Genomic DNA, 57,671 nt, shown 5'->3' on the forward strand with positions numbered 1-57,671 from the left:
GTCGGAGACCTGCCGCCGTCGAAGCGTTCGGGCGGCGCCGAGGTCTTCACGCTCGGCGGCGACGCGTTCGCCTCGGGCAAGGCGACCTTGTCGTCGAAGGGCGCATCGAGCCTGCGCGCGCTGGCCGCGTATATCGCCGCCGCGCCGACCGGCAAGATCCGCATCGACGCTTTCACCGACGGGCAGGGCGAAGCGGCCGCGAACAAGGAGCTCTCGCAGCGCCGCGCCAACGCGGTGCGCGACGCCCTGGCCGCCGGCGGTGTTCCGAAGTCGCGGATGCAGGCCACCGGGAAGGGTGAATCGTCTCCGATCGCCAGCGACGACACCGCCGCGGGACGCGCACGCAACCGCCGTGTCGAGATCATCGTCGCAGACAAATAACCTTTTATTTTCAGCATCTTGACGCCGTCTTGCCGGTTGTCGGCAAGCGGCGGCAAATCATCGAACGTCCCCTTGCCGAGTCTCGGGGAGGGGAGTAGCGTCAATTCCCCGGGCACCTCGCGTACCCGGCCCTGAAGAGACGATGCCGATGACGCAAACGCCAGCATCCGAGGAGCGTGCCGCCGGACCCAGCGTCCGGGCGGGCGCCGGATGCAATGCCACGGCGGCCCGCGCAACCATCGACCTTCACCCTTGGACGCCCCGTGCCGCCCGGCCCGGGGCGTTCGCGTTTCATGCGTAGTGCGATCCACAGGAGGCTGACATGTTCGAAGGGCAACCGCAGGCGGAACTCGATGCGTTGATGAAGAGCAACCAGGAGTTCAAGACCCTGTACCAGCGCCACAAGGAACTCGACAAACAAGTGCTCGACGCCGAACTCGGCGTGCTCGCCGTCGACGATCTGACCTTGTCGAAGATGAAGCGCGAAAAGCTCGCTGCGAAAGACCGCCTCGTGTCGATGTACGACAACGGACGACACTGACGCGTCCACGATCCCAGTCGGGGCGGCACCGGCGTCCTCGTCCGCCGGTGCCGCCCTCGGCGATAATCGCCCGCTCCGCCGCGCGACGCGGCCGTACCCGCAGGGCGACACCCGCATGCCGATCCACCAATCCGTGCTCGAACTGATCGGGCAGACGCCCGTCGTGCAGGCCCAGCACCTCGACACCGGCCTTTGCACGCTGTTCCTCAAGCTCGAAAGCCAGAACCCCGGCGGCTCCGTGAAGGACCGCATCGGCGTGTCGATGATCGAAGCGGCCGAAAAACGCGGCGACATCAAGCCGGGCGACACCCTCGTCGAAGGCACCGCCGGCAACACCGGCATCGGCCTTGCGCTCGTCGCGCAGCAGAAGGGCTACAAGCTCATCCTCGTCGTGCCCGACAAGATGAGCCGCGAGAAGATCTTCAACCTCAAGGCGATGGGCGCGCAGGTCGTACTCACGCGCAGCGACGTCGCCAAGGGCCATCCGGATTACTACCAGGACATGGCCGAACGCATCGCGCGCGAAACGCCCGGCGCGTACTTCATCAACCAGTTCGGCAATCCCGACAACCCGGCCGCGCACGAGTTCGGCACGGGCCCCGAGATCCTGCAGCAGCTCGACGGCGACCTCGACGCCATCGTCTTCGGCTGCGGCAGCTCCGGCACGATGACCGGCTTGTCGCGTTGCTTCGCGCAACACTCGCCGAAGACCGAGCTGATCCTCGCCGACCCCGTGGGCTCGATCCTCGAGGAATACATCAACCGCGGCACGTTGTCGGACAAGTCGGCGAGTTGGATGGTCGAAGGCATCGGCGAAGATTTCCTCCCGCCGATCTCCGATTTCACGCGGGTGAAGCAGGCCTACGCGATCGCGGACAAGGAAAGCTTCCTCACCGCGCGCGAGCTGTTGTCGAAGGAAGGCATCCTCGGCGGTTCGTCCACCGGCACGCTGCTCGCCGCGGCGTTGCGCTACTGCCGCGAACAGACGACGCCCAAGCGCGTGCTGGTCTTCGTCTGCGACACGGGCAACAAGTACCTGTCGAAGATGTACAACGACTACTGGATGCTCGACAACGGCTTCCTCGAGCGCGAAACGCACGGCGACCTGCGCGACCTGATCCTGCGTCCGTATTCGCGCAAGGACACGGTGGTGGTCGCGCCGACCGACCTGCTCGTCACCGCCTACCAGCGCATGAAGCTCTACGACGTTTCGCAGTTGCCCGTGATGGACGGCGAGAAGATCGTCGGCATCGTCGACGAATCGGACGTGCTGCTGCACGTGTACGGCAACGAGGACCGCTTCCGCGACCCGGTGTCCACCGCGATGGTCTCCAAGCTCGACATCCTCGACGTGCGCTCGCCCGTGGAATCGCTGCTGCCGGTCTTCGACCGCGGCCACGTTGCCATCGTGACCGAGGGGTCCCCCGAGGGCGGGCGGTTCCTCGGCCTGATCACGCGCATCGACCTGTTGAACTGGCTGCGCCGTCGGGTGCAGTAAACAAACGATGGGCTAGACTTCCGGGCTAACTCGACAGGCAGGCACGACATGACGGACCAGGGTCGCGGGAACAACTACGGACGGGGCACCCTGGCGATCCACGCGGGCCAGTCGCCGGACCCGTCGACCGGCGCCGTCATGCCGCCGATCTACGCCACCTCCACGTATGCGCAGTCCAGCCCCGGCGAACACCAGGGCTTCGAGTACTCGCGCACGCACAACCCGACGCGCTTCGCGTACGAGCGCTGCATCGCCGGCCTGGAAGGCGGCACGCGCGGCTTCGCGTTCGCTTCGGGCCTGGCGGCCACCTCCACGTTGCTGGAGATGCTGGACAGCGGCGACCACGTCGTCGCCATGGACGATGTCTACGGCGGCACGTTCCGCTTGTTCGAACGCGTGCGCCGCCGTTCGGCGGGCCTGGATTTCAGCTGGGTCGACCTCACCGACCCGGCGAAGTTCGAAGCGGCGATCCGCCCGAACACGAAGATGGTGTGGATCGAAACCCCCACCAACCCGCTGCTGAAGATCGTCGACATCGCAGCCATCGCGAAGATCGCGAAGCAGCGCGGCCTGCTGGTCGTCGTCGACAACACCTTCTCCTCGCCGATGGTGCAGCGCCCGCTGGAACACGGCGCGGACATCGTCATGCACTCGGCGACGAAGTACCTCAACGGCCACAGCGACATGGTCGGCGGCATCCTCGTCGTCGGCGACGACGCCGAGCTCGCCGAGAAGCTGGCCTTCCTGCAGAACTCCATCGGCGCGGTGCAGGGCCCGTTCGACAGCTTCCTCGCGCTGCGCGGCCTGAAGACCTTGCACCTGCGCATGCGCGCGCACAACGAGAACGCCCTCGCGCTCGCGCAGTGGTTGGAATCGCAACCGGCCATCGAGCGCGTCGCGTATCCGGGGCTGGCCTCGCATCCGCACCACGCCCTGGCCAAGCGCCAGATGGACGGCGCGGGCGGCATCGTCACGATCTTCGTGAAGGGCGGGCTGGAGGCGGCGAAGCGCTTCTGCGAGCGCACCGAATTGTTCACGCTCGCCGAATCGCTCGGCGGCGTGGAAAGCCTCGTCAACCACCCGGCGATCATGACGCACGCGTCCATCCCGCCGGACCGCCGCGCGCAACTGGGCTTGTTCGACAACCTCGTGCGGCTGAGCGTCGGCGTCGAGGACGTCGAGGATCTCCGTCGCGACCTGGGCGCTGCGCTGGGGTCCTGACCGATGCACGCGCATGCGCGCCGCCGCACCGGCCTGGGGGAACTGATCGCCAGCGCCTGGCGGCATCGCGAACTCACGGCCTCGCTGTCCAGGCGGGAAGTCGTCGGCCGTTACCGTGGCTCGGTGATCGGCATCGCCTGGTCGTTCTTCAATCCGCTGCTGATGCTCGCGGTCTATACGTTCGTCTTCTCGGTGGTGTTCAAGGCGCGCTGGGGCGTGGCGCTGGAAGACGCGCCGGGCGGATTCGCGCTCATCCTGTTCGTCGGCATCATCGTGCACGCCATCCTGGCCGAGTGCCTGGGCAAGGCGCCGGCGCTGATCCTCGGCAACGCGAACTACGTCAAGCGCGTGATCTTCCCGCTGGAAGTGCTGCCGTGGGTCACGGTGTGGTCGGCGTTGTTCCATGCGGGCATCAGCACGCTGGTGCTGATCGTCGTGCGCGCGCTGCTCGTGCAGTCGGTGCCGTGGACGGTGGTGTTCTTCCCGCTCATCCTCGCACCGTACGCGGTGTTGCTCCTCGGGCTGACCTCGTTGCTCGCCGCCATCGGCGTGTACGTGCGCGACATCGCGCAGATCGTCGGCATCGTCACCGCCGCGATGATGTTCCTCGCGCCGGTGTTCTATCCGATCACCGCGATCCCCGAAGCGTATCGCCCGCTGCTGTACCTCAACCCGGTGACGTGGGTCGTCGAGCAATCGCGCGCGGTGCTCATCGCCGGGCAGATGCCGGACTGGACGGGCTTCTGCATCTATTCGCTCGTCGCCATCGCGGTGGCGTGGTTCGGATTCTGGTGGTTCCAGCGCTCGCGCGTGGGGTTCGCCGATGTCCTGTGAACCCGTGCCCGGGGTCGCCGAGGCAGGCAAGCAGGCGCCGCTCGCCGTGCGCATGCAGGGCGTGTCGAAGAACTACCACATCTACGACAACCCGAAGGACCGCCTGAAGCAGGCGATCGTGCCGCGCATGCAGCGCCTGTTCGGCGCCCGGCCCGCGCGCTTCTACCGCGACTTCTGGGCGCTGCGCGACATCGCGCTCGACGTGCGCCACGGCGAAACGCTCGGCGTGATCGGCCGCAACGGTTCGGGCAAGTCGACGTTGCTGCAGATCCTGTGCGGCACGCTGACGCCGACCGAAGGCGACGTCGACGTGCGCGGCCGCGTGGGTGCGCTGCTGGAACTGGGCTCTGGCTTCAATCCCGAATTCACCGGCCGCGAGAACGTGTATCTCAACGGCGCGGTGCTGGGCATGACGCGCGAGCAGATCGACGCGCGCTTCAGCGACATCCTCGCATTCGCCGACATCGGCGAGTTCGTCGAGCAACCGGTCAAGACGTATTCCAGCGGCATGTACGTGCGCCTGGCCTTCGCGGTCATCGCGCATTGCGACGCGGACATCCTCGTCATCGACGAAGCACTGTCGGTCGGCGACGTGTTCTTCGCGCAGAAATGCATGCGCTTCCTGCGCAAGTTCCAGGAGAACGGCACGGTCGTCTTCGTCAGCCACGACGCCGCGGCCGTGCGCAACCTGTGCGACCGCGCGATCTGGCTCGAGCACGGGCGCATGCGCATGGAAGGCGACGCCAAGGCCGTGACCGAGGCCTACCACGCCTCCGCGTACGGCGAGACCGTGCGCGTGGTCTCCGCACCCGTGCGCGATTCGGCGGCGGACGCCGCGTCGGTCGCCAGGCTCGGCGCGGCCGCGGTGCCCAATCCCATCGAAGTGTTCCGCTTCGACCCGGGCGCGGGCTTCGGCGACGGCACCGCGACGATCCGCTCGGTACAGCTGCTCGATGCCACCACGCGCGAAGCCCTGTCCTTCGTGCAGGGCGGCGAAGACGTCACCCTGCGCATCGAGGCCGAAGCGCTCGATGCGCTGGACAGTCCGATCCTCGGCTTCCTGTTCAAGGATCGCCTCGGCCAGGTGCTGTTCGGCGAGAACACCTGGTCGACCTATCGCGACCGGGCGGTGCCGATCGACGCCGGCGCGCGCCTGAGCGCGGAGTTCGACTTCCGCATGCCGATCCTGCCGGCGGGCCGCTATTCGCTGGATGTCGCGGTGGCGAACGGCACGGTGCTCGAACATCGCCAGGCGCAATGGATGCACGATGCCTTCGTGCTCGAATCGCATGCCTCGGGCGTCACGACGGGCCTGGTCGGCCTGCCGTTCCCGGGCATCCGCCTGCAATCGGAGGAATGACGGCGTGCACGTGAGTTCCTACGAACACATGCAGGACCTGGTGGCGCGCTATCTCGACCGCGGCCGCGCGCTGTCGGTCATCGACATCGGTTCGCAGGATGTCAACGGTTCGTATCGCCCGTTGTTCGAACACCCGGGCTGGTCTTACACGGGCGTGGACCTCGAAGCCGGCAACAACGTCGACGTCGTGCTGGCCTCGCCGTATCGGCTGCCGATGGCCACGCGTTCGGTGGACGTGGTGGTCTCGGGCCAGGCCTTCGAGCATGTCGAATTCTTCTGGGTCACGTGGCTGGAAATGCTGCGCGTCCTCAAGCCGGGCGGGCTGATCCTGCTCATCGCCCCGTCGCGTGGCTACGAACACCGTTATCCGCAGGACTGCTGGCGCTTCTATCCCGACGCCTGGCGCGCGCTGGCGAAGTTCGGCGCCTGCGAACTGGTCGAGGTGACGACCGACTGGGCGCCGCACCCCGACCCGAGCAGCGCCGACTGGGGCGACACCGTCGGAGTCTTCCGCAAGCCGCCGATGCGCTGGTTCCACCGCGCCAGGCGCATGATGGGGGCGTGGGGTTTGCGCCAACTGGTCCAGGACGTCGATCGGGGCACGCCATGAACACGGTCACCGCCATCGCGCACGCGCACTTCCGTCCCAACGCCAGCCTGCTGTCGCGGCCGGACCACCTGCCGCCGAGCGCATGGACGGGCCACATTCCCTTCGCGATGTGGCTGGTCGAAGCCTTGCGCCCGCGGATGCTGGTGGAACTGGGCACGCACCACGGCGCTTCGTACCTGGCGTTCTGCCAGGCGATGCGCGAGAACGGCGTCGAAGGCCGGTGCCTCGCGGTGGACACATGGGCTGGCGACGAACACGCAGGCGCCTACGGCGACGAAGTCCTCGACACGCTGCGCCGCTACCACGACCCGCGTTACGCATCGTTCTCCGAATTGCTGCGCACGACGTTCGACGAGGCCGCCGACGCGGTCGCCGATGCGTCGGTCGACGTGCTGCACATCGATGGCCTGCACACCTACGAGGCTGTGCGCCACGATTTCGAAACCTGGCGGGGCAAGCTCTCCGATCGCGCCGTCGTGCTCTTCCACGACACGCAGGTGCGCGAGCGCGGCTTCGGCGTGTGGAAGTTCTGGGACGAGGTGCGCGCGCGCTTCCCGTCGTTCGAATTCGCGCACAGCCACGGGCTCGGCGTGTTGCTCGTCGGCGCGCAGGCGCCGGAGGCCGTGCGCGCGATCACCCGCATGGACGCCGACGAACGCGCGCAAGTGCAAGCGTTGTTCGAGCGCCTCGGCGAAGGCCTGTGCGACCGCGCGCGCGCCGAGGAAGCCGAGCGCGCCGCGGCGGGGCACCACGACGGCGTGGTCGCCTATCGCACGCATGCGCAGGCACTCGAAGGGCGCGTGGACGAACTTCAGGGCGAACTCGCCGGCCTGCGCCCCCACGCGCACGCGCTGGAACAGCAAGTCGAATCGCTGCGCCACGCCGTCGCCGGCCTGCGCGACGACGTCGCCTCGCGCCAGCACGGGCTCGACGAATACCGCACCCACGCGCAGGCGCTCGAAGTGCACGTGGCGGCCTTGCAGGCGCAGGTCAACGAAGTCCACGCGCACCTGGCGCATGCGCGCGAGACGCTCCAGGCGCAGGCCGCCGAGCGCGAACGCACCGCGCAGGCGCACGCGCACGCCGTCGCCGAAATGGCGCAACAACACGCAGCGACCACGCAAGCGCTCGCCAACGACCACGCGCGCGCGATGGAAGACATGGCCCACCGTTTGTACGAATCGCATCGACAGACCGTGGCGCTCAACGCCGAACTCCAGCAGATGCGGCAATCGCGCAGCTGGCGCGCGACCGCGTGGCTGCGCCGGTTGTCGTCGCTGGCGCGAGGCAAGGCGTAACCATGTTGAAGCAGACCCTCGGGCGCTGGTTGCACGCGCTGTACGCGCGTTCGCCGATCAGCTGGGAAACCCGGCTGGCGATCAAGGACCGCCTGTTCACGTGGCTCGCGCCGCTGCTGCGCCACACCAACACGTATCAGCGGTGGCTCGAACACCGCACCGATCCCGTCGAAGCCGGGCAGCGCAACGATGCGGAAGTGCGCGAGTCGGAACTGCGCATCGACGCACGCTGGTCGCAGGACAACGACACGCTCGTCGAATATGTCGCCGGCGCGATGCGCCAACCGTTCCCGCAACCCACGCACGTGGCGATCACCACGCAGGCACCGCCGTCCGCACTCGCGGCGAAGGCCATCGCCTTCTACCTGCCGCAGTTCCATCCGATCCCGGAAAACGACGCGTGGTGGGGCCGCGGTTTCACCGAGTGGACCAACGTGTCGAAGGCCGTGCCGCAGTTCGTCGGCCATGACCAGCCGCGCCTGCCCGGCGAACTCGGCTTCTACGACCTGCGCGTGCCCGAGGTGATGCGACGCCAGGTGGAACTGGCACGCACGTACGGCGTGCACGGCTTCTGCTTCCACTACTACTGGTTCGCGGGGCGGCGCTTGCTGGAGCGTCCGCTCGACCAGTTCCTCGCCAGCGATATCGAGTTCCCGTTCTGCGTGTGCTGGGCCAACGAGAACTGGACGCGCCGCTGGGATGGCGCCGAGCACGACATCCTGCTCGGCCAGGTGCACAACGACGAGAACGACGAAGCGTTCATCCGCGACCTGCTGCCGCTGCTGCGCGACCGCCGCTACATCCGCCTGGGCGAGCGGCCGCTGATCGTCGTGTATCGCCCGTCGTTGTTGCCGCAGTGCGCGCGCACCCTGGAGCACTGGCGCGACGTCTGCCGCAAGGAAGGCATCGGCGAGGTGTTCCTCGCGATGGCGCAGTTCGATGTCGACGATCCGCGCGAATACGGCTTCGACGCCGCCATCGAGTTCCCGCCGCACAAGGTCGCGCGCGGCCTGCATCCGATCAACTGGAAGCTGAAGGTCGTCAACCCCGAGTACGCGGGCCACGTCGTCGAATACGCCGACGTCGTCGAACAGGCGTGCCATTGGCCGGAAGCCGACTATCCGTTGATCCGCGGCGTGTTCCCCTCCTGGGACAACGAAGCGCGCAAGCCGGGGCGCGGGTACGTGTTCGCGAACTCGACGCCCGCGCTGTACGGGCGCTGGCTCGAAGATGCGATCGCGCACGCGAACGAGCATCCCGTCGAAGGGGATGCGGTCGTTTTCATCAACGCGTGGAACGAGTGGGGCGAAGGCGCGTACCTCGAGCCCGATCGCCGCCACGGCTATGCGTACCTGCAGGCCACGCGCGATGCGCTGGAACAGGGCATGGCGCGCGAGGATGGCGTCGTCGTCGTGTCGCACGACGCGCACCCGCACGGCGCGCAATACCTTGCGTTGCACCTGGCCCGCGAGCTCAAGGCGATGCGCGTGCCGGTCGAACTGATCGTGCTCGGCGAGGGGCCGCTGCTCGACGACTATCGCGACACCGCGCCGACCGCCGTCCTCGCGGGCGCGGACGACGCCACGTTCGCCGCCGCCGCACGCGCATTGCGCCGGCGCGGCGTGCGCGCGGCCCTGGTCAACACGCTCGCCAGCGGCCACTTCGCGCGGTTCCTCCGCGAGGAAGGCATCGACGTCGTCGCGATGGTGCACGAGTTGCCCGGCGTGATCGAAGAATTCGGCCTGCAATCCAACGCGCGCGCACTCGCCGAATACGCGGGCCGCATCGTGTTCGCCGCGCCCGCGGTGGAGGCGGGGTTCGCGCAGTTCGCGCAGCTGCAGGGCGGCCAATCGGCGATCCGCCCGCAGGGGCTCTACAAGCGCAACGCGCGCCGCGATCCCACCGAACGCGCGCGCGCGCGACAGGAGTTGCGTGCGTCGCTCGGGCTGCCTGCCGATTGCCGCATCGTGTTGTGCGTGGGCTATGCGGACAAGCGCAAGGGCGTCGACCTGTTCCTCGATGCCGCGGCGAAGATCGGCAAACGCGATCCGAAGGCGTGCTTCGTCTGGATCGGCCACGTGGACCGCACGCTCGAGTCCGACATCCACGCGCGCATCAAGCGCTACGGGCTCACCGGGCGCGTCCATTTCCCGGGGCGCCGCACCGACACCGACACGTGCTACGCGGGCGCCGACGTCTACGCGCTCACCTCGCGCGAAGATCCGTATCCGTCGGTCGTGCTGGAAGCCTTCGACGCGGCGCTGCCCGTCGTCGGGTTCGCGGGTTGCGGCGGGCTCGATGCGCTGGTGCGCGACCATGGCGCGCTCGTGCCGATGGAGGATGTCGATGCGATGGCCGACGCGGTGTGCGCGCTGCTCGGCGACGACAAGCGCCGCGAAACGCTCGGCCTGCGCGCACGCGACCTGGTCGCCGCCGACTACGCCTTCCGTTCCTACGTGCTCGATCTGCTCGGCTGGACATCGCTGCGCAAGCCGAAGGTCAGCGTCGTCGTGCCGAACTACAACTACGCACGCTTCCTGCCCGAACGGATGGCGTCGATCACCGGGCAGACCCTGCCGGTGTACGAGATCCTCGTGCTCGACGATGCGTCCACCGACGACAGCCTCGCGGTGCTCGCGCGGTTGCAGGCGGCTTCACCCGTGCCCGTGCGCGTCGTCGAAGGTGCGCGCAATTCCGGGTCGGTGTTCCGGCAGTGGCAGCGCGGCGTGGAGCTGGCGCGCGGCGACTACGTCTGGATCGCCGAAGCCGATGACCTGTCCGAACAGGACTTCCTCGAACAGGTGCTGCCGCCGCTGATCGCCGGCGAAGCCGTCATGGCCTACGCGCAGTCGCGGCAGATGGACGCCGACGGCGGCGTGCTCGCCAACGATTACCTCGATTACGTCTCCGAGTTCGGCGCCGACCGTTGGCGCGCGCCGTTCCTCGCGACGCTCGGCGAAGAACTCGAACGCGGCCTGGCGGTGAAGAACACCATCCCCAACGTCAGCGCCGCCGTGTTCCGCCGCGACGTGTTGCGCGACGTGCTGACGGAGGACCTCGACGCGATCTGCGATTACCGCATCGCGGGCGACTGGCTGGCCTACCTGCGCGTGCTGGAACGCGGCAAGCTTGCCTTCATCCCCGCATCGCTCAACCTGCATCGCCGCCACGCACAAGGCGTCACGCTCGGCGGCGACCTGCGGCCGCACCTGGACGAAGTGATGCGCATGCAGGACTACGTGCGCACGCACCATCCGATCAGCGAGATCGCACGCGCACAGGCGAGAGCGTACGCCGAGCGGCTGCATCGCCAGTTCGGCCTGGACGGGCAACCCCAAGACATCTGGACCAAGGAATCGAAATGACGAACACCGTCTCCACGGAAGAGTGGACCCGCCGCGTGATCGCGAGCATCGACGCGCCGCAGTCGAGCCCGCACGGCGATCCGCTGCCGCACTTCCCCGACGCCACGTTGCAGGCCAACACGACCGGTTTGTCCGGCGAGGCCGCCGTGCGCCAGGCCGCGGGCTTCCACGACGATGTCGTCGGCGCGATGGCGCGCGCGGGCGCGCCGCTGCGCCCGGGCATGCAGGTCCTCGATTTCGGCTGCGGCTGGGGCCGCATCAGCCGCATGTTCCTGCGCGAAGTGTCCGCGAACGACCTGCACGGCATCGACGTCGATCCGGACTTCATCGCGCTGTGCAAGCAATTGTTCGGGTCGGAGCGCTTCAGCACCTGCGCGCCGATGCCGGATGGCGCGCTGCCTGCGCAAGGGTTCGATCTCGTCGTGGCGTACTCGGTGTTCTCGCATCTCTCGCAGGCCGCGGCCACCGCATGGCTGGACGAGTTCCACCGCATCCTGAAGCCCGGCGGGTTCGTGGGCTTCACCACGCGCCACGAATCGTTCTTCGCGTACCTGGAATGGGCGCGCAACACGCCCGGCGTGCAGGGCTACACGAAGGCCCTCGGCGAGTTGTTCGACGACACCGCCGTGCCGATGGCCGCGTTGCGCCGCGGGGAATTCGTGCACGCGACCGCCATGGGCGTGTCGGGCGGCGGAGTGCGCAACGAATCCTTCTACGGCGAAAGCTGGATCCCGCAGGCGTGGCTCGAACGCGAATACGGCGATCGTTTCGAAGTCGTCGCCGCGTGCTTCGACCCGACCAAGTACGACCAGATCGGCTTCGTGCTGAGGAAGCGCTGATGACCAGGTCCCCGCTGCTGTTGTCGATTCCGCTGTGCGTCCTCGCGCTCGGTGCGTGCAAGCCGACGGACAAGCCCGTGGATTTCACGCCGACCGGCCCGCAGGCCGGCAAGGTCGAGCGCGCGGGATTGCTGCAACCGTCCGCGCTGTTGCCGAGCCAGAGCGCGATCCAGGGCTCGGGCGGGCGCTGCAACATCGAGCGCATCGATCCGGGCACGTTCGGCCCCACGCCCCTGCCGATCTCCAAGGCCAAGCCGGTGCGCGTGGTCGGGTGGTTCGCGGACACCGAGTTGAAGGTGGTTCCCGCGACGGTGGAATTGCGCCTGGTCGACGACCAGCACGCGTGGAAGATCGCGGTGACGCCGAACCTCCCGCGCAGCGACGTGCAGGGCGTGCTGGGCGGCGACACGGCGTACGCGGCGACCGGCTATGCGGCGGTCGTCGATTTCTCGACGGTGCCCGACGGCACGTATCGCTTGTTCACGGTGTTCACGCGGCAGCGGCAAGCGTCGTTCGCGTGCGACAACGGGCGCCAGGTGACCATCGGCCCCTGACGGTCCGCTTCAATGCGCGAAGCCGATGCTCCGCACGAGCATCGCGTTCTGCTGCGTCTTCTCCCACGCCAGGTCGAAGACGTTGTCGAGCAACAGGCGCACCCGCACGTTGCCCGGGCGCGGCTTGCAGTCCAGCTTCAGGTAGAACTGCTTCCAGCCCGGGTGCTCGAACGCGAAGGGCATCGGGGGGCAGCCGTCGACGATGGCGTGCCCGCGCAGGAGCGCCTTGCGCAGGTACCAGCGCGGTTCGGCCATGTGCGCGGCGAATGCGAGGTCGGCCTGGTTGCCGTAACGCAGCAACACTTCGCTGTCGCTCCACGCCATGCGGCCGCCGACGGACGCGTCGTACGGCAGATAGCCGCGCGCCAGCGGGTAACCTTCCGGCGCCGCGAAGTCGACCCAGGGCTGCGCCGACGATTGATCGGCCGCCGCGAACGGATCGTTCGGATGCGCGAAATCGAGTTCGTACACCTGCCCATACGGGTTGTCGCGCATCAGCTTGCGGTACGGATAGCGCGCGAGGATCGGGTCGATCACGCCGACGGCGTAGGCCTGCCGGTCCGCGACGAGATACGCCGGCGCGCGCTGCAACAACCCGATGGGATAGTCGGTGAGATCGTAGAACGGGCGATCGGAATACAGCTGCACCACCGGCGCGGAAAACCAGCCCCACCCGAAGACGAGGCGATCCTTCGGCAACCCGGACACGACCTTCGCGGCCCATTGCGCGGCCTGGCGTTCTTCGGTGGGCGTGGTGCGCAAGGCTTCCTTCGGCAGGGAGCGCCACACGAACGGCACGAACACCGCGGCCAGCCCGATCGCGATCGCCGCATGCACCACGCGGCGCGCAACCGCCTGCGGCCGCAACGCGGCGCAGGCATGTTCGATCAACCCCATCGCCCCGAGCATCGCGAGCGCGATCAGTGCGATGAACAGGTAACGCAGCCACACCTTGTCGTCGGGCACCATGCCCAGCCACCACGGGATGTACGCCGCGGCGATGAGCGTGAGCCCGAAGGTGATCCACGTGCGCGTGCCCGCACCTGCGGGACGCAGCACGCGGCGCGCGAGCACGACCGCCGCCGACAGCAACGGCAACGCGAGCAACCCGGCGGTGCCGAACCAACGGCGCTGCAGCTCGACGCCGAGCGTGCCGAAATGCCGCGGCACCTTGTCCATCCAGGTGACCTGCGCCACGCGCGGCACGGCGCCGGACTGGTTGCCGATGCGTTCGAACTGCAGCGCCCACCAGCGTCCGTAATCGCCCGCGCCCAGCCAGTACAGGCGCCACGCTTCGAGCGCCACCACCGGCACGAGCGCGCCGACGCCGAAGGCGATGCACGCGCGCACCAGGTCGCGCACCCGCTGCCCCGGCGGCGCATCCATCACCACGCGCGCGACCAGCAGGCAGGCGATCGCCGCGAACTGCACCACGCCGACGACCTTCGTCGCGATGGCCAATGCACCGAGCGCGCCTGCGAAGAACGGACGCTTCCATCCGCGCGTATCGAGCCGCGCCGGCCAGGCGAGCACCATCATCGCGCCCAGGCCGAAGCACATGGTCGCGACTTCGCCGTAGCCGTTGAGTGCGTATTGCGACAGGTGCGGCAGCGACAACACGAAACACGCCGCGACCAGGCCCGCGACCCACGTCGTCGCGCGCGCGACGATCGCGACGATCAGCGCCAGCAGCACGCACAGGAACAACAGGTTGGTGGCCTGGCTCTGTACCGGCCCGACGCCCGCGATCTTGTACACCGCGGCGCCGACGATGAAGAAGGGTTCCTTGCTCTGCACCGCCGGCGGATAGAACAGGGCCTGATGGTAGCGGCCGCGCGGCCCTTCGCCGTTGGCGATCGACTTGGAGACTTCCAGGTTCATGCCGCCGTCGAACTCGATGTTCTCGGTGGCCGCGTACGACGCCACGCCGAGCCACTGCCACCCGATCACGAGCAGCAACGCAACGGACAACACCCAGGTCCAGCCGCGCGGGGCGCGGGCGATCATGCGCCGCCGTCCTCGTGGCGGTCGGCCAGCGAGGTTTCGATGCGGTGCAGGCGCACGCTCACGCGCTCGAGCAGCTTGCGGTTGGCGGAGATCATGTCCGCGAGGAACGCCACCACGAGCATCAGCGCGCCGAGCAGGATGCACAGCACGGCGAACACGAGCGATTGCACGTGGCCGGTGCCGTTCCCGCCGAACCAGTACCACAGGAAGCGCGCCGACACCGCGGCGCCGAGCAGGATCAGCAGCGTTGCCGGCCAGACGAAGAACACCAGCGGGCGATAGATCACGAAGATCCGCAGGATGGTCACGAGCGACCGCTGCACGTAGCTCGGAATGCTCTTGACCAGGCGCGAGGGGCGCAGGTCTTCGTTGGTGCGGATCGGCACCGAGACCACGCGCATGTTGCTCACGCCCGCCTGGATGATCGTTTCCAGCGTGTAGGTGTAGCCATTGAACACGTTCAGGCGCATCGCGGCTTCGCGCGAAATCGCGCGGAACCCGCTCGGCGCATCGGCCACTTCGGTATGGCTGGCCACGCGCACCGCCCAACTGCCGATGTGCTGCAGCTTCTTCTTCACCCAGCCGAAGTGCACGGTGTCGTCGATGGGGCGCGCGCCGATGACCATGTCCGCGCGGCTTTCGAGGATCGGTGCGACGAGCGCCGGGATGTCGTCGGCGTTGTATTGGTTGTCGGCATCGGTGTTGATGATCACGTCCGCGCCGAGCGCCAGGCACGCGTCGATGCCCGTCATGAAGGCCGCCGCCAGGCCGCGGTTCACCGGATGGCGGACCACGTGGTCGACGCCGAGGGCCTTGGCGTGTTCGGCGGTGCCGTCGGTCGAGCCGTCGTCGATGACGAGCCATTCGACGCGGTCGAACCCGGGCACTTCGCGAGGCAGTGCGTTGATCGCCACCGCGAGGGTGCCGCTTTCATTCAGGCAGGGGACCTGGATGATCAGCTTCATGCGAGGGCGTCAGTCGCGGCGGTAGAGGAAGAAACGCACGGGCAGGCCGCGATCGGCCCTGACCGGCGGCGGCAGCATGGCTTCCTCGGCTTCCATCCGCGTGAAGCCGGGGAACCGGCGCGCGATGTCCGCCGCCACGTCGCGATGGCGCACGTGCGCGATGCCGGTCGCGGGCATGTCGGCGCTGGTGGAGTAGACGATCACGAAGCGCTCGCCCGCGGCGAACAGGCGCGCGAGATATTCGTCGTACACCGCGTCTTCGACCAGGTGGAAGATCACGTCGATGGACATCGACGCATCGGCGCGTTCACCCGCGTAGTCGTCGACGGAGACGAACCGCTTGGTCGCATCGCCCTCGAACAGGTCGCGGCACTGTTTCAACACGGTCTGGCTGACGTCCACGCCGATGTAGGCGGGCACGTGCAGCATCTTGAGCTGGTGGCCATCGCCGCATCCGAATTCGATCGCGCTGCGCACGTCCTGCGCGCGGAAGAAGTCGTTGAGCACGCGCGCCTTGTAGTCGGCGGCCACGCCGCGCGAGCCTTCGCCCGAATGCCCGCCGAGGCGATAGCGCGTTTCCCAGTAGTTGCGCGAACCGCGGAACCCCAGGAGCGGTGCCAGCCGACCGAAGAGCGCGAAGAGTCGATTCATCCGGTCCGATTCCTTTCAGTGGACGAGGGGGCCTGCATCGCCGACAACGCACCGCCCGCGAGGAAGATCAGCAGGTCGGCCGCGATGTTGCCGATGCGCGAGAGCGTCGCGACCGCCAACACGACGTCCGGCGGGCACGCAGGCGATGCGAGCAGCACGAAGGCCGATTCGCGAACGCCCAATCCCCCCGGTGCACCCGGCAGCAGGAATCCTAGCACCCACGATAACGCGTACGCCCGGGCGAGGAGCGCGAAGGTCGGCAGGTCCATCGGCATGAATGCGGAGGCGATGCACGCAACCGCGACGCCGTTGGCGACGTGCACGAACACGTAGCAGGGCAGCGCGCGACGCACCGCGGGCCATGTCGGCGCCGCGCGCAGCACGAACCCGCGCCACGCCGATCCTCCGTTCCCCGCCAGCGCCGTGCGGTGGCGATTGACGAGCGCGAGCACGCCGAAGCCGCCCAGCAGCGCGGCGATGAGCAGCCCGATGTGATCGTGCGCGGATGCCGTGTGCGGAACCGCGTAACTCGCAACGCCGACGATGACGGCCGCTGCGACGACGAGCGCGCCTTCATGCAGGATCGACAGCGCGGTGGTCGCCGCCGGAATGCCGAGCGCGCTGCGTGCGAGCGCGACGCGGCCGACGTGGTGCCCGATGTTGCCGGGGACGTACTTCGCGATCTGCGTCAGGCAGAAGATGCGCAACACCGTGCGCGGCGGTGCGCTCGCCACGCCGAGCGCGCGCAACAACGCGCGCCATGCGGGCACGGTCGCCATCGCGGCGAGCAGGAAGAACACCGCCGACAGCGCGGTTTCGCCGCTGGCCGCGCGCAACATCGGCCACAGCGACGCGCCGCCGCGCGTGAGCGTCGCGTGCGCGAACACGGCGAGGAACACGATCGAAGCGAGGAAGAAGCCCCAACGCAGGAGCGGGTAGATGCGGCGCCACGGGCCGCCCGTCATGCGCGCGCCGCCAGTACGGCGAGTGTGTCGCGCGCGACGCGGTCCCAGGTCGCGTGTTCGAGGATGTGCGCACGTGCGCGCGTCCCGAATGCGATGCGTTCTCCGGCCGTCCATCGCGCGACGCGATGCAGGCACGCGACCCACGCGTCCGCATCGCCCGGCGGCAACAGGAACCCGGTGACGCCATCGGTCACCGCATCGGGCAGGCCGCCGCATGCGGACGCAAGGATCGGCGTGCCCACGGCCGGGGATTCCAGCGCCGCGAGGCCGAAGCCTTCGTCCTGCTCGTTCGCCTGGGGTCGCACGTTGGGCATGATGCACGCGATCGCGGTGGCGCGCAGCGCCTGCAAGGCCGCGGGGTCGAGCGCGCCGACGTAGCGGATGCGTGCATCGCCCTCGAGGCAGGCCCGTTCTTCGGCGTCCCATACGCCGCCGGCGACGACCAGTTCGAACGTCGGGTCCAGCTTCGGCCAGACCGTGCGCACGAACCACGACAGGCCCTTGTAGCGGATCAGGCGGCCGGCGAAGACCAGGCGCATCGCGCGCGGCTGTTGCACGAGGGCGTCATCGGCCGGCGCGTGCGTCGCCAGGGGGACGACCACCGACGCCGGCAACCCGCGCATCGCGGCTTCGTCGCGAATGGCGCGGCTGTTGGCGACCGTCGCGTCGATCGCGCGCGTGCCCACGACGAACGCGCACAACGCGCGATACAACGTCGGCACGAGGCCGCGCTGCCGCATGAAGTAGAGATCGTTGCCGTGCAACTGCACGACGGTGCGGATGCGGCCGAACGTCGCGAGCTTGGCGACGATGGCCAGGGTGGCGAGCGCGAAATCGCCGAGCAACACCGCTTCGTAGCGCCGGCCGTGGCGCACGAGCGCCCACGAGGCCGATGCGAAGAACGCGGCCATCTGCGCCAGGCTCGGGCGACCGATGTGGTCGCTCGCCGGTTTCAGCAAATCGACGTCGGCGCCCGACGCCACGCACGCGGCATGGAATTCCTTCGACCAGGTTTCCATGCCGCCCACCGACGGCGGGAATTTGCGCGTGACGAAGAGCGCCCGCATGCGCAGGCTCAGCCGAGCGCCTGTTCCAGTTCCGGGAGCAACTTGAACAGATCGCCGACCAGGCCGATGTCCGCGATTTCGAAGATCGGCGCTTCGGGATCCTTGTTGATGGCGACGATCGTGCCCGCGTCCTTGATGCCGGTCAGGTGCTGGATCGCGCCGCTGATGCCGACGGCGACATACAGCTCCGGCGCGATGATCTTGCCGGTCTGTCCGACCTGCAGCTCGTTCGGCACGTAGCCTGCGTCCACCGCGGCGCGCGAGGCACCGACACCCGCGCCGAGCTTGTCGGCGAGTGCGTAGACGATCTTGAAATTCTCCGCCGAACCGACACCACGCCCGCCCGATACGACGCGCTTGGCGCTCTGCAGGTCGGGACGATCGGACTTGCCGGCCGCGAGGTTGCCGTAACGCGTGTGCGTCGGCAGCGCCGCATCGACCGAGGCCTGTTCCACCGACGCGCTGCCGTCGCGCGCCACTTCCGGCCACGAGGCCGTGCGCACGGTGGCCACGACCGGACGGCCCTGCGGCGCTTCGACGGTGACGATCGCGTTGCCCGCGTAGATCGGGCGCTTGAACGTGTACGCGCCTTCGACCGACATGACATCGGACACCTGCGAGACGCCGAGCAGCGCGGCGACACACGGCATCAGGTCCTTGCCGAAGGTGGTGCTGGGGCCGAAGACGTGCGTGTAACCATCGGCGAGCTTGGCCACCTGCGGGGCCTGCACCTGCGCGATGGCGTTCGCGTTCGCGGCGTTGCCGACCCCGATGACGCGCGCGACGCCCTGCAACTTCGCGGCTTCCGCGGCGACGCCCGAGGGATCGGCGGCGAGCACGACGACGTCGATCGATTCGGGGTTCAGCGCCTTCGCCGCGGACACGCACTTGGCGGTGGCGGCGTTGAGCTTGCCGTCGAGATGTTCGGCGACGATGAGGACCTTGGCCATCAGAGCAACCCCTTCGCTTTCAGTGCGGCGACCAGTTCGGCCGCGTCCTTGACCATCACGCCCTTGCTGCGCTTGGCAGGCGGTGCGTAATGCGTGGTCTTGAGTTCGTCGCCCGCGTCGACCGCGAGATCGCCGAACGGAATGGATTCGAGCGGCTTGCTCTTGGCCTTCATGATGTCCGGCAGCTTGATGAAGCGCGGCTCGTTGAGGCGCAGGTCCGTGGTGACGACGGCGGGCAGGTCGACTTCGAGCGTTTCCAGGCCCGCGTCGACTTCGCGCACGACCTTGGCCTTGCCGCCCTCGACGTCGAGCTTGGAGGCGAACGTCGCCTGCGGGCGGCCCCATAGCGTGGCGAGCATCTGACCGGTCTGGTTGGCGTCGTCGTCGATGGCCTGCTTGCCGAGGATGACGAGGTCGGGCGATTCCTTTTCCACCAGCTTCAGCAGCGTGCGCGCGGCGGCCAGCGGCGAGATGGGGCCATCGGCGACGACGTGGATCGCGCGATTGGCACCCATCGCCAGGCCGTTGCGCAGGTGCGCCTGGGCGTCGGCGGGGGCGATGGTGGCGACGATCACCTCGGTGGCGATGCCCTTGTCGCGCAGGCGGAGCGCTTCTTCCAGCGCGATTTCGTCGAAGGGGTTGGCGGAGAGCTTGACGCCGTCCGTCACCACGCCCGAGCCATCGGGTTTGACCTGGATGCGGACGTTGTAGTCCACCACGCGCTTGTAGCCGACGAGGATCTTCATGGGGGGCAGGGCACCGATGAGCGAAAGCGAACCGCGATTTTAGCCCGGCCGGGGTGGCCGGTGGACGAAAGTCCGATGGGCGCAGGCACGCCAGGCGCTAGAATCCTTCGCTCTTTGCACCGGAGGCCCCATGGCCGGCAACAAGGTATTCCCCGACGCGGCCGCGGCGCTGGCCGACCTCGTCGCCGACGGCCAGACCCTCGCGGTTGGCGGGTTCGGCCTGTGCGGCATCCCCGAAGCGCTCATCGCCGCCCTGCGCGACACCGGTGCGAAGGGCCTGACCGTGGTGTCCAACAACGCGGGCGTCGACGGGTTCGGCCTGGGCCAGCTGCTCGCCACCCGGCAGATCCGCAAGATGATTTCGTCGTACGTCGGCGAGAACAAGGAATTCGAACGGCAGTACCTCGCCGGCGAACTCGAACTCGAATTCAACCCGCAGGGCACGCTGGCCGAACGCCTGCGCGCCGGCGGCGCGGGCATCCCCGCGTTCTTCACCCGCACCGGTTACGGCACCGTGGTCGCCGACGGCAAGGAAACGCGCGAGTTCGACGGCCAGCACTACGTGATGGAAACCGCGATCAAGGCCGACGTCTCGCTGGTCAAGGCGTGGAAGGCCGACAAGGCCGGCAACCTCGTCTTCCGCAAGACCGCGCGCAATTTCAATCCCGCCGTCGCGATGGCCGGCAGGACGTGCGTGGCGGAAGTGGAGCAGCTCGTGGAAATCGGCGACATCGACCCCGACCACGTGCACCTGCCCGGCATCTACGTCGACCGCATCGTCGTCAACGCGACCCCCGAAAAGCGCATCGAACAGCGCACCGTCCGCCAGGGAGGCGTGTGATGGCCTGGACCCGCGACCAGATGGCGCAGCGCGCCGCGCAGGAACTCACCGACGGCGCGTACGTCAACCTCGGCATCGGCCTGCCGACGCTCGTGGCCAACTTCATACCCGACGGCATGGACGTGTGGCTGCAATCGGAGAACGGGCTGCTCGGCATCGGGCCGTTCCCGACCGACGCCGAAGTCGACGCCGACCTGATCAACGCCGGCAAGCAGACGGTCACCGCGCGCGAAGGCGCCAGCTACTTCGGCAGCCACGATTCGTTCGCGATGATCCGCGGCGGCCACATCGACCTGGCGATCCTCGGCGCAATGCAGGTCACAGACACGGGCGACCTGGCGAACTGGATGGTCCCCGGCAAGATGGTCAAGGGCATGGGCGGCGCGATGGACCTGGTCGCCGGCGTGAAGCGCGTCGTCGTGCTGATGGAGCACACCGCGAAGAACGGCGAACACAAACTGCTCTCGCAGTGCACGCTGCCGTTGACCGGCGTGGGCGTGGTGAACCGCGTGATCACCGACCTGGCGGTGCTGGACGTGACGCCCGACGGGCTGAAGCTCGTCGAACTCGCCCCCGGCGTGACCCCGGCCGAACTGGCCGAGAAGACCGGCGTGACCGTCCACGCAGCCTGACGCGTTCAGGCAGGCGGGCGCCGCAGCGCGGCGCTCGCTGAACCCGGAGCGTCACTTCCGGTAACCGATCCGTAACCGATCGCCTCGCGCAGGCCATTTGTGATGGCGGGCGGCTTGCGTCTGCGTGCGGACAGGGATAATTCTTAGGCGACCCGGAGCCAGGACGGCTCCGCGCACGCCGCATCAGGGGACCGTCTCCCAACGGTTCGCGGCGCGACACCACTCCAACGGGAAATCATTCGAATGCGCCTTCCTTTGCTACTCGCCAGCGCGATCGCCCTGGCGGCATGCACCGCACACGACAACGCGTCAGACGCCAATGGCAAGGCCGCCGGCGTCGACGCGACCGCCGCGGCGACGTCCACCGCCACGCATGCGCCGTCGCCTTTGCGCGACCATCGCGCGCGCGCCATCGCCGCATTGCCGGACCGCGGGCAGTTGCTCGCTTACACGTCCACCTCGGCGGTGAGCAAAAGCGCCTACACCTGGCACCCGATCGCGCTCAGCGAAGCGCACGCGCTCAACGCGATCGCCTCGGGCACGCTGGACGTGCCGGCGCCCGACGGCTCGACGATCCACCTGAAGTACGACCGCGCCGTCGACCACGGCGACGGCAACTGGACCTGGATCGGCCGCCCCGCCGGCGCGATGCCGGGCACCGAAGCGATCATCACCTTCGGCCCGAAGGCCGTGTTCGGCTCGGTGCCTTACGGCCGCAAGCCGGCGCTGCGCATCACCTCGACGCAGGAAGGGTTGTTCCTGATGGAAACCGACCCGACGCGGATGGCGCTCGCCAAGCGCCCGACCGGTCGCGACGCCATCCCGGTTCCCCCGTCCCTGGCCGCCGCGCGCGAGAAGGTGCTGCAACGCGCCGCCGCGCAGCCGCGGCCGCAATCGCTCGTCACGGGCAACGCAGTGCCGCAGGCCAACACCGTCGACGTCGTCGTCGGTTACACGACCGGCTTCGCCTCGCGCCTGGGCGGCCAGTCGCAGGCGGTCACGCGCTTGAACAACCTGTTCGTCACCGCCAACCAGGCCTTCGTCAACAGCCAGATCAACGGCGCGTTGCGCATGGTCGGCACGGTGCAGGTGAACTACCCCGACAACACCGACAACGAAGCGACGCTCTATGAACTCAGCGGCGTGACGTGCACGGAAAATCCGAACGGTTCGCTCAGCTGCAGCAACGCGCCGATCCCCGCGGCGCTGCAGCCGCTCGTCAACGCGCGCGAAACGCTGCACGCCGACCTGATGTCGATCGTGCGCAACTTCAACGATCCGGAAAACAACAGCTGCGGCATCGCGTGGTTGAACGGCGGCGGCCAGGAGCCGATCGACCCGACGCGCGACGTGGCGAGCGCGATCTCGGTGGTCAGCGATTCCAACGGCGACGGCCCGGGGTCGTTCCCGAGCAACGGTTACGTCTGCCGCGAAGAAACCTTCGTGCACGAGCTGGGCCACAACATGGGCTCGCAGCACGACGCGACCACCGCCGCCGGCGTCGACGGCACGCTCGACGATGGCGAATACGGTCTGTACCCGTACTCCTTCGGCTATCGCACCGGCAGCTTCTTCACGATCATGGCGTATCGCGAAGACCCCATCCAGATCGGCTATCGCGTGTTCTCCAACCCGCGCATCGCCTACTGCGGTTCGGCCTGCGGCACGGCCAACGCGGACAACGCGCAAAGCCTCAACAACACGATCCCGGTCATCGCCTCGTTCTACACCTCGCTCGTGTCCGCGCAGACGCGGGGCGACCACAATGGCGACGGCCATGCCGACATCTTGTGGCGCAATTCCACGACGGGCGAAAACCAGATCTGGCGTTCGGGCGACTCGGCGACGAAGCAGGCGATCGCGCCGGTGAATTCGACCGCGTGGACGATCGTGGGCACCGGCGACTACAACGGCGACGGCGTTGCCGATGTCGTGTGGCGCAACACCGCGTCGGGCCAGAACACCATCTGGCTGTCGGGCAACAACGCCACGCAACAGGCGATGCCGGTGGTGCCGGACCAGAACTGGCGCGTCGCCGGCAGCGGCGATTTCGACGGCGACGGCAAGGACGACCTGCTGTGGCGCAACAACACCAGCGGCGGCAACCAGGTCTGGCGTTCGGGCAACAGCACGACGCAACTGGCGGTCGCGCCGGTCTACAACCTCGACTGGCGCATCGTCGGCGTGGGCGACTTCGACGGCGACGGTCGCGACGACGTGCTGTGGCGCAACAGCAACACCGGCCAGAACCAGGCATGGCGTTCGGCGAACAACACCACGCAGATCGCGATGCCGGTCGTCGGCACGACCTGGAACATCGCCGGCGTCGGCGATTTCAACAACGACGGCAACGACGACATCCTGTGGCGCAACAGCGTCAACGGCGTCAACACGATCTGGCGTTCGGCCAACAGCGCGACGCAGACCGCGGTCGCCACGGTCGGCAATCCGTCGTGGACTGTGGCCAACGTTGTGGACTTCGACGGCGACGGTTTCGCCGACATCCTGTGGCGCAACACCAACGGCCAGAACCAGTACTGGCGGGCGGCCAATTCGGCGAACGCGGTGACGGTTTCGACGACGGCCGCAGCCTGGCAGGTGGCGCGCTAACGCCACCCGATCACGCCGTTTTCACGGGGAAAAGCGCGTCCGACGAACGGGCGCGCTTTTTTTTGGTTCTGCGAAACACACCCCAGTCGCCATCACGCGGCACTGATGAGCCGGCGCGCAAATTTTGCGCTCCATAGCAGGGGGTTCCCGTCATGCGTAAGTTGGCGTTGGTCGCGGCTGTATCGTTGGGTCTCATCGCGGGTTGCAAGGGCGACAACGCCGGCACCGCGCTGAATGCAAGCAAGGAATCGGGCAAGCGCGCCACCGCGACCGCGCCGCAGCTCGTCTCCTCCACGTTCTCGAACCGCGACTCGATCGCCGGCGCCCCCGACCACGGCACGCTGATGGCCTACGCCAACGCCAAGCCGCAGGTGAAGGGCGCCTACACGTGGCACGACGTGCAACTGAGCGAAGCGCACGCCATGCGCGCGGTCGCCACCGGCACGCTGGAAATCGCCGCGCCGGACGGCACGCCGATCCGCCTGAAGACCGTCTCCCACACCGAGCACAAGAACGGCAACTGGACCTGGGTCGGCCGCGCCGAAGGCGCCAAGCCGGGCCACGATGCCATCATCACCTTCGGCGAGAAGGCGGTGTTCGCCTCGATCCCGAACGGCGACAAGCCGCGCCTGGAAGTCACGACGGTCGGCGGCCGCACGTACCTGATCGAAGCCGACGCTTCGAAGATCGCCGACGTGCCGGCGCGCGACGTCGACGCGATCCCGTCGCCGACGATGGAAGACGCCGCCCTGGTCTCGACGATCAAGCGCGCCGCCGCCTCCGCCGCACAGCGCACGACCGCGGGCGCGCAGCCCGCCGCCGCCGGCGTGACCGCCGCGAACACGGTGGACCTGCTGCTCGGTTATTCGTCGACCTTCGCCACGCGACTGGGCGGCGACTCGGGCGCCAACACGCGCCTGCAGTTCATGGTCGACACCACCAACGACATCCTGGCCTCGAGCCTGGTCGACGCGCAGATCCGCCTGGTCGGCACGATGCCGGTCGACTACGCCGACACCAACACCAACATCAACGCGCTGTTCGAGCTGACCGGCGTGACGTGCGCCAACGCGCCGGGCGGCCAGCTGCCCGATCGCGGCGTGACGTGTTCGCCGGCCACGCGCCCGGCCGCGTTGCAGACGCTCGCCGCCGCGCGCGAAACCCTCGGCGCCGACCTCGTCGTCCTGGTCCGCACCTTCCAGGCGCCGGAGAACGGCAGCTGCGGCGTGGGCTGGCTCAACGGCAACGGCCAGAGGCCGATCGATTCGGCCGACGCGCCGTTCGGCTACGCGGTCGTCAGCGACACCAGCGGCAACACCTTCCCCGATCCGGAAGGCGGCACCTGCCGCAACGACAACCTCGCGCACGAGCTCGGCCACAACATGGGCATCGCGCACGACCGCGACGCGGCCGATCGCGACAGCGACAGCGACGGCGACGCCATCGACCTGGATCCGGTGGAATTCGGTGCGTTCTCGTATGCGTTCGGCTACGTCGCCTCGCCGACGGAAGGCAACTTCTTCGACACGATGGCGCTGCGCCGCAACGGCCTGGGTGCGCAGTTCATCTACTCGAACCCGAACGTCACCTGCGGCACGTTCCCCTGCGGCAACGCGGCCACCGCCGACGCCGCCCGCGCGCTGCGCCAGACGATCCCGGCAGTGGCGCAGTTCCGCGCCAACGTCGTGCCCTTCGGCAACGCCCAGCGCAACGACTTCAACGGCGACGGGCAGTCCGACATCCTCTGGCGCAACACCGGCAGCGCCGCGGCGCAGATCTGGCTGAGCGCGAACAGCGCGACGCAGCAGGCCGTGACCACCGCGTCGCTCGCCTGGAACGTGGTCGGCATGGGCGACTTCGACGGCGACGGTTCGTCGGACATCCTGTGGCGCAACCAGAACTCGGGCCAGAACCTGATCTGGCGTTCGGGCAACAGCGCGACGCAGCAGGCGGTGACCACCGTCGGCAACACCGCGTGGCGCGTGGCCGGTGTCGGCGACTTCGATGGCGACGGCGTGTCCGACATCCTGTGGCGCAACACCTCGTCGGGCGCGAACCTGGTCTGGCGTTCGGCCAGCAGCACGACGCAGGTCACGCTGGCCTCCGTGCCGAGCCAGGCGTGGGCCGTGGCCGGCGTGGGCGACGTCAACGGCGACGGCCGCTCCGACATCGTGTGGCGCAACAGCCAGTCGGGCGCGAACAGCATCTGGCTGGGCGGCGACGCGGCGACGCAGCAGGCCATGGTCAGCGTCAGCCTGTCGTGGGCCATCGTCGGCGTGAACGACTTCAACGGCGACGGCAATGCCGACCTGTTGTGGCGCAACGCCGGTAACGGCCAGAACACGATCTGGCGTTCGGGCAACAACACGACGCAGCAGTCGGTCGCGCTGGTCGGCAACCTCAACTGGCGCGTCGCCTCCACGGGTGACTACGACGGCGACGGCGTCGGCGACATCCTGTGGCGCAACAGCCAGTCCGGCCAGAACCTGGTGTGGCGCTCGGGCAATGCGGCGACGCAGCTCCCGGTCACGCCGGTCGGCAACCTGACCTGGGCCGTGCAGGGCTGACCGAAGGACAGGGGAAAGAAGAAAGCCCCGGGCGTGCGAACGCCCGGGGCTTTTCGTTTGCGGGACGTGCGTGCGTCAGAGGTTCTGGTAATTCGGCCCCGAACCGCCTTCCGGCGTGACCCACGTGATGATCTCGTAGGGATCCTTGATGTCGCAGGTCTTGCAGTGCACGCAGTTCGCGGCGTTGATCTGCAGGCGCTTGCCGGTGTTCGCCGGACCGTCGGGATCGTCGACGATTTCGTATACGCCGGCGGGGCAGAAGCGCGTGCACGGGTTGTCGTATTCGGCCGCGCACCGCGTGACGCAGACCGTGGGGTCGTGCACCACCAGATGCACCGGCTGGTCTTCGTCGTGCTCGGTCGCGGCGAAATACACGCCGGCCAGGCGATCGCGCGGCGCGAGCTCGCGCTGCAGGTAATCGCGCTTCGGCGTTTCGTGTTCCGACACTTTCGCCGTCGCCGACCAGTCCGCCTTGTTCTTCAGCGTCCACGGTGAAAGCCCCATCGTCACCGTTTCCCACGCCGCGTTGAACAGGCCGAACCACAGGCCTTTCTTGAAACCCGGCTTGATGTTGCGGACCTTGCGCAGCTCGGCCATCACGTCGGATCCGCGCAGCTTCGCATCGAAGCCCGCCGACGACAGTTGCGATGCGACCAGATGTTCGGCTGCGTGCATCGCCGAACGGATCGCCTGGTGCGTGCCCTTGATCTTCGGCACGTTGAGCGTGCCGGCCGTGTCGCCGATGAGGAGCGCGCCGGGCATTTCGACCTTCGGCAGCGACTGGTAACCGCCGGTGACGATCGCGCGCGCGCCGGCAGAGACGATGGTGCCGCCCTCGAGCAGCCCCTTCACCGACGGATGGTTCTTCCATTGCTGGAAGGCTTCCCACGGGCGGTATTCCGGATCCTTGTAGTCCAGGCCGCTGATGTAACCCAGCGCGATGCGGCCCTTGTCCAGGTGATAGAGGAAGCTGCCGCCGTAGATGTCGTTGGATGCCGGCCACCCGAGCGTGTGCACGATCTTGCCCGGCGTCGTGCGTTCTTCCGGCACCTGCCACAGTTCCTTGATGCCGATCGAATAGCCCTGCGGATCGCTGTCGGCGTCGAGGCCGAAACGCTTGACCAGGCGCTTGGTGAGATGGCCGCGCGCGCCTTCGGCGAGCACGGTGACCTTCGCGCGGATGTCGATGCCCTGCGTGAAGCCGGGCTTGTGGGTGCCGTCCTTCGCCACGCCCATGTCGCCGATGCGCACCCCATTCACGCGGCCGTCTTCGTCGTGCAATGTTTCGCTCGCGGAGAAGCCCGGGTAGATCTCCACGCCCAGCGCTTCGGCCTGCGGCGCGAGCCACGCGCACAGCGCGCCGAGGCTGACGATGAAGTTGCCCTTGTTGTGCATCTGCGGCGGCACGATGAGCTTGTGCGCGCCGGTCTTCGTCATGAACAGGAATTCGTCTTCGCCCGCGGGCACGCAGATCGGCGGCGGGTTGTCGCGCCAGCCGGGCAGCAACGCGTCGAGCGGCTGCGGCTCGATCACCGCGCCCGACAGGATGTGCGCGCCGATCGTCGAGGCCTTCTCGATCACGCACACGGTGGTGTCGGGGCTGAGCTGCTTGAGGCGGATCGCGCAGGCCAGGCCCGCGGGACCGGCGCCCACGACGACGACGTCGTACTCCATCACGTCGCGTTCGATTTCAGTCGTCATGGAAGCCTCCGTGGAATCGCGCCATTCTAAGGCGCATGGCGGCGATGGCGATTCACTTGCCGGGCGCGGACGTGATGTTCGATCCGGACTGGCTGGAGGCGGGGCCCGCGCGGGCCTTGTTCGACGCCCTGCGCGACGGCCTGCCGTGGGAACGCCACCGCATCACCGTGTACGGCCGCACGCTCGATGCGCCGCGCCTGAGTTGCTGGATCGGGGACGTGGCGTACAAATATTCGGGGACGCTGTTCGAACCGCACCCGTGGCCCGCGGCGCTGGCGCGGGTGCGCGAGCGGCTCGAAGGCGAACTGCACGGTGGCTTCAACAGCGTGCTCGCCAATCTGTATCGCGACGGCGGCGACCGTCTCGGTTTCCATCGCGACAGCGAACCCGAACTCGGCCCGGAACCGCTGATCGCATCGGTGAGCCTCGGTGCGACGCGGCGTTTCCGTTTCCGTGCGCGCGCAGGCGACGGGACGCTCGGCCTGGACCTGACGCATGGCAGCCTGCTGGTGATGTCCGGTGGCACGCAACGCAACTGGTTGCACGCCGTGCCGCCGACCGCGCGCGCCGTGGGGCCGCGGATCAACCTGACGTTCCGGCGCGTGCTGCCGCGCTAGCGGTCAGTCTTCGTCGGCGAGCAATTCGAGCGCCATGACCAGCGCGTCTTCGCGGCCGTCTTTCGCCGGGTAATAGCGCGGGCGTCGGCCGATCTCGTTGAAGCCTTCGTCGTGGTACAGCGCGATGGCGGGTTTGTTGGACGGGCGTACTTCGAGGAACACGCGCTGCGCGCCGCGGCCGCGCGCGAGTTGCAGGATCGCGCGCAGCAAACGCCGCCCATGCCCGCGGCCCTGCACTTCCGGCGCGGTGCACACGTTGAGGACATGCGCTTCGCCCGCGGCGACGCTGATCACGCCGTAGCCGAGGATCTCGCCGTCCTGCACCAGGACCCACGCCGGGTGGTTGGCGAGCAGGCAATCGCGGAACACGCCCTGCGTCCACGGGAATGCGTACGCCCGCTGCTCGATCGCCATGACCTCGGGCAGGTCGGCTTCGCGCATCGGGCGAAGCGACGGCAGCGGGATGCTGTCGGCGGCGAGCGCGCTCATGTCCGCGCGGCCTTGCGCAACGCGCGCAGTTGCGGCCACACCGCGCGCTTGCCGGCGGGCGTGCGCAATTGCGCGAGCGGCAGGAGCCTGGGCAGCGATGCGAGTTCGGTCTTCGCCGCGCGGGCGATGGCTTGCGTCAGCGGCGTGTCTTCGAGCGCTTCGGCGGCCTGCACGCGATAGACGACGTGCCCGAGCGCGTCGAGCATCTCGCGCTGGAAGTCGTCCCATGCCGCCGGCGCGTCGCTCATGCCGGTTCGCTCGCGATCTTGCGGCGGTGGAACCACATCACCGGGCCGGACAGTGCATACAACGCGGTCGCCGCGAGCAGGACGCGCGGCGGGTCGATCCACAACGCGATCAGGATGGCCACGGCGATCACGATGGTCGCGAACGGCACGCGCTCGGCGCGCGCGCCTTGGCCGCTGCCCTTGAAGCTGTTGTAACGCACGCGGCTGACCATCAGCAGGCCGGCGACGACCGCCACCGCGGCGGCGGGCCAGCGCAACTCGGGCCCCGCGAGGCCGAGGTCGTCGCACGTCCAGACGAAACTCGCCATCAGCCCCGCGGCCGCCGGACTGGCCAGGCCGATGAACCAGCGCTTGTCGACCTGGCCCACCTGGCTGTTGAAGCGCGCAAGGCGCAACGCCGCGCACGCGGCATAGAGGAACGCGACGAGCCAGCCGACCTTGCCGAACATGGCCCCGTCCAGCTTCATCGACGACAGCGCCCAGTGGTACATGACCAGCGCGGGCGCCATGCCGAAGCTCACCAGGTCCGCCAGCGAGTCGTATTGCACGCCGAACTCGCTCTGCGTGTTCGTCATCCGGGCCACGCGCCCGTCGATGCCGTCGAGGATCGCCGCGATGAAGATCGCGATGCAGGCTTCCTCGAACTTGCCCTGGGCCGCGGCGACGATGGCGAAGAACCCGCCGAACAGGCCGCCGGTGGTGAACAGGTTGGGCAGCAGGTAGATGCCGCGCGGGCGTGGCCGCGCCGGTTCGATGGGCTCCATGCGCCGAAGTGTAGCGCCTGCGACGCAAGTCGCTTGCGCGCCCCCCGTCGCAGTGCTGCAATCCCCCCACGCCTCCGAGGGGACCACCGCCATGCAACGTTCCATCCGCCTGCTCGTGGGCGCGCTCGCCCTCGCCCTCGCGGTGTGCATCCCTGCCTTCGCGCAGGCCGTCTACACCTGGAAGGACGACAAGGGCGTGACCCACTATTCCGATTCGCCGCCGCCTGCCGGCGCGAAGAAGAAGACGGTCAAGACCGCCGCGGACCCGGTGCCGTCCTCCACGCCCGCGCCGAAGGTCACCGTTGCCGCCGCACAGGGCGGGCCCGATCCCGCCGCCGCGGCCGCCGCCGCCGAGCAGCAGGCCAAACAGCGCGCCACCGCCTGCAAGCAGGCGCAGGCCAATCTCGCGGTGTTGAACAGCCAGGCCGGCGTGGCGGTGGACCGCGATGGGGACGGCAAGTCCGACGCCGTGCTCGACGCCAACCAGCGCGCGCAGGAAACGCAGGCGATGCAGACCGTCGCCGCCGCGAACTGCGACTGACGTCGGGAACCCCTCGCGCAGCCGGCGCGGGGCAGGGGGAAGGCGGGCGGCCCATGGCAGAATGCGGGTCTTTCCGCCGTCCTGAAGTCCCCCCGATGCGCCTGTCGCAATTCCATCTCCGCACCGTCAAGGAAACGCCCGCCGACGCCGAAGTCGTCAGCCACCAGCTGATGCTCCGCGCGGGCATGATCCGCAAGCTTGCCGCCGGCCTGTACACATGGTCGCCGCTCGGCCTGCGCGTGCTGCGCAAGGTGGAGGCGGTGGTGCGCGAAGAGATGAACGCCGCGGGCGCGATCGAACTGCTGATGCCGTCGATCCAGCCGAAGGAACTGTGGGAAGAGACGGGCCGCTGGCAGAAGTTCGGCGGCCAGTTGCTGAAGATCCGCGACCGCAAGGACGCCGAGTACTGCTACGGCCCCACGCACGAAGAGGTCATCACCGACTTCGCGCGCAACGAGCTCTCCAGCTACAAGCAACTGCCGGTCAACTTCTACCAGATCCAGACCAAGTTCCGCGACGAGATCCGCCCGCGCTTCGGCGTGATGCGTGCGCGCGAATTCCTGATGAAGGACGCCTACTCCTTCCACGTCGACGAAGCCTCGCTCGCCGACGAATACCGCAACATGTACGACACCTACGGCCGCATCTTCACGCGCCTGGGGCTGAAGTTCCGCGCGGTGTTCGCCGACACCGGCGCCATCGGCGGCAATGCCTCGCACGAGTTCCAGGTGCTCGCCGAATCGGGCGAGGACGCGATCGCCTTCTCCGACGGCTCGGACTACACCGCCAACATCGAGCTGGCCGAAGCGCTCGCGCCGGCGCCGCGGCAATCGGCGGAAGAGGGGCTGCGCAAGATCGAGACGCCGACGCAGAAGACCTGCGAAGACGTCGCCGCGTTGATGGGGATTGCGCTCGATCGCACCGTGAAGTCGGTTGCGGTCATGGGTGAGAACGGCTTCGCGCTGGTGCTCGTGCGCGGCGACCACGTCGTCAACGAAGTGAAGCTGCGCAAGGTCGCCGGCCTGGCCGACTACCGCATGGCCACCGAAGCGGAAATCCTCGAGCACCTCGGTGCAGAGCCGGGCTTCCTCGGTCCGCTGCAGCCGCGCGCCGCCGTCACCGTCATCGCCGACCGCAGCGTCGATGCGATGCGCGATTTCGTCGTGGGCGCCAATGAAAACGGCTACCACGTCGCGGGCGTCAACTGGGCGCGCGACCTGCCGGAAGCGGACATCGTGGCCGACGTGCGCAACGTCGTCGCCGGCGATCCCTCGCCCGACGGCAAGGGCACGCTGGGCATCGCGCGCGGCATCGAAGTCGGCCACGTGTTCCAGCTCGGCCGCAAATACGCCGAATCGATGGGCTGCACCGTGCTCGACATGGCGGGCAAGGCCACGGTGCCGATGATGGGTTGCTACGGCATCGGTGTTTCGCGCATCGTCGCCGCCGCGATTGAACAGAACCACGACGCCAACGGCATCCTCTGGCCCGAAGCGATGGCGCCGTGGCAGGTGGCGGTGTGCGTCATCAACCCGAAGAACGACGCCGCCGTGGCCGCCGCCGCCGAAACCCTGCACCGCGAGCTCAATGCCGCCGGCATCGACACGGTGCTCGACGACCGTGGCCTGCGCCCGGGGCAGATGTTCGCCGACATCGAGCTGGTCGGCGTGCCGCACCGCGTGGTCGTGTCCGAGCGCGGCCTGGCCGCGGGCACGTTCGAGTATCGTGCGCGCACCGCGGCCGATGCCGAGCAGCTCGATCGCGAAACGTTGTTCGCGCGCCTGCGCGGTTGATTGCACGCCCCTTCACCTTGCGGAGGAACGCCCCGATGTCCATCGACCTCAACGGCCTGTCGGCCAAGGAACTCGACGCGCTGATCGCGCAGGCGAAGAAGCGCCGCACCACGCTGAGCAAGCGCAAGCCCATCGCGCTGGTGCGCAAGAAACTCACCGCGCTCGCGCGGGCCGAGGGTTACACGGTGGCCGAGTTGTTCGGCGGTGCGGCGTCGCCGGCGCCGGCGAGGAAGGCCGCCGCGTCCAACGGCGCGCCTGCGCGCAAGTCGACCAAGGGCTACAAGCTGGGCAAGGTCGCGCCGAAGTACCGCAACCCGCAGAACCCGTCGGAAACGTGGGCCGGCCGCGGCCAGCAGCCCAAGTGGATGGCCACGCAGATCGCCGCGGGCCGCAAGCTCGAGGATTTCCTGATCGGCTGAGCCTCAGAGGTTGCGGCGCGCGGTCACCAGCAGGTTGCCGAACAACAGCCCCGCCACCAGCGCCATCAGCGTGTTGAGCACGGCGAGCGCGGCATCGCCACCCGCGTCGACGTTCTGCTGCTGCACCAGGTTGATCACGCCGCGCAGCGCAACGCTGCCCGGCACCAGCATGATGATGCCGGGCACGCGCACCAGCGCGCCCGGCCGCTGCGCCAGCCGCGCGTACGCATTGCCGAGCGCGGAAGTGACGAGCGCGGCGAGGAACACGCCGGCGTGGCTATCGAACATCTGCCCGCCGAAACGCGCGACGACATAGCCCGTCGCCGCCGACAGCATCACCACCCAGTAATCGCGCAAGGCCGCGCGGAACAGCACCGCGAAGGCGAACGCGCCGCACACCACGGCGACGACTTCCACCCAGTCCGGTTGCGGCCGCGACGCACGCACCTGTGCGTGCAGTCCGAGGTGTTGCGCGAGCTTGAAAGCGATGACGGTGCCGATCGTCAGCTTGAGGATCGTCGTCAGCGCGCCGGCGAATCGCGCGGTGCCCGAGACCAGATGCCGGCTCGTGAGCTCGTTGACCGCGTTGGTGAGCGTCATGCCGGGCAGCAGCACGATCAATGCGGCGATGGTGACCGTGTTGAGGTTCAGCGGCCCGACGAGGCTGGCGATGGCGATGGCGACGATGCCCGCGACGAACCCCGCGATCGCGTCGCTGGCTTCGTTCAGGCGCGGGCGGTTGTGCGATGCCAGCTCGATCAGGCCGATCACCAGGCCGATCAACCCCGCCGTCGCGATGTCGAGCCAGGGCAGCCGCAGCAGGCCCGCGACGGCGGCCGAAGCCAGGCCGAAACCGAACACCTGCACGGCGCGCTGCCGATTCGTCGGCGGTTTGGATAGCGCGCGAAGTTGCGCATGGCCTTGCGCGATGCCGACACGACCGGCCATCACGTCTTCGGCGATGCGATCGGCCTCGCATAACTTGTAGAGGTCCGTGTCTCCGGGCGCCAAACGGATCACTCGTGTCGTATCCGAGACGCCGGCGGGTCGACGCGGATCGCTGAAGGACAGGATCATCCCCGTGGGGTTGGACCACGGTTCGCAATCCAGTCCCAGCCGCTGCGCCACCGCCGTCACCGCGCCTTCCAGTCGCTGCGCGGTGGTGCCGTAAGCGTGCAGGTGTTCGGCGACTTCGAGGACGAAGTCGATGCGTTCGGCGTAGCCGGCGCTGGCCGCATCGTTCGGCGACGCGGGCGGCGCAACCACCACGGAAGGAGGAGCACTCATGCGAGAAGCATTGCACGACGCGCATGCCGCCCGATGCAAGGCGCAATCGGCCGCGTTGTCCGTGAACGGACAGATCATTGATTTACGTCCCAAAATGGATTACAACGGGTTCGCCGCCTTTCCGGGATCCGCCATGGCCCACCCGCTCGAAACACCGCAGGCGCACGTACCGGACCTGACTTCCGCGCAGGCCGCGTCCGCCGCGCTGCGCACCTTCTTCCGCATCGCGGAAGCCTGGGGCCTGTCCAACGAGCAGCAACGCCAATTGCTCGACTGCGGCCGCAGCACGTTCTACGAATGGAAAAGCGGGCGGGTGAAGCGCGGCCTGGACAACGCCACGCTGGAGCGCCTGTCGCACGTCTTCGGCATCCACGCCGCGTTGCAGGTGCTGCTGCCCGTGCCCGAACGCGCGCATGCGTGGGTCAAGCGCGAGAACACCGCGCCGTTGTTCGGCGGCAAGTCCGCGCTCGATCGCATGCTCGCCGGGCAGGTGTCGGACCTGTACGTCGTGCGCCAGTACCTCGACGCGCAACGCGGCGGATGGTCCTGAGGCGCGCGTGCGGCTGACGCATGTCCAGCTCGCGTGGGAAACCTCGTGCCGGCTCGTGGCCAGCCGGTTCCCCGTCGTCGGCCTGTTCGACGACGTCGCCGACCCCGCCGACCTCGATGTCGTCTTCGCGGTGGAAGCCCTGGGCAATCCGCGCCTGCGGCAGGAAGCGGGCGTGTTGTCGCTGCTGCCGAAGGCGCACCGCGTCAGCGGGCCGGGCACGACACCGATCATGTCGGCGTTCACCCATCTCAATCCCGAGGGCTCGCGGTTTTCCGATGGCACGTGGGGCGTGTACTACGCCGCCAGCGACCTCGACACCGCGGTTTCGGAAGTGAGCCACCATCGCGCACGCTTCCTGGCGCGCACCGCCGAACCGCCGATCGAGATCGACCTGCGCTGCTATCGCGTGCCGGTGCGCGCACGGCTGCTCGACCTGCGCGGGCGCCGCGCGCCGCCGGGCGTGCTCGATCCGTCGGGTTACACCGCCTCGCAACCCTTCGCGCGCGTGCAGCGCGACGCGGGGGAGCTGGGGATCGTCCACGACAGCGTGCGTCGCCGCGCCGGCCAGTGCGTCGCACTGTTCACGCCGAAGGCCACCGTGCCGCCGGCGCAACAGGCCGAGCACGTCACCCTGTGCTGGGACGGCGCGCGCATCAGCGCGTGGTACCGCAAGTCGGACGCAAGGCCGCTGCCGTAAAGGACGCGTCCACGCCCGCGGCTACCGCGCTTCTGTATGCTCCGCGCCAAAGGGGACCCGATGCGCGACGAGAGCCGCCCGCCCAGCCTGGAATCCGACGCCGAGCAGCGCCTGCACCTGCGCGGGAGCTGGACGCTCGCGCACGCCGGTGCCATGGCCGAACAATTGCGCCAGGCCCCCGAGCAGGTCGAACGCGTCGACGCCAACGAGATCGAACACCTCGATTCCGCCGGCGTCCTGTTGCTGCTGCGTTACGCACGCCGCAACGGGCTGGAACTGGAGGACTTCCACTTCCGCGAGGACCACGTTCCGCTGGTGTCCGCCATCGAGGACGTCGCCGACGACCGCCCCAAGAAGAAACGCGAATACGGCGTCAGCGCCGCGCTCGCGCGCCTGGGCTTCGCGGTGCACGACAACTGGAAGGAAATCCTCGCGCTGATCGGCTTCCTCGGCGAGAACCTGATGAAGTTCGGCCGCATGCTCGCGCAGCCGCGGCGCTTCCGGCTCACCGCCACGGTCTACCACATGGAACAGGTCGGCCTCGATGCCGTGCCGCTCGTGTTCCTGCTCTCGTACCTCGTCGGCGCGGTGGTGGCCTTCCTCGGCGCGAACATCCTGCGCGATTTCGGCGCGGAGATTTACGTCGTCGAACTGGTCAACGTCGCGTTCCTGCGCGAGTTCGGCGTGCTGCTCACCGCGATCATCCTCGCCGGCCGCACCGCGAGCGCGTTCACCGCGCAGATCGGCGCGATGAAGAGCCGCGAGGAAGTCGATGCGATCCGCACGCTGGGCATGGACCCGATCGACCTGCTCGTGCTGCCGCGCGTCATCGCGTTGCTGGTGATGCTGCCGTTGCTGACGTTCATCGGGATGATCGCGGGCTTGCTTGGCGGCCTGTCGGTCGGCGCCTTCAGCCTCGACATCCCGCCGCAGGCATACCTCGCGCGGATGGAAGCGACGATGGAAGTGCGGCATTTCCTCGTCGGCCTGTCGAAGGCGCCGCTGTTCGCGCTGGTCATCGGCTTGATCGGCTGCCTGGAAGGCCTGCAGGTCGAAGGCACCGCGCAATCGGTGGGCGAGCGCACCACCTCCAGCGTGGTGCAGACGATCTCGCTCGTGATCGTGATCGACGCGATCATGGCCCTGTGGTTCATGCAGATGGAGATCTGACGCATGGCCATCGACGCCAACGAGCCGATCATCCGCGTGCGCGGGCTGCGCAATACCTTCGGCGAACAGGTCGTGCACGAAAATCTCGACCTCGACGTGCGCCGCGGCGAAATCATCGGCGTGGTCGGCGGTTCGGGTGCGGGCAAATCGGTGCTGATGCGCTCGATCATCGGCCTGCGCCACCCGGATGCGGGGGAGATCCGCGTGCTCGACGTCGACGCCCGCAGCACCGACGAGGACATCCGCAACCGCATCGAGCGCAACACCGGCGTGTTGTTCCAGGACGGCGCGCTGTTCTCCTCCCTCACCGTCGGCGAGAACGTGCAGGTGCCGCTCAAGGAGCAGCACCCCGAATTGCCGGAAACGCTGCGCTACGAGCTCGCGCTGCTCAAGGTCAAGCTCGCCGGCCTGCCCGCCGATGCGATCAACAAGCTGCCCTCGCAACTCTCCGGCGGCATGCGCAAGCGCGCGGGCCTGGCGCGTGCGCTTGCGCTCGACCCGCCACTGCTGTTCCTCGACGAGCCGACCGCGGGCCTGGACCCCATCGGCGCGGCGGCGTTCGACCAATTGATCCTGACGCTGCAGCAGGCGCTCGGCCTGACGGTGTTCCTCATTACGCACGACCTCGACACGCTCTATGCGATCTGTGATCGCGTGGCGGTGCTCGCGGACAAGCGCGTGGTGGTGAACGCGCCCATCGAGGAGGTCGAACGGTTCGACCACCCGTGGGTGCAGGAATATTTCCACGGCCCGCGCGCACGCGCCGCACGCCATCCTGGCGAAGCGGGCGCTGGCACAATGGCCTGAAGGGAGGACCCATGGAAACCAAGGCCAACTACGTCCTGATCGGCGCTTTCACGCTGGCCATCAGCATCTTCGGCCTGCTGTTCGCCCTGTGGGCCGCCAACTGGTCTTCCGAACGCGAGTGGAACAAGTACCGCATCGTCTTCAACGAGGCGGTCACCGGTTTGTTCGAAGGCGGCAGCGTCCGCTACAACGGCATCACCGTCGGCACCATCGACGCGCTGCGCCTGGCGCCCAACGATCCGCGCAAGGTCATCGCCACGGTGCGCATCAACACCAACACGCCAATCAAGACCGACACGCACGCCAAGATCTCGCAGGACGGCCTCACCGGCCCGACCTTCATCCAGCTCAGCGGCGGCAGCCCGAACGCGCCGCTGCTGGTGTCCAACGACAGCGACGTCGTGCCGACCATCGCCACCGAGCCCTCCGCGCTGCAGAACATCGCCGACACCGCGAACCGCCTGGTCGCGCGCATGGACGTGCTGCTCAGCGACGAGAACGTGCGGCGCATTTCCGATTCGCTGGCCAACATCGAAGCGTTGACCGATTCGGTGGCCGCGCAACGCCAGGATCTGGGCGCCTTGATCGTCAATGCGCGCGAGGCCAGCGAACAGTTGAAGACCACGCTCGTCACGACCAACGGCGCCGTCGAGCGCCTGGACCGCGATGTCGTGCGGCAATTGCCCGCGCTGGTCGACAAACTCGATCGCACGCTGACGCAACTGGAGTCGGTCGCGACCAACGCCAACGGCATCGTCGCCGACAATCGAGCGCCGCTCGCCAACGGGATCCAGCAGCTCGGTCCGGCGATGACCGAATTGCGGGGCCTCGTGCGCGATTTGCGCCGCGTCGCCAGCCGCCTCGACGCCAACCCGGCGGGCTACGTGCTCGGCCGCCAGCAACCGAAGGAGTTCGTGCCCGAATGACCACGCCCGTTCGATCGATGCTGGCCGCAACGTTGCTGGCGGCGCTCGCCGGCTGCAGCATCGTGCCGAAGAAGGAGCCGCTGTCGCTGTACGCGCCCGACGCGACGGTGCAGGCCGATCCGGCCTGGCCGCAGGTGAAGTGGGCGCTGCAGATTCCGCGCCCGCATGCGTCCGAATTGCTCGATTCGCCGCGCATCGTCGTGCGCCCCGCCGACGGCGAGTTGCAGGTCTACCACGGTGCGATCTGGGCCGAACCGACGCCGGACCTCGTGCAGGACGCGGTATTGCGTGCGTTCGAAGACAGCGGCCGCATCGGCGGCGTCGCGCGTCGCGGCACCGGCATCAACGGCGACTACGAGCTGATGCTCGACATCCGCCGCTTCGAATCCGACTACGCCGGCGGCGCCACGCCGAACGCGAACGTGGAGATCGTCGCCAAGCTCGTCGCCAATCGCGCGAACGCCGTCGTCGCCACGCGCACGCTGAAGCAGTCCGCGCCGGCCGCGTCGACGAAAGTGGGCGATGTCTCGCGCGCCTTCGATGCCGCGCTGACCGCGGCCGTGACCGACCTCGTGGGTTGGACGCTGGTCGAAGGCGAGAAGTACGACCGCGCGCACCCGGTGCCCGCGTCCGTCAAACGCTAGGGCTTCTTCCGCGCCAGCATCGGCTTTTCGACCAGGTGCCAGGACAGCACCGCGAGTGCGACCGTCCCCGCGCCCGCGGCCGCGATCATCTGCTCCGGCGTGATGCCCGGGACCGTCGCCACCAGCGCCTGCTGGATCGGGAACGCGTAGATGTAGATGCCGTAGGAGTAGTCGCCGAGCTTGTTGAACTGGCGCAGCACGCCGCCCGGCACATAGGCCAGCCACATCACGATGTAGGGCACGGTGAGCGGGTAGATCCAGAAGAACGTCTTCGGCTGCACGATGCCGCCGATGAGCGCGACGCACGCCACGGCGAACAACGTCCCCGACATCGGGATGCGGGCGCGGTAGATCCACATCGCCGCGCCGAGGAAGAAGAAGTAGAACAGGCGGAAGGTGTGCCAGTGCTTGTAGGCGTAGTGGTGCGCGACCCAGAACGACACCAGCATCAACGCCGTGCCGACCACCACGATGCGCGTGAACATGCGCGCCTTGTCGGACTTCACGAAGCTCGCCAGCCACCACACCAGCGCGAGCGTCAGGTAACACCGCAGTTCGAACGGCAGGGTCCACAGCGAACCGTTGACCACCTGCATGTGGTTGTTTTCGAAGACGCCGGGCAGGCTGTACTTCACGCCGGTCAGGATCGTGGAGTTCTTCCAGATGAACTTCCACACCGCCGAATCGCTGAAATACACATCGAGGGGCCGGGTCGTCAGCAACGGGCCCATGACCAGCGCCAGCAACAAGGACATCACGAGCAACGCGGGGAAGATGCGCAATGCGCGCGCCCGCGCGAACGCCCTGAAGTTGTCCAGGCGCATCAGGCTGGCCGTCACCAGGAACCCGCTGGTGACGAAGAACACGTCGACCGCCACGCCGCCGGGCGTGTAACCGAGCCACTGCACCCACGGTTCGAACGCCGGGCTGATCACGATCGCGTAGCTGTGCGACCACAGCACGGCGAAGGCCGCGATGAAGCGGACGAGGTTGAAGTTGTTGTCGCGACCGGTCGCGTATTGCCCGAGCCGCATGGTCAGCCCAGGCGCGCGCGCTGCGCGGACAACGCGTCCCGTTGGGCGGTCCAGTCGGCCAGGCGCTGGCGTTCCTGCTCGACGACGGCGGGCGGTGCGTTCTGTACGAAGGTTTCGCTGGCGAGCTTGTTGGTGGACTTCATCAACTCAGCTTCGACGCGCTTGAGCTCCTTGTCGAGGCGCGTGCGTTCGGCGCCGAGGTCGACCAGTCCTTCCAGCGGAACGAAAAGTCGCATTTCGCCAACAAGGCCTGCGGCCGCGGCGGGCGGTTCGCCCTGCAGCACGTCGATCGACTCGATGCGGTTGAGGAAGCGCAGCTGCGAATCGAAACGCCCCAGGCGCTTGCATTCGGCTTCGCCGCCGCCCTGCACGAGCAGCGAAATCTGCCTGGTCGGCGAGACGCCCAGTTCACTGCGGATGCGACGCAACGCGCTGACCATCGCCTTGAGCCATTCGACGTCGGTTTCGGCGGCCGCGAAATCCCCGGCGTTGTCGCCCGCCTGCGGGTAGGGCTGCAGCGAGATCGTGGGCGCGTCGATGGACAGGCGCGGCGCAACCGAACGCCACAGCGCCTCGGTCACGAACGGCACCAGCGGATGCAGCAGGCGCAGCAGCGTTTCGAGCACGTGCAACAGCGTGCGGCGCGTGCTGTCCGCAGCCTGCGCGTCGTCGCCGGTGAGCGCGGGCTTGGCGAGTTCGACGAACCAATCGCAGAACTCGTTCCACGCGAACTCGTAGAGCGCCTGCGCGAGCAGGTCGAAGCGGTACGACGCGAAATGCGCTGCCGCCTGCGTGGATGCGTTCTCGAGGCGCGCAAGGATCCAGCGCTCGGCATCCGTCGTTGGCGACGGCTTGCCTGCAAACACCTTGCCCTCGGTGTTCATCAACACGAAGCGCGTGGCGTTCCACAGCTTGTTGCAGAAATTCTTGTAGCCCTCGGCGCGGCCGAGGTCGAACTTGATGTCTCGCCCCGGTCCTGCGAGCGCACACATCGTGAAGCGCAACGGATCCGCGCCATGCGCCGCGATGCCGTCGGGGAATTCCTTGCGCGTGGCCTTCTCGATCTTCGGCGCGTCCTTCGGCTTCATCAGGCCGGTGGTGCGCTTGGCGACGAGCGCCTCGAGTTCGATGCCGTCGATGATGTCGATCGGGTCGAGGATGTTGCCCTTCGACTTCGACATCTTCTGGCCGTCCTTGTCGCGGACCAGGCCCGTGATGTAGACGTCGCGGAACGGCACGCGCCCCGTGAAGTGGTCGGTCGCCATGATCATGCGCGCGACCCAGAAGAAGATGATGTCGAAGCCGGTGACCAACACCGACGAGGGCACGTAACGCTCGTATCCGAGCTGCGCCATCTTCTGTTCGTCGGGCCAGCCCATCGTGCTGATCGGCCACAGTTGCGAGGAGAACCACGTCTCCAGCACATCGTTGTCCTGCGTCAGCGCGACGTCGCCACCCAGGCCATGCTTCGCGCGCACGTCGGCTTCGTCGCGGCCGACATAGATCTTCCCGGCGTCGTCGTACCACGCCGGAATGCGGTGGCCCCACCAGAGCTGGCGGCTGATGCACCAATCCTGGATGTTCTCCATCCAATGGCGATAGGTGTTGATCCAGTTGGGCGGCACGAACTGCACGTCGCCCTTCTCGACCAGTTCCATGCCGCGCCTGGCCAGGCCGTCCATCTTCACGAACCACTGGTCCGTCAGGTACGGCTCGATCACCTGGCCCGTGCGGTCGCCGCGCGGCACCTGCAGCTTGTGCGGCCTGGTTTCGACGAGCAGTCCCTGCGCCTCGAGATCGGCGAGCACCTGCTTGCGTGCGATGTAACGGTCGAGGTCGCGATACGCCTCGGGCACGTTGTCGTTGGTGACGGCGTCGGGCGTGAAAATGTTGATCATCGGCAAGCCGTGGCGCTGGCCGACGAGGTAATCGTTGAAATCGTGCGCGGGCGTGACCTTGACCACGCCGGTGCCGAATTCGCGATCGACGTACGCATCCCCGATGATCGGGATCTGCCGATCGGTCAGCGGCAGCTTGACCATCTTGCCGATCAACGATGCGTAGCGTTCGTCTTCCGGGTGCACCATCACCGCGGTGTCGCCGAGCATCGTTTCCGGGCGCGTCGTCGCGACGACGAGCACGCCGCTGCCATCGGCGAGCGGGTAGGTGATCGACCACAGGTGGCCGTCTTCTTCCTCGTTGACCACTTCGAGGTCGGAGATCGCGGTCTTCAGCACCGGATCCCAGTTGACCAGGCGCTGGCCGCGGTAAATCAATCCCTCTTCATGCAGCCGCACGAAGGATTCGACCACCGCGTCGGCGGCCATCGGATCCATCGTGAACATGCTGCGCGACCAATCGCCCGACGTGCCGAGGCGACGCATCTGCTTTTCGATGGTGTGGCCGCTGCGCTCGCGCCACTCCCAGACTTTGTCGATGAAGCCCGCGCGGCCGAGGCCGTCGCGCGTCAGGCCCTCGCGTCCGATGTTGCGCGCGACCACCATTTCCGTCGCGATACCCGCGTGGTCGGTGCCCATCTGCCAGAGCGTGTCGAACCCACGCATGCGGTGATAGCGGATCAGCGCGTCCTGCAGCGTGTGCTGGAACGCGTGGCCCATGTGCAGCGTGCCGGTGACGTTGGGCGGCGGCAGCAGCACGACGTAGGGTTCACCCACGCCGCGCGGCTTGAACGTGCCGGCGCTTTCCCACTCCGTGTAGAGGCGGGATTCGAAGGTCGAGGGGTCGTAGCTGGGGGCGAGGGGGTCGCTCATCGGGTCACATGTCGTGCTTGTTCACATCGAAACCGCGCGCGGCGTACTGCTTCCAGCGCTCGCGCAACGGGCCACGCGCGCTTTCGTCGGCGGGCACCACTTCCAGGACGCGTTCGACCGCGCCGTCCACCGCGCCATCGCGCAGGTTGATGACGATCGGGCGCAGCGCGGCATCGACGTCGGGTGGCGCGATCAACACCGCGGCCTCTTCTTCGTCGGCGTCCTGCCCTGCGATCTGGTGCGGGATGTAGGCGTCGTCGCCCATGTCCCACAGCAGATCGTCGAGCGTCTCGGCTTGCTGCGCGTCGCGCGCGAGGATCAGCGTGAAGATCCCCGCGTCGTGCGCCTTGCGCGCGAGCTCGCACACCAGCCGCAGGGGTTCATCGCGGAACCGCGGCTTCGCGATCAGGTAGAAGTCGGCGCGCGGCACGTCAGGCCGCGCGGTCCAGCAACCACTGCGACAACAGGCCGACCGGACGGCCGGTGGCCATGCCGCGCTTGCCTTCGTCGTTGGCCACGCCGGCGATGTCCAGGTGCGCCCAGCGCTGGCCTTCGGTGAAGCGCGCCAGGAAGCAACCTGCGGTGATCGCGCCGGCCCAGCGGCCGCCGATGTTGTAGACGTCCGCGAAGCTCGACTCGAGCAGCGACTGGTATTCGTCCCACAGCGGCAGGCGCCATGCGCGGTCGAACGTGGTCTCGCCGGCGGCGAGCAGTTCGGCCGACAGGTCGTCGTGCTTGGTCATCAGGCCGCTGGCGTACTTGCCGAGCGCCACGACGCACGCGCCGGTGAGCGTGGCGACATCGACCAGCGCCTGCGGCTCGAAGCGCTGCGCGTAGGTGAGCGCGTCGCACAGGATCAAACGGCCTTCGGCGTCGGTGTTGCCGACTTCGATGGTCTTGCCCGACATCGAGGTGATGACGTCCGACGGGCGATAGCTGTCGCCGTCGGGCATGTTCTCCACCGCCGGCACGATGACCACGAGGTTGATCGGCAACTGCATGCCGACCGCGGCGACGAAGGTGCCCATCACCGTCGCGGCGCCGCACATGTCGTACTTCATTTCCTCGATGCCGCCCTGCGTCTTCAGGTTGATGCCGCCGGTATCGAAGGTGATGCCCTTGCCGACGAGCACGTAGGGCTTGGACGCGCCGCCGTTGTTCCACTTCATGACGACCATGCGCGGGGCGTTGGCCGAACCGCGCGCCACGGCGAGCAGCGAGCCCATGCCGAGCGCGTCCATCGCGTCGCGGTCCAGGATGTCGCTCTCGGCCTGCGGGAAGCGCGCGGTAAATTCCTGCGCCTGCTGCGCGAGATACGCGGGGTTGCAGATGTTCGGGGGCAAATTGCCCAGCTCGCGCGAGAACGCGACGCCCGCGGCGATCGCCTTGCCCTGCGCGAGCGCCTGCGCGTCGTCGCCGGCGATGGCCATCGACTTCAGGCCGGTCTCTTCACGCTTCTTGTTCTTGGCGCCGAGCGTGGCGGTGTAGCGATAGCAGGCGTGCGCGGCGGCGACGACGGCCTGGCGGATGTTCCAGGCGGCATCGCGGTCCTTCACCGGGATCTCGGACAACGTGAAGAGCGCGGAGGCGACCGGGCCGGTGCGCAGCGCGCGCGCGGCGTCGCCGACGGCCTTGAGGTATTGCGCGGTGCCGAACTTGTCGCGCTCGCCGAGGCCGACCACGAGCACGCGCGGCGCCTTCACGCCCGCAAGGTCGTGCAGCAACGCGGTGCGGCCGGTCTTGCCGCTTGCATCGCCACGGGCGATGAGGGACTGGATGCGGCCGTCACTGGCGGCATCGATGGCCTGCGCGGCGGGCGCGAGGCTGCCGTCGGCGAACGCGCCGACGATGACGCAATCGGTGGGCACGCCTGCGGCGGCCGCCGGGTTCAACGTGAATTCGAGGGACATCGCAACGTCTCGGGGGGTATTGGGAGGCAGCCGCGACTTCGGGGCAGCGCCGGTTTCCGTACAATCGCACGGCCTTCATGCCACGCAGCCGGAAATCCGGCGAACGAAGGCGGAATTCTAGAGCAACGAGGCCCGATGCCGAAGCTGGACCGCTATCTCACGCGCGAATTCGCCCAGTCGGTGCTGGCGGCGATCGTGGTCCTCGGCCTAATCAGCCTCGGCGGCGTCTTCGCGGACCTGCTCAGCGAGATCGCCCGCGGGCGCGTGCCCGCCGGGCTGATGCTCTCGCAGCTGGGGCTGCGCGTGATCAACTTCCTGCCGATCCTGCTGCCCCTGTCGCTGATGCTGGGCATCCTGCTGGCCATGGGCCGGCTGTACCGGGATTCGGAAATGCCCGTCCTGGCCTCGGTCGGCGTGGGGCCGAAGCGGTTGCTGCGCCCCTTCCTGTGGGTGGTGGGGCCCGCGGTCGCCGTCGTGGCGCTGTGTTCGCTGTGGCTGGGCCCGGCCGCCCTGCGCATGGGCGAGCGCATGATCTGGGAAGCCAACCGCAACCTCGTGCTCACCGGCCTGGAGCCGGGCCGCTTCATCGCGCTGCCCAACAACGGCGGGGTGATCTACGTCGGCGGCATGTCGCCGGACGGGACGCGTTTCTCGCGCATGTTCGTCCATCGCATCTCGGGCGACCGCGTCGACGTGAGCACGTCGATGACCGGCGCGCTCACGGTCGATGCCGATGGGTCGCGTTACCTGAAGCTGGATGATGGCTTCCGCGTCGAGGGCCCCTCGGGCACCGGGCGCGACTACCGCCTGATGCGCTACGCGAGCAACGAGCTGCGCCTGCCCGACACCGAAGCCAAGCGCGCGAAGGACGATCCGGAACTGTCGACGACGACCGACCTGCTGTCCGATCCGCGCCCCGCGGCGGCCGCGCAGTTGCACTGGCGCATCGCGCCGCCGCTGCTGACGCTCGCCTTCGCGCTGATCGCCGTGCCGCTGTCGCGCAGCGCGCCGCGCCAGGCGCGCTACGGCAGCATCATGATCGCCTTCCTCGGATATCTCGTCGGCATGTTCAGCACCGTACTGGGCCGGCAATGGATCGAGGACGGGCGCCTGCCCGGGATGGTCGGCCTGTGGTGGCTGCTGTTGCCGCTACTCGCCTTCGCCGCGTGGCTGTATTTCCGCGACGGCCGCATGCGCCGCCCGCGCCGGGGGAGCGCCGCATGACGTTCCCGAAGTTGCACGATCTGTATATCGGTCGCGTCGTATTGGGTTCGGTATTGATCACCTGGGCGGTCGTGCTCGGGCTCGATCTGTTGCAGGCGTTCCTGCTCGGCGAATTGAAGGACATCGGACAGGGGCAGTACGGCTTCGTCGAAGCGCTGGTGTATGTCGCGTACACCGCGCCGCGCCGCGCGTACACGTTGTTCCCCACGGCCGCGGTCGTTGGTGCGCTGATGGGCCTGGGGCAACTGGCTGCCACGTCCGAACTCACCGCGCTGCGCGCTGTCGGGCTTTCGCGCCGCCGGTTGAGCGGCGCGGTCGCGCTCGCGCTCGCGGTGTTGACGCTCCTGATGGTGGCGAATGGCGAAACGCTCACGCCATGGGGCCAGCGCAAGGCCGACCAGCTGAAGGCGCAGGCGCGTTCGAACAACGCGATCCTCGCCCAATATGCCGGCGTGTGGGCGCGCGAGGGCGATGTGTTCTTCAACGCGCGCAGTGGCCAGCAACGCACCGCGAACGGCGACCAGTGGCTCGAGTTGGGCAACGTCAGCCTGTACCAGTTCGACGACGAAGGCCGCCTGCAATCCATCGCGCAGGCCGCCATCGCCGAGCACCGCCCGAGCGGCTGGGTGCTGCGCAACGTCACGCGCACGACATTCGGGGCGACGTCGGTCCAACAACAAGTCATCCCGATCGAACGCTGGAAGACGCAGCTCGACGACGCCGCGCTCGCCGCCAGCGTCACGCGTCCGCGCTACCTGCCTTCGCGCGACCTGGCGCAGAGCATCGACTACTTCAAGCGCAACGGCCTGGATGCCGGCGACTTCGAGGAAATCTACTGGGGACGCTGGTTCTACCCGATCAACGTGCTCGCGCTGTGCCTGGCCGCGGTGCCCTTCGCGTTCGGTTCGCTGCGCAGCGGCGGCATGGGAAAGCGGTTGTTCATCGGCATCGTGTTCGCGCTGGGCTTCTGGATGTTGCAGACGCTGTTCGGCAATCTCGCGCAGGCGTTCCACTTCGACGTGCGCATCGCGATGCTGCTGCCGCTGGCGGTGATGTTCGGTGTGTCGGCCGTGTTGTTCCGGCGCCGCAGCGGTTAGCGTTTCGCTTCGCGGATCATGCGCGTCCCGCTGGCGCGGTCGTGCCAGGTGAGGCGGTCGCGGTCGACCCACGCCCACCAGAACCCCAGGCCCGCCGCGCACAACGACAGCGAACCGACGGCATAGCGGATCCACGACGCGCGCCATGACGGCCTGCCGCCATCGGCGCCGACCACGCGCAACCGCCACGGCCGCATGCCGAGCGTCTGCCCGCCGCGGCGCCAGCTCAGGACCGCGTAGAGGCCCGCCATCGTCCAGCACACGCCCCACAGCAGCCATTGCAACGGGCTGAAGGGCGCGATGTTCTGGTGCGCGTCGTGGTGGCCGCCGAACGTGTAGGCCAGCGTGAACGTCAGGGACGCGACGAACCACAGCGCGATCACCGGGAAGGCGTCGTACAGCAGCGCGAACAGGCGCCAGAAGACGAGCGCGCGGGGTTTTTCGGTCACAGGTTCCATCGCGCAAGGATACCGGTCGGATAAGCTCGCCCGCATGCCGTCCTCGCCTTCCCAACGACGCACGCTCGCAATGCAGCGCGGCCCCGTGCCGGATGCGGACGAACGGGCCATCGCCGATTTCCTCGATGCGCTGTGGGCCGAGTCGGGCGTCGCGCAGGCCACGCTCGAGAGCTATCGCACCGACCTGGAGGGCTACGCGCGCTGGCGCGAAGGGCAGGGCGGCGGGCTGCAGGGGGCGGATCGCGCGGCACTGTTCGACTATTTCGCCGAACGCACGCACGCCGGTTACTCGCCGCGCAGCAATTCGCGATTGCTCTCCACGCTGCGCGCCTTCTACGCGCATTGCGTGCGCCGCCACGTGCGCGAGGACGACCCGACCGCGCTGATCGATCCCCCGCGCCTGCCGCGTTCACTGCCGAAGGCGTTGTCCGAAACCGACATCGATTCGCTGCTCAACGCGCCCGACATCACCGATCCCATCGGACTGCGCGACCGCGCGATGTTCGAGCTCATGTACGCCTGCGGGCTACGCGTGAGCGAGTTGTGCAACCTCCCCGCCACCGCGCTCAACTTGCGGCAGGGCGTACTGCGCGTGATGGGCAAGGGCAGCAAGGAGCGCATGGTGCCGCTGGGCGAGGAAGCGCAGCACTGGTTGCAGCGGTATCTGTCCGAATCGCGCCCGCAGATCGCCGGCAAGCGCGCGCGCGCGCCCCTGTTCCTCGAACACAGCGGGCAGCCGCCGACGCGCCAGCGGTTCTGGCAACTGGTGAAGCAATACGCGGCCGCCGCGGGCATCGACCCGCGCCGCATCAGCCCGCACGGGTTGCGCCACAGCTTTGCCACGCACCTGCTCAACCACGGCGCGGACCTGCGCGCGCTGCAGATGCTGCTCGGCCACAGCTCGCTGTCCACGACACAGATCTACACGCTGGTGGCGCGCGAACATCTGCAGAAACTGCACGCCAAACACCATCCGCGCGGGTGAATGCGCCCGGCGATGGGCGAATCGTGACCAGCGGTACTGGCCCTTCAGGCGGCCCGTGCCATGATCGCGCCGCCTTCTTCCAGGATCGTTCGATGATGCGTCTGTCCGCCGGTGTGTTGTGCGTCGCCCTCAGCCTGTCCGCGTGTGCGCAGGACGGGCCCGCGGCCGTCGCCGCCAAGCCCGGCGCCAAGGCCAAGGCCCCCGCGACGACGCCCAAGGCCATCGAACCCTTCATCCGCTCGGGCACGCCCGAGGCGCGGGCGCGCGACGCGATCCGCCGCATCAACGACCAGGTGACCATCGAATGGGTCGGCCCCGCGCCGTTCCCGGGCTTCCGCCAGCTGGTGGTCGGTGGGCAGGTCGTCTACGTCAGCGACGACGGCAAGTACCTCATGCAGGGCCAGGTGTTCGACACGCTGACCGACACCAACATCGGCGATGCGCCGATGAACGCCGTGCGCCGCAAGCTGCTGGCCACCGTGCCGAAGGCCGACCGCATCGTCTTCTCGCCGCCCAACCCCAAGTACACGGTGAGCGTCTTCACCGACGTCGAGTGCGGGTTCTGCCGCAAGTTCCATAGCGAGATCGGCGAGATCAACCGCCAGGGCATCGCGGTGGAATACCTCGCGTTCCCGCGCATGGGCCTGGGCAGCGACGACTTCCGCAAGATGGTGTCGGTGTGGTGCTCGGCCGACCGCCGCCGCGCGCTGACCGACGCCAAGAGCGACCGCGCCGTGAAAAGCGTCGACTGCAAGAACCCGGTCACCATGCAATACGACGTGGGCCGCCGCGCGGGCCTGACCGGCACGCCCATGATCCTCGCGCCCGACGGCACGGCCCTCGGTGGCTACCTGCCCCCGGCCAAGTTGCGCGCCGCGCTGGACCAGCTCGCCGCGGGCAAGGCGGTGGGCCGGTCGACGGCGACCGAACCGGCCTCCGGGCAGGGCGGGGCCGGAAGCCGCTGACCGGGTAGAATGCCGGGCCCGTTCCCACGGTCTGTTCCCAGATGATCGTCCTCGAGGGCCTGCCGGCCCTTTCGCCGTTCCGACGCGAACGGCTCGAAGCGCGCCTCCGGGCGCTGGCCCCCGCGCTGCGCATCGCCGGCGCCTGGTTCACGTACTGGGTGGAACCGGCGAACGGCGACGCCCGCGTCGACCGCGACGCACTCCATCGCATCCTCGAAGCCGGGGACACGCAGGCGACGCGCACCGACGGCGCGGTCTCGCGCTACGTGCTCCCGCGCCTGGGCACCATCTCGCCGTGGGCGAGCAAGGCGACCGAACTGCTGCACGGCGCCAACCTGCCCATCAAGCGCGTCGAACGCGGCCTGCGCCTGGACCTCACCGGTTGGCCGGATGACGCGGCCACGCAATCGGCGCTCGCGCGATTGCTGCACGACCCGATGACGCAATCGCTCGTCGACGACCGCAACGCGGGCGCGGCGATGTTCGCCACCCCGGAGCGCGCACGGCTGGAAGTCGTCCCCGTCTCCACGCTCGACGCCGCCAATGCGCGCCTCGGCCTGGCGCTGGCCTCCGACGAAATCGAATACCTGCGCGATCGCTACACCGAACTCGCCCGCGACCCGCACGACGTCGAACTGATGATGTTCGCGCAGGCCAATTCCGAACATTGCCGGCACAAGATCTTCAACGCGTCGTGGACCATCGATGGCCGCGACATGCAGATCAACGGGCAGACCGCCTCGTTGTTCAAGATGATCAAGCACACGCATGCGCGCACGCCGGCGCATACGTTGTCGGCCTACAGCGACAACGCCGCGGTGATGGCAGGCGCGCCGACCGCGCGCTTCCGCCCCGATCCGCAAACGCACGAATACCGCAGCGAGCCGTCGCAGCCTGGCGCGTTCTGCATCAAGGTGGAAACCCACAATCATCCGACGGCGATCTCGCCGTTCCCGGGCGCCTCCACCGGCGCGGGCGGCGAAATCCGCGACGAAGGCGCCACCGGCCGCGGCGGCCGCCCGAAGGCGGGCCTCGCCGGCTTCTCCGTTTCGCACCTGCGCATTCCGACCTTGCCCCAACCGTGGGAAGCGCCGCGCGCGCTGAACCCGCGCATGGCGCCCGCGCTCGAGATCATGCTGGACGGCCCGCTCGGCGCCGCGGCGTTCAACAACGAATTCGGCCGCCCGAACCTCAACGGCTACTTCCGCACGTTCGAGCTCGGCGAAGGCGACGGCCTGGTCCGCGCGTACGACAAGCCGATCATGCTGGCCGGCGGCCTGGGCGCGATGGACCGTGACATGGTCGCCAAACGCCCGCTTTCGCCCGGCGATGCGGTGATCGTGCTCGGCGGCCCGGCGATGCTGATCGGCCTGGGCGGCGGCGCCGCGAGTTCGGTGGCCTCCGGCGAAAGCGCCGAAGACCTCGACTTCGCCTCCGTGCAGCGCGACAACCCCGAGATGGAACGGCGCGCGCAGGAAGTGATCGACCGCTGCGTGGCGTTGCGCGACGACAACCCGATCCTGTCGGTGCACGACGTGGGTGCGGGCGGTCTGTCGAATGCCATCCCCGAACTCCTGCACGACTCCGGCGTCGGCGGCATCATCGACCTGGCCCGCATCCCGACCGACGATCCGTCGCTCTCGCCGATGCAGTTGTGGTGCAACGAATCGCAGGAACGCTACGTGCTGGGCATCGCGCCCGACCGCGTCGGCGAATTCGCCGCGCTGTGCCTGCGCGAGCGTTGCCCGTTCGCCGTGGTCGGCCACGCGACGGCCGAGGAACGCTTGATCGTCGCGCACGGCGCCACGCTCGAGCATCTGCCGGAAGATCGCGCGATCGATCTGCCGATGGACGTGCTGTTCGGCAAGCCGCCCAAGATGCATCGCGACACCACCACGCCGCCCGCGCCGCGCTGGCCGGAACTGTCGACGAACGCCCTCGACCTCAACGACGCCGGCCTGCGCGTGCTCGCGCATCCGACCGTCGCGTCCAAGTCCTTCCTCATCACCATTGGCGACCGCACCGTCGGCGGCCTCACCGCGCGCGACCAGATGGTCGGCCCGTGGCAGATGCCGGTGGCCGATTGCGCGATCACGCTCGCCGACTACGCCGGATTCGGCGGCGAAGCGATGGCCGTCGGCGAACGCACGCCGCTGGCGCTGCTCGATGCCGCGGCCGCCGCGCGCATGGCGGTGGGCGAGGCGATCACCAACCTGTGCGCCGCGCCGGTGACCGCGCTCGATCGCATCAAGCTCTCCGCCAACTGGATGGCCGCCGCCGGCCACGCGGGCGAAGACGCGAAGTTGTTCGAAGCGGTGCGCGCGGTCGGCATGGAACTCGCGCCCGAAATCGACCTCGCCATTCCGGTCGGCAAGGATTCGTTGTCGATGCAGGCGCAGTGGCATGCCGATGGCGTCGCGCAGAAATCCGTCTCGCCGGTGTCGCTGATCGTCTCGGCGTTCGCGCCGGTCGACGACGTGCGCCTGCAACTCACGCCGCTGCTGGAACGCGAAGCCGACAGCGAGGTGTGGTTGATCGGCCTGGGCGGCGGCAAGCAGCGCCTCGGCGGTTCGATCCTCGCTCAGACGCATCCGGCCGCCGGCGTCGGTGCGTCGGCCGCGCTGCCCGCGTTCGCAGGCCCGGTGCCGGATCTCGACGATCCGCAGCGCCTGCGTGCGTTCTTCGAATTGATCCGCGACGCGCGGCAGGCCGGCCTGTTGCAGGCCTACCACGACCGTTCCGACGGCGGCGCGTTCGCGGCGCTGTGCGAAATGGCGTTCGCCTCGCACCTGGGCCTGGACATCTCGCTCGACAACTGGGGCGAGGATCCGTTCCGCACGCTGTTCAACGAAGAACTCGGCGCGCTCGTGCAGATCCGCGGCGAAGACCGCGCGGAATTCGCAGACCTCGTCGCGCGCCACGGGCTGATCGATTGCGCGCAGCGCATCGCGCGCCCGACGACGGCGCCGACCGTGCGCGTGCTGCGCGAAGGCGCGGTGCTCACCGAATGGCGCTGGGATGCCTTGTTCGATGCATGGTGGTCGGTGACGCACGCGATGCAGCGCCTGCGCGACAACCCCGAATGCGCGGACGAAGAACACGCAATGGCGCGCCGCTTCGACTCCCCGGGGCTGCAGCCGCGCCTGACCTTCGACGTGGCCGACGATGTCGCCGCGCCGTACGTCAACACCGGCGCACGTCCGCGCGTGGCGATCCTGCGCGAGCAGGGCGTCAACAGCCAGGTGGAAACCGCGTACGGCTTCGACCGCGCGGGCTTCGCCGCCATCGACGTGCACATGAGCGATCTCATCGCCGGCCGCGCGTCGCTGGAAGACTTCAGCGGCTTCGTCGCGTGCGGCGGTTTCAGCTACGGCGACGTGCTCGGCGCGGGCCGCGGTTGGGCCACCTCGGTGCTCGAACGCCCGGAGATGCGCGAGGCGTTCGCGAAGTTCTTCGAGCGCGGCGATACCTTCGCGCTCGGCGTGTGCAACGGCTGCCAGATGCTGGCGCAACTCAAGCCGATCATCCCGGGCGCCGAACACTGGCCGCGCTTCCTGCGCAATCGCAGCGAACAATACGAAGCGCGACTGGCGTTGATGGAAGTGGTCGAGTCGCCGTCGCTGTTCCTGCAGGGCATGGCGGGCTCGCGCATCCCGGTGGCGGTGGCGCATGGCGAAGGCCGGGCCGCGTTCGCCAACGACGACGACGCCAAGCGTGCGCTCGTGACGCTGCGTTACGTCGATGCCGAGGGCAAGCCGGCCGTGCTGTATCCGGCCAACCCGAACGGTTCCCCGGACGCCATCGCCGGCCTGACCACCACCGACGGCCGCGTCAGCATCCTGATGCCGCATCCGGAGCGCACGCTGCGCACGGCGAATTACAGCTGGGCGCCGCGCAACTGGGACGACGACGGCCCGTGGCAGCGGATCTTCCGCAACGCGCGCAAATGGTTGGGATGAAACGGAAAGGGCCCGCGCAAGCGGGCCCTTCCACGTTCCGTCGTCGCCGTCACTTCTTGAAGATGAAGTGTGCGGTCTGCGTGGTGCCGTCGGCGAACTTCAACTGCAACTGCCGGCACGTACCCGCCCACGCCTTGTCGGTCTTCCAGACGTAGTTGTACTGGCCGTCCGCGGAGTACGACAGACTGCTGTTGCCCGCGGTGACGGTCTCTTCGACCACGTCCTGCACCGTGTTGGCCTGGCACGCCATCCACGCGACCTTCGGCCACCCGGCGGCGAAGATCTGCAGCCCTTGGTTGCCGCCGAGGGAGAACTTCACCGGAATTGCCTGGCCTGCGTTGACCGAGTTGACGATCGGCAGGTTGTCGATCGGGCGGAAGAAGCCGTTGAACGCATAACGGACGTTGACCTTGAAGGTGCTCGTGCGCGTGTTGCCGGCCTCGTCGGTCGCCGTGCAGGTCACGGTGGTCGCGCCGACGGCGAAGGTCGAACCCGACGCGAGGACGCAGGTCGTGGCGAGGTTGCCATCGACCAGGTCGGTCGCCGTCGGGTTCGTGTAGGTCACCGCCGCCTGCGAGTTCGATTGCGCGGTTGCATCGACATCGGCGTGCGCCGCGATCGTCGGTGCGGTCGTGTCGACCACGCGGACCTTGAACGATCCGTTTGCCGAGTTGCCCGCATCGTCGGTCGCACTGCACGCCACCGTGGTGTAGCCCAGCGGGAAGGTGCTACCCGACAGCGGGAGGCACGTGGCCGTGACGCTCGTGTCGACGATGTCGTCGGCGGTGGCGACATAGGTTGCGGCGGCGCCGGCGGCGGACGTCGCTTCTCGCGTGAAGTCGGCGGGCAGGTGCAGCGTCGGCGCGGTCGTGTCGCGCACGGTCACGGTGAACGAGCCGCCGCTGCTGTTGCCGGCATCGTCGGTCGCGGTGCAGGAAACGGTGGTGATGCCCAAGCCGAAGGTCGTGTTCGACGCGGGCGTGCAGACGATGGCGACGTTCGCATCGACGAGGTCCGTCGCGGTCGGCGTGAAGTGCACGGTGGCGCCGGCGGGCGAGGTCGCCTCTTCGATGATGTTCGCCGGCACCGTCAGTTGCGGCGGCGTCGTGTCGACGACCGTCACCTTGAAGGTCGCGCTGCCCGTGTTGCCCGCGCCGTCGATTGCTGTGCACGCCACCGTCGCGGCGCCGAGGGCGAACGTCGTGCCAGACAGGGGCATGCACGTGGTCGGCACGTTGCCGCTGACGATGTCGCTGGCACTCGTCGCGAACGTCACGACCGCGCCTGCGGCCGACGTCGCTTCGCTTGTGATGTCGGCGGGGACGACGAGCGCCGGCGGCGTCGTGTCGACGACCGTGGCGACGAAGCTGCCGTTGCCGGCGTTGCCCGCATCATCGGTCGCGCTGCACGACACCGTGGTCGGGCCGAGCGCCAGCGTGGTGCCGGAGGCCGGCGTGCACGTCACCGGCACGTCGCCGCTGACCAGGTCGTTCGCGGTGGCGGTGAAGCCGACCGCCGCGCCCGCGGGCGAGGTCGCTTCGACATCGAAGTCCGCAGGCAACGTGAGCGCTGGCGGCGTCGTATCCCGCACGTGCACGTCGAAGCTGCCGCTGGCGGTGTTGGACGCGCCGTCCGTGGCGCTGCAGTGGACGGTGGCGTGGCCGAGCGCGAACTGCGCGCCGGATGACGGCGTGCACGTGACAGGCACGTTGCCGCTGACGATGTCGTTCGCGGTCGCCGTGAACGACACGATGGCGCCCGCGGCGGAGGTCGCTTCCTCGACCAGGTCGTCGGGGAGCGAGAGCGCCGGCGGCGTCGTGTCCTGCACGATGATGTCGAAGCCGGCAGTGCCGGTGTTGCCGGCGGTGTCCGTGGCAGCGCACTGGAGGTGGTTGGTGCCGAGTGCGAAGACGTCGCCCGAGGCGACGAGGTTGCCGCCGATCTTGCACACGGGCGTCAGCGCACCATCCACGACATCGTTCGCCGATACCACGAACGTCGCATTCGCACCCGCAGGCGAGGTCGCTTCCTTCGTGATCGTCGCCGGCACGGCGACGGTCGGCGGCGTGGAGTCGGCGACGCTGAAGGTGAACGTCTTGTCGCTCGCGGCGTTGTGGTGCGCATCGGCGGCCGAGCATGTCACCAGCGTGTCGCCGAGCGGGAACACGCTGCCCGAGGGCGGCGTGCACGCGGCGGCGCCATTTCCGTCGACGAGGTCGGACGTCGTCGCGACGAACGTGCCGATCGCGCCGGACGGGCCGGTGGCTTCGACCATCGTGTCGCCGGGCACCGAGAGTGTCGGCGGTGTCGTGTCGACCACGGAAATCTTGAAGCTGGCGTTCGACGCATTGCCCGCGGTGTCGACGGCGCTGCACGCGACCGTCGTGCTCGCATCCAATGCGAACACGTTGCCCGACGGCGGCGTGCAGGCGATCGGTACGGGCAGGGCGTCTTCCACCGCGTCCTGTTTCGTCGCGATGTAGAACACTTGCGCACCGACCGGCGATGTCGCCTCCTCGAGCTTGTCGACTGGCACCACGAGCACGGGCGCGGTCCTGTCGTTGATGAACAGGCCGCACGCGGCCGACGCCGAAACGCCGCTGCCGTCGGTCACCGTCGCGGTCACCGTCATGCCGCCGAGCTGGTTGTATCCGAGCTGCGGCGCGGTGAAGGTGATCGACGCGGTCGTCAGCGCGCCGATGCCGAGGTTCGGCAAACCGACGTTCTGCGACCAGGCATACGCGGCGATTGCGCCGTCGGGATCGTGCGATGCGCTTGCATCGAACGTGACCGACTGGCCCTCATCGACCACGCGCACGCCGCCGGCCGGGCAGGCCAGAGCGGCGATCGGCGGATCGTTGGTCCATGTGATGTTCACCGTGCGATCGGCGATGGCCGACAACGTGCCGTCGGACACCGTGAGCCGGAAGCCGAGCGTGCGCGTGGTCGGCACGTTCGGCGCGATGAAGGTCTTGATCGACCCGTTTGCGCTCGCGTTGGTCAGCGCGACGATCGGCGTGCCGGAGATCTGCGTCCACGTGTAGGTCAGCGACTGGCCGGGATCCGGGTCGAACGACGCCGAACCGTCCAGCGTAACCAGCTGGCCTTCGGTGGGGTTGAGCGGCGAGATGAAAGCCGACGCCGTCGGCGGCGAGTTGGTGAGGACGTCGGTGACGTTGACGACGGTCTCGAGCGAATTCGTGCCGCCACACGTGACCGTCAGTCGGAACCGCAGCGAGGCGCCGCCGACGCCCACGTTCGGCGAGGCGAACGTGGGCTTGGCCGTATTCGGATTGTTGAGCGTGACCGACAGCCCCGCCGGCGTGCTCCCCAGGTATTGCCAGGACAGCACGACGTCGTCGTTCTTCGGCGTCGATCCGCTGCCGTCGAGCGTGACGATGGTCGCCGCGCTCCCGGTGCGCTCGGGCACCGTCTGGGTTCCCGGGTCGATGCGCGCGTTGGGGTTGCCGTTGCAGGCGGCCCATGTGGGTGCGGCGACGAGCGAGGCGAGGATGGCGAAGCCGAACAGGCCCCAGCCCCGGCCCGTGGCGAGGTGCGTGCGCATCGGATTTCCCCTGCAGGTCCCTGTGTTCAGCGCCAACGGCGCACATTCGGACAACCGGCCAGATCGCTCCGCGCAGCTAGCGGAAAAGGCCGTCGAATCGGCCGCCACGGACCCTCTGCTACAGTCGCGACCCGGGTCATGGAAGGGCCCGACCGTCAGCGGACCGAGGACGCATGAACGCCATCGTCGACACCACGCAAGCCGATACGGGCGGTCTCGAGGCCGGTGCGGACGACCGCATCGTCGCCGCCCTGGTCGAGCGCGGCCGCCTCAAGGATGCCGACCTCGCCCGCGCCCGACGCCTGCAGGAAGAAACCGGCGGCAGCCTGCTCGGATTGCTCGCGCGCCTGGGGCTGGTGTCGGAACGCGACCATGCAGAAACTGCCTCGGCCGTGCTCGGCCTTCCGATGGTCAGCGTCAAGGACGCCCCGGAGCTGCCGCCCGAGACCGTGGCGCTTTCGCCGAAATTCATGAAGCAGTTCCACGTCGTGGCCGTCGCCGAAGAGGGCAACGTCGTCGACGTGCTGATCGCCGACCCGCAGGACATC

49 protein-coding genes (1 of these 49 running past the window's edge) are annotated in these 57,671 nt (G+C 68.4%); 31 read left to right on the top strand and 18 right to left on the bottom strand.

Annotated elements, in window-relative coordinates:
* The 11 genes from LF41_RS00005 to LF41_RS00055 all read left to right on the top strand — a co-directional run.
* Positions 1-381, top strand: a 381-nt coding sequence (locus LF41_RS00005) for an OmpA family protein (protein ID WP_036164203.1), incomplete at its 5' end; no start/stop codon positions are given.
* A gap of 322 nt (positions 382-703) precedes the next feature.
* A complete protein-coding gene (locus tag LF41_RS00010) occupies positions 704-922 on the top strand; it encodes an HP1242/YdcH family protein (RefSeq protein ID WP_036164207.1) in 219 nt (72 codons plus the stop codon).
* Between the two features lie 115 nt (positions 923-1,037).
* Entirely contained in the window at positions 1,038-2,420 is a 1,383-nt protein-coding gene (locus LF41_RS00015; RefSeq protein WP_036164209.1) for a pyridoxal-phosphate dependent enzyme, read from the top strand.
* Positions 2,421-2,468: 48 nt separating this feature from the next.
* The gene (locus LF41_RS00020) at positions 2,469-3,641 is read left to right on the top strand and encodes a cystathionine gamma-synthase (RefSeq protein ID WP_036164211.1); all 1,173 of its coding nucleotides are present in this window, start codon (positions 2,469-2,471) and stop codon (positions 3,639-3,641) included.
* A gap of 3 nt (positions 3,642-3,644) precedes the next feature.
* Positions 3,645-4,475: an ABC transporter permease gene (locus LF41_RS00025; RefSeq protein WP_036164213.1), complete on the top strand. Its 831-nt coding sequence runs from the start codon at positions 3,645-3,647 to the stop codon at positions 4,473-4,475.
* Entirely contained in the window at positions 4,465-5,835 is a 1,371-nt protein-coding gene (locus LF41_RS00030) for an ABC transporter ATP-binding protein (RefSeq protein WP_052115981.1), read from the top strand. The genes LF41_RS00025 and LF41_RS00030 overlap by 11 nt, the downstream gene beginning before the upstream one ends.
* 4 nt (positions 5,836-5,839) lie before the next feature.
* Complete coding sequence (locus tag LF41_RS00035) at positions 5,840-6,445, top strand: methyltransferase domain-containing protein (protein WP_084073173.1); 606 nt, start codon at positions 5,840-5,842, stop codon at positions 6,443-6,445.
* Complete coding sequence (locus LF41_RS17075) at positions 6,442-7,743, top strand: class I SAM-dependent methyltransferase (protein WP_052115982.1); 1,302 nt, start codon at positions 6,442-6,444, stop codon at positions 7,741-7,743. Before LF41_RS00035 ends, LF41_RS17075 begins: the two co-directional genes overlap by 4 nt.
* Before the next feature lie 2 nt (positions 7,744-7,745).
* Positions 7,746-11,108, top strand: a complete 3,363-nt coding sequence (locus LF41_RS00045; RefSeq protein WP_052115983.1) for a glycoside hydrolase family 99-like domain-containing protein — start codon at positions 7,746-7,748, stop codon at positions 11,106-11,108.
* Positions 11,105-11,947: a class I SAM-dependent methyltransferase gene (locus tag LF41_RS00050; RefSeq protein WP_052115984.1), complete on the top strand. Its 843-nt coding sequence runs from the start codon at positions 11,105-11,107 to the stop codon at positions 11,945-11,947. The genes LF41_RS00045 and LF41_RS00050 overlap by 4 nt, the downstream gene beginning before the upstream one ends.
* Entirely contained in the window at positions 11,947-12,501 is a 555-nt protein-coding gene (locus LF41_RS00055; protein ID WP_036164214.1) for a hypothetical protein, read from the top strand. The genes LF41_RS00050 and LF41_RS00055 overlap by 1 nt, the downstream gene beginning before the upstream one ends.
* Positions 12,502-12,510: 9 nt before the next feature.
* On the opposite strand, the gene LF41_RS00060 is transcribed toward LF41_RS00055, so the two are convergent.
* Genes LF41_RS00060 through LF41_RS00090 form a run of 7 tightly spaced genes read right to left on the bottom strand, consistent with a single transcriptional unit; the run spans position 12,511 to position 19,852 of the window.
* Positions 12,511-14,508 (bottom strand): hypothetical protein, encoded by a 1,998-nt coding sequence (locus LF41_RS00060; protein ID WP_036164216.1) that lies wholly within the window; start codon positions 14,506-14,508, stop codon positions 12,511-12,513.
* Entirely contained in the window at positions 14,505-15,473 is a 969-nt protein-coding gene (locus LF41_RS00065; protein ID WP_036164218.1) for a glycosyltransferase family 2 protein, read from the bottom strand. The genes LF41_RS00060 and LF41_RS00065 overlap by 4 nt, the downstream gene beginning before the upstream one ends.
* Before the next feature lie 9 nt (positions 15,474-15,482).
* A complete protein-coding gene (locus LF41_RS00070) occupies positions 15,483-16,124 on the bottom strand; it encodes a class I SAM-dependent methyltransferase (RefSeq protein ID WP_052115985.1) in 642 nt (213 codons plus the stop codon).
* Entirely contained in the window at positions 16,121-17,089 is a 969-nt protein-coding gene (locus LF41_RS00075; RefSeq protein WP_036164219.1) for a lysylphosphatidylglycerol synthase transmembrane domain-containing protein, read from the bottom strand. Before LF41_RS00075 ends, LF41_RS00070 begins: the two co-directional genes overlap by 4 nt.
* Entirely contained in the window at positions 17,086-18,156 is a 1,071-nt protein-coding gene (locus LF41_RS00080) for a glycosyltransferase family 4 protein (protein WP_036164221.1), read from the bottom strand. The genes LF41_RS00075 and LF41_RS00080 overlap by 4 nt, the downstream gene beginning before the upstream one ends.
* Before the next feature lie 8 nt (positions 18,157-18,164).
* Positions 18,165-19,106, bottom strand: coding sequence for an electron transfer flavoprotein subunit alpha/FixB family protein (locus LF41_RS00085; protein ID WP_036164223.1), 942 nt, complete (start codon positions 19,104-19,106; stop codon positions 18,165-18,167).
* Complete coding sequence (locus tag LF41_RS00090; RefSeq protein WP_036164225.1) at positions 19,106-19,852, bottom strand: electron transfer flavoprotein subunit beta/FixA family protein; 747 nt, start codon at positions 19,850-19,852, stop codon at positions 19,106-19,108. The genes LF41_RS00085 and LF41_RS00090 overlap by 1 nt, the downstream gene beginning before the upstream one ends.
* 130 nt (positions 19,853-19,982) lie before the next feature.
* Here LF41_RS00090 and LF41_RS00095 point away from each other — a divergent pair, with 130 nt between their 5' ends.
* The 4 genes from LF41_RS00095 to LF41_RS15870 all read left to right on the top strand — a co-directional run bounded on the left by LF41_RS00095 (position 19,983) and on the right by LF41_RS15870 (position 26,502).
* Positions 19,983-20,693 (top strand): CoA transferase subunit A, encoded by a 711-nt coding sequence (locus LF41_RS00095; protein ID WP_036164228.1) that lies wholly within the window; start codon positions 19,983-19,985, stop codon positions 20,691-20,693.
* Positions 20,693-21,325, top strand: a complete 633-nt coding sequence (locus LF41_RS00100; protein WP_036164229.1) for a CoA transferase subunit B — start codon at positions 20,693-20,695, stop codon at positions 21,323-21,325. Before LF41_RS00095 ends, LF41_RS00100 begins: the two co-directional genes overlap by 1 nt.
* A 243-nt stretch (positions 21,326-21,568) precedes the next feature.
* Positions 21,569-23,935 (top strand): FG-GAP-like repeat-containing protein, encoded by a 2,367-nt coding sequence (locus LF41_RS00105; RefSeq protein WP_036164231.1) that lies wholly within the window; start codon positions 21,569-21,571, stop codon positions 23,933-23,935.
* Positions 23,936-24,087: 152 nt separating this feature from the next.
* Entirely contained in the window at positions 24,088-26,502 is a 2,415-nt protein-coding gene (locus LF41_RS15870; RefSeq protein ID WP_052115986.1) for an FG-GAP-like repeat-containing protein, read from the top strand.
* Positions 26,503-26,577: 75 nt separating this feature from the next.
* Here LF41_RS15870 and LF41_RS00115 read toward each other — a convergent pair whose 3' ends face one another.
* The gene (locus LF41_RS00115) at positions 26,578-28,203 is read right to left on the bottom strand and encodes an electron transfer flavoprotein-ubiquinone oxidoreductase (protein WP_036164233.1); all 1,626 of its coding nucleotides are present in this window, start codon (positions 28,201-28,203) and stop codon (positions 26,578-26,580) included.
* A gap of 44 nt (positions 28,204-28,247) precedes the next feature.
* Between LF41_RS00115 and LF41_RS00120 the strand changes: the two genes are divergently transcribed.
* Positions 28,248-28,820, top strand: a complete 573-nt coding sequence (locus LF41_RS00120) for an alpha-ketoglutarate-dependent dioxygenase AlkB family protein (RefSeq protein ID WP_036164314.1) — start codon at positions 28,248-28,250, stop codon at positions 28,818-28,820.
* Positions 28,821-28,823: 3 nt separating this feature from the next.
* Here the strand turns inward: LF41_RS00120 and rimI are convergent, their stop codons facing one another.
* From rimI to pssA, 3 genes are read right to left on the bottom strand one after another with little or no spacing between them, the layout of a single operon-like run.
* Positions 28,824-29,309: a ribosomal protein S18-alanine N-acetyltransferase gene (gene rimI / locus LF41_RS00125; RefSeq protein ID WP_036164235.1), complete on the bottom strand. Its 486-nt coding sequence runs from the start codon at positions 29,307-29,309 to the stop codon at positions 28,824-28,826.
* Positions 29,306-29,557, bottom strand: coding sequence for a hypothetical protein (locus LF41_RS00130; protein ID WP_036164236.1), 252 nt, complete (start codon positions 29,555-29,557; stop codon positions 29,306-29,308). The genes rimI and LF41_RS00130 overlap by 4 nt, the downstream gene beginning before the upstream one ends.
* Positions 29,554-30,321, bottom strand: a complete 768-nt coding sequence (gene pssA / locus LF41_RS00135; protein WP_036164237.1) for a CDP-diacylglycerol--serine O-phosphatidyltransferase — start codon at positions 30,319-30,321, stop codon at positions 29,554-29,556. Before pssA ends, LF41_RS00130 begins: the two co-directional genes overlap by 4 nt.
* Positions 30,322-30,412: 91 nt before the next feature.
* Between pssA and LF41_RS00140 the strand changes: the two genes are divergently transcribed.
* From LF41_RS00140 to LF41_RS00150, 3 genes are all read left to right on the top strand, one after another.
* Positions 30,413-30,862 (top strand): DUF4124 domain-containing protein, encoded by a 450-nt coding sequence (locus LF41_RS00140; RefSeq protein ID WP_036164238.1) that lies wholly within the window; start codon positions 30,413-30,415, stop codon positions 30,860-30,862.
* A gap of 95 nt (positions 30,863-30,957) precedes the next feature.
* Positions 30,958-32,655 carry a proline--tRNA ligase gene (locus LF41_RS00145; protein ID WP_036164239.1) on the top strand — a complete coding sequence of 566 codons (1,698 nt, stop codon included), beginning with the start codon at positions 30,958-30,960 and terminating at the stop codon, positions 32,653-32,655.
* Between the two features lie 35 nt (positions 32,656-32,690).
* Positions 32,691-33,074, top strand: a complete 384-nt coding sequence (locus tag LF41_RS00150; protein ID WP_036164241.1) for an H-NS histone family protein — start codon at positions 32,691-32,693, stop codon at positions 33,072-33,074.
* 3 nt (positions 33,075-33,077) lie between these two features.
* Here the strand turns inward: LF41_RS00150 and LF41_RS00155 are convergent, their stop codons facing one another.
* On the bottom strand, positions 33,078-34,361 hold the full coding sequence (locus tag LF41_RS00155; RefSeq protein WP_036164243.1) for a threonine/serine exporter family protein: 1,284 nt from the start codon (positions 34,359-34,361) through the stop codon (positions 33,078-33,080).
* 133 nt (positions 34,362-34,494) lie between these two features.
* Between LF41_RS00155 and LF41_RS00160 the strand changes: the two genes are divergently transcribed.
* The 6 genes from LF41_RS00160 to LF41_RS00185 are packed head-to-tail and all read left to right on the top strand — an operon-like array spanning position 34,495 to position 39,155.
* Positions 34,495-34,911 (top strand): MbcA/ParS/Xre antitoxin family protein, encoded by a 417-nt coding sequence (locus tag LF41_RS00160; protein ID WP_036164316.1) that lies wholly within the window; start codon positions 34,495-34,497, stop codon positions 34,909-34,911.
* A gap of 7 nt (positions 34,912-34,918) precedes the next feature.
* Entirely contained in the window at positions 34,919-35,608 is a 690-nt protein-coding gene (locus LF41_RS00165) for an RES family NAD+ phosphorylase (RefSeq protein WP_036164244.1), read from the top strand.
* 60 nt (positions 35,609-35,668) lie between these two features.
* Positions 35,669-36,778, top strand: a complete 1,110-nt coding sequence (locus LF41_RS00170) for an ABC transporter permease (RefSeq protein ID WP_036164318.1) — start codon at positions 35,669-35,671, stop codon at positions 36,776-36,778.
* Between the two features lie 3 nt (positions 36,779-36,781).
* Entirely contained in the window at positions 36,782-37,585 is an 804-nt protein-coding gene (locus tag LF41_RS00175) for an ABC transporter ATP-binding protein (protein ID WP_052115987.1), read from the top strand.
* An 11-nt stretch (positions 37,586-37,596) separates the two neighbouring features.
* Positions 37,597-38,511, top strand: coding sequence for an MlaD family protein (locus tag LF41_RS00180; RefSeq protein ID WP_036164247.1), 915 nt, complete (start codon positions 37,597-37,599; stop codon positions 38,509-38,511).
* The gene (locus LF41_RS00185) at positions 38,508-39,155 is read left to right on the top strand and encodes an ABC-type transport auxiliary lipoprotein family protein (protein ID WP_036164249.1); all 648 of its coding nucleotides are present in this window, start codon (positions 38,508-38,510) and stop codon (positions 39,153-39,155) included. The genes LF41_RS00180 and LF41_RS00185 overlap by 4 nt, the downstream gene beginning before the upstream one ends.
* On the opposite strand, the gene LF41_RS00190 is transcribed toward LF41_RS00185, so the two are convergent.
* The 4 genes from LF41_RS00190 to LF41_RS00205 are packed head-to-tail and all read right to left on the bottom strand — an operon-like array spanning position 39,152 to position 44,870.
* The gene (locus LF41_RS00190) at positions 39,152-40,189 is read right to left on the bottom strand and encodes an acyltransferase family protein (RefSeq protein ID WP_052115988.1); all 1,038 of its coding nucleotides are present in this window, start codon (positions 40,187-40,189) and stop codon (positions 39,152-39,154) included. The two genes, LF41_RS00185 and LF41_RS00190, sit on opposite strands and share 4 nt — an antisense overlap.
* A 2-nt stretch (positions 40,190-40,191) precedes the next feature.
* Complete coding sequence (locus tag LF41_RS00195) at positions 40,192-42,960, bottom strand: valine--tRNA ligase (RefSeq protein WP_036164251.1); 2,769 nt, start codon at positions 42,958-42,960, stop codon at positions 40,192-40,194.
* A 4-nt stretch (positions 42,961-42,964) separates the two neighbouring features.
* Positions 42,965-43,390 carry a DNA polymerase III subunit chi gene (locus LF41_RS00200; protein WP_036164253.1) on the bottom strand — a complete coding sequence of 142 codons (426 nt, stop codon included), beginning with the start codon at positions 43,388-43,390 and terminating at the stop codon, positions 42,965-42,967.
* A 1-nt stretch (position 43,391) separates the two neighbouring features.
* Entirely contained in the window at positions 43,392-44,870 is a 1,479-nt protein-coding gene (locus tag LF41_RS00205) for a leucyl aminopeptidase (RefSeq protein ID WP_036164255.1), read from the bottom strand.
* A gap of 135 nt (positions 44,871-45,005) precedes the next feature.
* Here LF41_RS00205 and lptF point away from each other — a divergent pair, with 135 nt between their 5' ends.
* Both lptF and lptG read left to right on the top strand, forming a co-directional pair.
* Positions 45,006-46,094: an LPS export ABC transporter permease LptF gene (lptF, locus tag LF41_RS00210; protein ID WP_036164257.1), complete on the top strand. Its 1,089-nt coding sequence runs from the start codon at positions 45,006-45,008 to the stop codon at positions 46,092-46,094.
* Positions 46,037-47,191: an LPS export ABC transporter permease LptG gene (gene lptG / locus LF41_RS00215; protein ID WP_425599455.1), complete on the top strand. Its 1,155-nt coding sequence runs from the start codon at positions 46,037-46,039 to the stop codon at positions 47,189-47,191. Before lptF ends, lptG begins: the two co-directional genes overlap by 58 nt.
* Here the strand turns inward: lptG and LF41_RS00220 are convergent.
* Positions 47,188-47,649: an RDD family protein gene (locus LF41_RS00220; protein WP_036164259.1), complete on the bottom strand. Its 462-nt coding sequence runs from the start codon at positions 47,647-47,649 to the stop codon at positions 47,188-47,190. The two genes, lptG and LF41_RS00220, sit on opposite strands and share 4 nt — an antisense overlap.
* Positions 47,650-47,683: 34 nt before the next feature.
* Here LF41_RS00220 and xerD point away from each other — a divergent pair, with 34 nt between their 5' ends.
* The 3 genes from xerD (at position 47,684) to purL (ending at position 53,558) form a co-directional block, all read left to right on the top strand.
* Positions 47,684-48,634, top strand: a complete 951-nt coding sequence (gene xerD, locus LF41_RS00225; protein WP_036164260.1) for a site-specific tyrosine recombinase XerD — start codon at positions 47,684-47,686, stop codon at positions 48,632-48,634.
* 92 nt (positions 48,635-48,726) lie between these two features.
* Positions 48,727-49,599, top strand: coding sequence for a DsbC family protein (locus LF41_RS00230; protein ID WP_052115989.1), 873 nt, complete (start codon positions 48,727-48,729; stop codon positions 49,597-49,599).
* A 41-nt stretch (positions 49,600-49,640) separates the two neighbouring features.
* Positions 49,641-53,558, top strand: coding sequence for a phosphoribosylformylglycinamidine synthase (gene purL / locus LF41_RS00235; RefSeq protein WP_036164261.1), 3,918 nt, complete (start codon positions 49,641-49,643; stop codon positions 53,556-53,558).
* Positions 53,559-53,607: 49 nt separating this feature from the next.
* On the opposite strand, the gene LF41_RS15875 is transcribed toward purL, so the two are convergent.
* The gene (locus LF41_RS15875; RefSeq protein WP_052115990.1) at positions 53,608-57,123 is read right to left on the bottom strand and encodes an HYR domain-containing protein; all 3,516 of its coding nucleotides are present in this window, start codon (positions 57,121-57,123) and stop codon (positions 53,608-53,610) included.
* Between the two features lie 173 nt (positions 57,124-57,296).
* On the opposite strand from LF41_RS15875, the gene gspE reads away from it, so the two are divergent.
* On the top strand, positions 57,297-57,671 hold the 5' portion of the coding sequence (gene gspE / locus LF41_RS00245) for a type II secretion system ATPase GspE (protein WP_036164264.1). Its footprint extends 1,356 nt past the window's final position; the window shows 375 of its 1,731 coding nt (coding positions 1-375); its start codon is at positions 57,297-57,299; its stop codon lies off the right edge, out of view.

Source organism: Lysobacter dokdonensis DS-58 (assembly GCF_000770795.1).
GTDB lineage: Bacteria > Pseudomonadota > Gammaproteobacteria > Xanthomonadales > Xanthomonadaceae > Noviluteimonas > Noviluteimonas dokdonensis.

What these genes read in the sequence shown, in the direction of transcription:
- LF41_RS00220 (WP_036164259.1), bottom strand. Translation starts at nt 47,649, where the DNA reads ATGGAACCTGTGACCGAAAAACCCCGCGCGCTCGTCTTCTGGCGCCTG.
- LF41_RS15875 (WP_052115990.1), bottom strand. Translation starts at nt 57,123, where the DNA reads ATGCGCACGCACCTCGCCACGGGCCGGGGCTGGGGCCTGTTCGGCTTC.
- LF41_RS00065 (WP_036164218.1), bottom strand. Translation starts at nt 15,473, where the DNA reads ATGAAGCTGATCATCCAGGTCCCCTGCCTGAATGAAAGCGGCACCCTC.
- LF41_RS00045 (WP_052115983.1), top strand. Translation starts at nt 7,746, where the DNA reads ATGTTGAAGCAGACCCTCGGGCGCTGGTTGCACGCGCTGTACGCGCGT.
- LF41_RS00205 (WP_036164255.1), bottom strand. Translation starts at nt 44,870, where the DNA reads ATGTCCCTCGAATTCACGTTGAACCCGGCGGCCGCCGCAGGCGTGCCC.
- pssA (WP_036164237.1), bottom strand. Translation starts at nt 30,321, where the DNA reads ATGGAGCCCATCGAACCGGCGCGGCCACGCCCGCGCGGCATCTACCTG.
- LF41_RS00090 (WP_036164225.1), bottom strand. Translation starts at nt 19,852, where the DNA reads ATGAAGATCCTCGTCGGCTACAAGCGCGTGGTGGACTACAACGTCCGC.
- LF41_RS00185 (WP_036164249.1), top strand. Translation starts at nt 38,508, where the DNA reads ATGACCACGCCCGTTCGATCGATGCTGGCCGCAACGTTGCTGGCGGCG.
- LF41_RS00095 (WP_036164228.1), top strand. Translation starts at nt 19,983, where the DNA reads ATGGCCGGCAACAAGGTATTCCCCGACGCGGCCGCGGCGCTGGCCGAC.
- LF41_RS00020 (WP_036164211.1), top strand. Translation starts at nt 2,469, where the DNA reads ATGACGGACCAGGGTCGCGGGAACAACTACGGACGGGGCACCCTGGCG.
- LF41_RS00145 (WP_036164239.1), top strand. Translation starts at nt 30,958, where the DNA reads ATGCGCCTGTCGCAATTCCATCTCCGCACCGTCAAGGAAACGCCCGCC.
- LF41_RS00140 (WP_036164238.1), top strand. Translation starts at nt 30,413, where the DNA reads ATGCAACGTTCCATCCGCCTGCTCGTGGGCGCGCTCGCCCTCGCCCTC.
- LF41_RS15870 (WP_052115986.1), top strand. Translation starts at nt 24,088, where the DNA reads ATGCGTAAGTTGGCGTTGGTCGCGGCTGTATCGTTGGGTCTCATCGCG.
- LF41_RS00105 (WP_036164231.1), top strand. Translation starts at nt 21,569, where the DNA reads ATGCGCCTTCCTTTGCTACTCGCCAGCGCGATCGCCCTGGCGGCATGC.
- LF41_RS00230 (WP_052115989.1), top strand. Translation starts at nt 48,727, where the DNA reads ATGATGCGTCTGTCCGCCGGTGTGTTGTGCGTCGCCCTCAGCCTGTCC.
- LF41_RS17075 (WP_052115982.1), top strand. Translation starts at nt 6,442, where the DNA reads ATGAACACGGTCACCGCCATCGCGCACGCGCACTTCCGTCCCAACGCC.
- LF41_RS00195 (WP_036164251.1), bottom strand. Translation starts at nt 42,960, where the DNA reads ATGAGCGACCCCCTCGCCCCCAGCTACGACCCCTCGACCTTCGAATCC.
- LF41_RS00170 (WP_036164318.1), top strand. Translation starts at nt 35,669, where the DNA reads ATGCGCGACGAGAGCCGCCCGCCCAGCCTGGAATCCGACGCCGAGCAG.
- LF41_RS00075 (WP_036164219.1), bottom strand. Translation starts at nt 17,089, where the DNA reads ATGACGGGCGGCCCGTGGCGCCGCATCTACCCGCTCCTGCGTTGGGGC.
- LF41_RS00100 (WP_036164229.1), top strand. Translation starts at nt 20,693, where the DNA reads ATGGCCTGGACCCGCGACCAGATGGCGCAGCGCGCCGCGCAGGAACTC.
- LF41_RS00175 (WP_052115987.1), top strand. Translation starts at nt 36,782, where the DNA reads ATGGCCATCGACGCCAACGAGCCGATCATCCGCGTGCGCGGGCTGCGC.
- lptF (WP_036164257.1), top strand. Translation starts at nt 45,006, where the DNA reads ATGCCGAAGCTGGACCGCTATCTCACGCGCGAATTCGCCCAGTCGGTG.
- LF41_RS00120 (WP_036164314.1), top strand. Translation starts at nt 28,248, where the DNA reads ATGGCGATTCACTTGCCGGGCGCGGACGTGATGTTCGATCCGGACTGG.
- LF41_RS00025 (WP_036164213.1), top strand. Translation starts at nt 3,645, where the DNA reads ATGCACGCGCATGCGCGCCGCCGCACCGGCCTGGGGGAACTGATCGCC.
- xerD (WP_036164260.1), top strand. Translation starts at nt 47,684, where the DNA reads ATGCCGTCCTCGCCTTCCCAACGACGCACGCTCGCAATGCAGCGCGGC.
- LF41_RS00050 (WP_052115984.1), top strand. Translation starts at nt 11,105, where the DNA reads ATGACGAACACCGTCTCCACGGAAGAGTGGACCCGCCGCGTGATCGCG.
- LF41_RS00060 (WP_036164216.1), bottom strand. Translation starts at nt 14,508, where the DNA reads ATGATCGCCCGCGCCCCGCGCGGCTGGACCTGGGTGTTGTCCGTTGCG.
- LF41_RS00055 (WP_036164214.1), top strand. Translation starts at nt 11,947, where the DNA reads ATGACCAGGTCCCCGCTGCTGTTGTCGATTCCGCTGTGCGTCCTCGCG.
- LF41_RS00010 (WP_036164207.1), top strand. Translation starts at nt 704, where the DNA reads ATGTTCGAAGGGCAACCGCAGGCGGAACTCGATGCGTTGATGAAGAGC.
- LF41_RS00070 (WP_052115985.1), bottom strand. Translation starts at nt 16,124, where the DNA reads ATGAATCGACTCTTCGCGCTCTTCGGTCGGCTGGCACCGCTCCTGGGG.
- LF41_RS00180 (WP_036164247.1), top strand. Translation starts at nt 37,597, where the DNA reads ATGGAAACCAAGGCCAACTACGTCCTGATCGGCGCTTTCACGCTGGCC.
- LF41_RS00160 (WP_036164316.1), top strand. Translation starts at nt 34,495, where the DNA reads ATGGCCCACCCGCTCGAAACACCGCAGGCGCACGTACCGGACCTGACT.
- LF41_RS00115 (WP_036164233.1), bottom strand. Translation starts at nt 28,203, where the DNA reads ATGACGACTGAAATCGAACGCGACGTGATGGAGTACGACGTCGTCGTC.
- purL (WP_036164261.1), top strand. Translation starts at nt 49,641, where the DNA reads ATGATCGTCCTCGAGGGCCTGCCGGCCCTTTCGCCGTTCCGACGCGAA.
- LF41_RS00155 (WP_036164243.1), bottom strand. Translation starts at nt 34,361, where the DNA reads ATGAGTGCTCCTCCTTCCGTGGTGGTTGCGCCGCCCGCGTCGCCGAAC.
- LF41_RS00030 (WP_052115981.1), top strand. Translation starts at nt 4,465, where the DNA reads ATGTCCTGTGAACCCGTGCCCGGGGTCGCCGAGGCAGGCAAGCAGGCG.
- rimI (WP_036164235.1), bottom strand. Translation starts at nt 29,309, where the DNA reads ATGAGCGCGCTCGCCGCCGACAGCATCCCGCTGCCGTCGCTTCGCCCG.
- LF41_RS00015 (WP_036164209.1), top strand. Translation starts at nt 1,038, where the DNA reads ATGCCGATCCACCAATCCGTGCTCGAACTGATCGGGCAGACGCCCGTC.
- LF41_RS00150 (WP_036164241.1), top strand. Translation starts at nt 32,691, where the DNA reads ATGTCCATCGACCTCAACGGCCTGTCGGCCAAGGAACTCGACGCGCTG.
- LF41_RS00130 (WP_036164236.1), bottom strand. Translation starts at nt 29,557, where the DNA reads ATGAGCGACGCGCCGGCGGCATGGGACGACTTCCAGCGCGAGATGCTC.
- LF41_RS00190 (WP_052115988.1), bottom strand. Translation starts at nt 40,189, where the DNA reads ATGCGGCTCGGGCAATACGCGACCGGTCGCGACAACAACTTCAACCTC.
- LF41_RS00085 (WP_036164223.1), bottom strand. Translation starts at nt 19,106, where the DNA reads ATGGCCAAGGTCCTCATCGTCGCCGAACATCTCGACGGCAAGCTCAAC.
- LF41_RS00080 (WP_036164221.1), bottom strand. Translation starts at nt 18,156, where the DNA reads ATGCGGGCGCTCTTCGTCACGCGCAAATTCCCGCCGTCGGTGGGCGGC.